Here is a 57,671-nt window from a genome sequence, read left to right as displayed (position 1 = left end):
GATCAAAGACATCAAGGGCACAGTGATTGCCAGCCACAACCTGCTCGACAACAGCTCAACCATTTTTGCCTACACGCCCTTTGGGTATCGCCCCTACGACTGGGCGCACCATTCCTGGATTGGCTTCAATGGCCAGCCTATTGATCGTGTCACCGGCTGTTATCACCTGGGCAATGGCGAGAGAGTTTACGACCCTGACTATCAGCGCTTTCAAACCAGGGACAAATTCAGCCCCTTTGGCAAAGGTGGTGCGAACAACCGCAGTTACTGCCACAACGATCCGGTGAACTATAGCGACCCCAGTGGGCAAGCAGAAATTGTTCATCAATATACCGTAGTCACCCATGGTCCCGCGATACAGGATCCCATAGTGCAAGCGGTGTTATTCGGTTCTGTGGGTATCTTGTTGGCGCCTTTTACCGGCGGCGCCTCAATCGGCTGGACAACAGCGGCCGTAGGGATTGCAATTGTTTCCGCCGGGTTTGGCATCGCGTCGGCTGCTTTACAGGACAGCGATCCAAAATTGGCGACAGCGTTTGGCTGGGCATCGCTAGGAACGGGGTTTGCCAGTGCCGGGGCAGGTGCTCTGGGGGCCAAGGTAGCGGCAAGGGCCAGCTTCAGGCTGGCACAAAGCAACCTGCCAGCGTCACAACGAGTCGCACAAGGAACGATCTACCGCAGAGGGAATTTGCCAGCCGGGGACTCCACCACAGGGAATGTCAACGCCATGCTGGAAGGAAAGCCTGTTAACTCAACCTACGAACTCTACAGTGGTGGCTTGGACAGTCGGATTTTATACATTGATGCTCATGGCACCGCGATGGCCTCAGAACACGTGCTCTCCCCCCTGTCAGCCGAGTTTCAATTTCGCTCCGCTCCAGGCGTCAAGGCTGCTGATGTCGGCACGAACTGGGAGACACGAGTACTGGGAAGAACAGCTTACAGGCATCCGCCTGGTGCGACGGATATCCCTAACTATATCCTTGACGAATTCACCGTCGCCGAGCACATAAAAATTGGTTCTCTCCCGTCAAATTATCAACCCATATTGAAGGAGCTGGCCAAGCAACTCAATGCCGACATACTGAGGCCGACCAGCAAGGTATTGCTAAGTGATCTGATGACTGAAGTAACTCGCCAAGGCTACCACTACGACCGAATTGTCGGAAACTTTTGTCGGGGCACCATGGCGTACGACACACCGCCTCTCGTCCAAAGTATTCGGCGAGCCATCGGCGCATGGTAATGGAGCAGCAGGGACGGAATGCTCCATCAACTCGGGCGCCGTGCCAGATAGGTTAACGCTGGAACAAAGGGAAGACCCACGCAGGCCTCTTGCCAGTCAGTTAAACTGACTGGCATTTTTTCTAATTGGATATTCCGGCGATTTAGGCCTGATGGTATTGGAAGTGACGTCGGGTGTGTCTCACTCGTTCATCACCGAAGAAATCTGACCACTCGATAAAACAGTTGAGCCAGGCTGTCAGAATAACAACAAGGCCAAAACCGAACAGATCTTGAAAAAGCTGGTGAAACAGCTTGTACGGATAGCCAATTTTTCAATGAAAGAAAATGCCGGCCCCTGAAACAGATTCATATCTATTTCAGAGCCCGGCACATTAATCGGGTCAATTAATAGTGTTAATCAACTCTATTCAACCCTTGCTTGGTGGAGGAATATTCTGCTGACCGTCAGGCAGAGCGCCAGGAGGAAGAGAATCACTATATTTACGCACCCCTTGAGACACCCACTTTGTTCCATCAAACTTAAATTGCAGATTGGCTTTTCCGGGCAATTCGACATCAGCATTCAAGTTAGTATTAATCGATTTCACAGTCGTAGGCTTTTCTCCTTTATTCTCGATTTGAAGGAGGGTGCCAACTTTGGTTGACTTGTCTGCCGCAATAGTAATCGGGCTGGTATAACCACTCCACTCATCACCCAGAGTGTAAGTATTGGCCCCCGCTCCTGACTCTGTCTTTACGATGCCTGGAGGATCGTTCTCTTTGGGAGTACCATCAATAGCCAGTGCACTCATTGACAACGACATTGCGCCGGCCAGTAAAAAAAATCTGTTCATATCCAACATCCTTATTAGTTATCTAAAATGCGAGAGAGGCAATTATTTTTCCTCAACGAAAATTTAACACCGTTAAAAATGTCGTCTACTGTCAGAACTAACAGTCGATCAGACCAATAAGAAATAACCGCAATCTTAACTATGCTATTTCCAGGAAAAGGAGCACCCACTACCGCGCCTCGCATTTCCAGAAGTGGAGGACCGTTTTCCAGCCGAAGATGTGGGACAATGCCCGCCACTTTGAGCCAAAACCCTGAATCGACTTCCCATGACCGCCCCTAGCAAACCCAAAGCCCCGCGCCAAAAGCCAAAACCTGCGACCCCGGCCAAAGCCGTCGAGCCGCGTGAGAAGGCCAGCCTGCACCCACGCAACCGCCACCAGGGCCGTTACGACTTTCCGGCGCTGATCAAGACCACGCCTGAGCTGGCGAAGTTCGTGATCATCAATCCCTACGGCAAAGAGAGCATCGACTTCGCCAGCCCGGATGCGGTGCGGGTGTTCAACCGGGCGCTGCTCAAGGCGTTCTACGGCATTGCCCATTGGGATATTCCAGCCGATTACCTGTGCCCGCCGGTGCCGGGGCGTGCCGACTATGTGCACTTCCTCGCGGACCTGTTGGCTAGCGTCAACGACGGCGAGATCCCTCGGGGCGCGCCGGTCAAGGTGCTCGATATCGGCATGGGCGCCAACTGCGTCTACCCGTTGATCGGCTACAGCGACTACCGCTGGCACTTCCTCGGCTCGGAAATCGACCCGACGGCCGTGGCCGCCGCCAAAGCCATCGTGCAGTCCAACGGGCTGAACAAAGCCATTCAGTTGCGCCAGCAAAGCAATCCCAAGCACATTTTGCTGGGCCTGCTCGAACCCGGCGAACGCTTTGACCTGACCATGTGCAACCCGCCGTTCCACGCCTCGATGGACGAGGCTACCAAGGGCAGCGAGCGTAAATGGCGCGCACTGGGCCGCGCCGACCCGAAGCGCAAGCTGCCGGTGCTGAACTTTGGTGGCCAATCGGCCGAGCTGTGGTGTGAAGGTGGCGAAGCACGGTTTGTGACGCAACTGATCGCCGAGAGCGCGCACTTTCAACACAAAGTGCTGTGGTTCAGCACTCTGGTCTCGAAAGCCTCAAACCTGCCTGCCATCCAGACCGCACTGAAAAAGGCCGGTGTGCTGGAAAGCCAGGTCGTGGAAATGTCTCAGGGGCAAAAGCAAAGCCGCTTTGTCGCCTGGACCTTCCAGACCAAATCCGAGCAGCAGGTCTGGCGCGAACGCTGGGTTCGCAAGAGCTGAGTAACTGACCGACGCAGATCAACTGTGGGGAGGGCCGGGCGACGTTTGCTTGCTCGCTCCCACATTGGCTTGCAGCATTTGCTGAATAGCGGATACAAAAAAACCGTGCCCGGGTTGTCCCGGCGCACGGTTTTTTTTACTGCGGTCTTACTTGTTAACAGCGTCAGTCAGGCCTTTAGCCACGACCAGCTTGATAACTTTCTTGGCAGCGATTTCGATGGCAGCGCCAGTCGAAGGGTTGCGGCCGGTACGGGCAGGACGCTCGGTCACTTTCAGCTTGCCGATACCTGGCAGAGTGATTTCGCCGCCGTTTTCCAGTTGATCAGCAACGATTTGGCCCAGTTGGTCCAGAGCGTTACGCGCGGTGGTTTTTGGCGCGTCGATAGCTTCAGCGATATCGGCGATCAGTTGGTCTTTAGTAAGAGCCATGTGGTGTTCCTTCCCTATCAAATTCATATGGATTGCAGAGTGCAGTGTCAGCCATCGAGCCCGATCTTCTGGATCTGGCACCCTCGGCTACAACACCGACGGGTCGGGGTTATAGATGCCGAAATCAGGGTTTGGTTCGACCTGACAAATGCTGAATGCACGCTTAACGCAGTGACTTCGCGTAAGACCGGGCAAAACTAGCACAGAGACGGGGAAATATCCGCCTCTACCTACCCATTTGGTCAGCTTTATTGCTCTAAATCGGGAAAAAAGCACATAAGCCCGGTCAGACACGCCTCGAATACCCTTCAAGCACCGCCAAAACCAGCAGGTGCGGTACACTGGGCACTTTTTCGGGGAGCACGCCCTCCTCTCTTCAATCAGCCGAGAAGCCCATGCCGATCCGTCATTGCATCGTCCACCTGATCGACAAAAAACCCGACGGCACTCCTGCAGTTCTCCACGCCCGCGACTCGGAACTGGCAGAGTCCACGGCCATCGAGAACATGCTCGCCGACCTCAACGAAAGCTATAACGCCAAACAAGGCAAGGCCTGGGGATTGTTCCATGCCGAGTCCGGCGCGCATCCGTTCAGCGGCTGGCTGAAGGAGTACCTCGACTCTGGCCGTGACTTCACGGCGTTCAGCCGCGTTGCAGTGGAACACCTGCAAAAGTTGATGGAAGAATCCAACCTGTCGACCGGCGGCCACGTGCTGTTTGCGCACTATCAGCAAGGCATGACCGACTACCTGGCTATCGCCCTGCTGCACCACAGCGAAGGCGTGGCAGTGACTGACCAGCTCGACGTGACACCGTCCCGCCACCTGGATCTTGGCCAGTTGCACCTGGCAGCGCGGATCAACGTGTCCGAGTGGCAGAACAACAAGCAGTCCAAGCAGTACATTTCGTTCATCAAGGGCAAGAACGGCAAGAAGGTTTCGGAGTATTTCCGCGACTTCATCGGCTGCCAGGAAGGCGTCGACGGTCCGGGCGAAACCCGTACCCTGCTCAAGGCGTTCAGTGATTTCGTCGAAAGCGAGGACCTGCCGGAAGAGTCCGCCCGCGAGAAGACCAAGACCCTGGTCGACTACGCCAGCAGCCAGGCAAAACTCGGCGAACCGATGGGCCTCGAAGAGTTGTCTGAGCTGATCGACGAAGAACGCCCGAAAGCTTTCTACGATCACATCCGCAACAAGGATTACGGCCTGTCGCCAGAGATCCCGGCAGACAAACGCACCCTGAATCAGTTCCGCCGCTTCACCGGTCGTGCCGAAGGCCTGTCCATCAGCTTTGAAGCGCACCTGCTGGGCTCGAAGATCGAATACGACGAAGAAGCCGGCACGCTGATCATCAAGGGCCTGCCGACCCAGCTGACCGATCAACTGAAGCGCCGCAACTGATGCTTAACGGTGTACTGAAGAAATTCCTGCTGATCCTGCTGGTGGTTGTGGCCTACCAGAACTGGGGCAAGATCGAGCGGGTGTTCAATCCTTCGCAAGTAGTGTCCGAGCAGACCCAGGCCAACGCCAGGGTCGTGCTCTACGCCACCGACTGGTGCGGTTACTGCAAACTGACCCGGCGCTTTCTCGACCAGAAAGGCATTCCTTACCGCGAATTCGACATCGAGAAAGATGCCGAAGCACGCAAAACTTATGAAGCGCTGGGTGGACGCGGAATTCCGATGCTGGACGTGAACGGCACATTGATCCGCGGTTATGAGCCTGAGGCGATCCTCACGGCCCTGAAATAACCTGTGGCGAGGGAGCTTGCTCCCGCTCGAGTGCGCAGCGCTCGCAAACAGGTAAACCGGTTCTGTCAGGCACAACGCGAACACCGTTTCTACGACTGCTTCGCCCGAACGCGGACCGGCCGACGGGAGCAAGTTCCCTCGCCACAAATGCCCGCGCCCGGCTCAACAACTGTCAGCGTGCCTCGATGCGAAAGCCAAACCGCGGGAAGTGCACATGCACCAGCCCGCCCCGCTCATCTTCGCGACGCAGGATCAACTCTTCGCGTCCTGCAAACAGCAATTCGCCCGCGACCGGATCAACGCCATAGTCAACCGCGGCGACCACCACTTGCTGGCCGACCTTGAAGCCGTTGGGCTCATCGAATTGTTCATCCGGCAAGGCCGCTGGTGTTGAATGACGCGAAACCTCCAGCGCCTCTTCAGAGGTCATTTCGCTGAATGCACCATGCCCGAAGCCCATGACCCGAACCAGCCATGCCGACACCGCCGGATAAACATCGACCAACGGTGCCGTCACCGGTGTGTCCTTGAGGAACCACAACGGGTGAGCCATGGCGAAGTCGGCAATCGAAGGCTCACCAAACAGGTAGTCACCGTCCTCGCGCTGCAATTGCTGCTCAAGCCGCGCCATGATCGTCGGCCATTGATGCCTGGCCTGCTCGGCCGACAACCGCGTAGCGCTGCCACCGCTGAACAACCCGGCACGGTCAGCGACAAAAGCCTTGATCGCTTCTGGAGACAACTTGGCAAAACGCACCGCCACCGATTCTGGCTGGAACACCAGGCTCACCGCATGCTGAAACACCACCGAATCAGCCCAGGCGGCGAAGCTCGCAGTGATCATCTCCCGACCTTCCGGGAACAATGCAGGCGAAGCCTTTTCCTGTTCCAGACGGCGGGCAATCAACGCTGTGTCGCAGTAGATATCGGCACCAATCTGCAACACCGGGGTCTTGCGGTAACCACCGGTCAGTGCGGTCAAATCAGGTTTTGGCATCACTCGCGGGATCATCACCGAACGCCAGGACAAGCCTTTGAAACCGAGCAACAGCCGGGTTTTTTCTGCAAACGGGGAAGTCGGGTAATGGTGAAGAATCAGATCTGACATGCTGGAACCCGTCGCTGGTATTAGGAATCAGCAGCTTAGCGCGCAATCGATTAGCGGCCTACCCATCTGCCTGATGGGCACTTATCAGTCAGATTGATAAGCCCGCGGCAGCGCTCGCCACCAGGCATTCCTTGGCGCTTTTCTTGAGTTTTTTGATCAGGCGTTCCTGACGCAGTGCTTCGCTTTTATCGCGGCAGGCTTCGGTGTACACCAATGCAACAGCCGGGCTTGAGAGGAAGAAACGCGCACCTTTGCCGCTTTGATGAGTGGCAAAACGCCGGACAGGGTCGTCACTGATCCCGCAGTACAGCGAACCGTTGGCCGCACGAACCAGATAGACGAACCAGTGCTTGCTCTGCGCGGGTGGGGTTGCGGGGTCGCTGACGGAGACTTCGCTCAGGGTGTTCACGTGACGATCAAGGCTTGTAGGAAACAAGCCGCGATCTTATCAGCGACTGGCCTGAAATGCCCTCAGCCCTTTCAAGGCCTGCGCGCGAACGGCATTGCTCACCAACGGTGTCCAGCCCAGCAACAGACCTTTGAAACCCAATGCCTGACGCGACCAGCGCCACAAATCGAAATGGTCGTGGTGCTCGCAGATCTTGCCATCACGGAAAACAAATCGTGCCTGAATGTCGTTGACCACCGTGTTGCCGGTCTGGCTGAACAGGTAGGTCGCCACCCAATGTGCGCCGCCCGTACGCTCGTCGGCGCGGACGTTATCGAAGGTCAGGGAAAAGTCTTTGGCGCGAGTCGTGAGCATGCGCCACATATCGCCGGCATCGCGTCCACGCAGTTCGCCGAACGCCGGATCACTGAACACCACGTCTTCGGTGTAGCAGGCGCTCATGGCTTCGGCATCCAGCCGCTGGAAGGCTTGATAGAACTGGGTGATCAAGGCGCGGTTGGCATCACTCATGGGCAGGCTCCCTGCATTGGCAAAAATGGCTTCGAAAGATCCCTGCACGATAGTCTGCCAATGCCGGGAAAACTACCGACATTCGCATCAGGAATATCGGCACTGCGCAGGCTTCAAACGCGTTCGCTTTCGATCTGAACGTACAGCGAACGTCCGGCACCGAGACCGGCGATGATCGCGCCGAGGCCAATAACCCCGAAGATCCAGCCCAGCGCGGTCCAGCCGCCTGTCCAGTCATGTACCAGACCGACTGCGAACGGGCCCATGGAGGCCAACGTATAACCGAATCCCTGGGCCATGCTCGACAGGTTGGCCGCCACATGAGCATCGCGCGAACGCAGCACGATCAGGGTCAGCGCCAGGCTGAACGTACCGCCCTGCCCCAATCCGAGCAGAATCGCCCAGCCCCACAGGCCTTCGATCGGTGCATAGAGGCAGCCGAACAGACCGCCGAGGGTCAGGAGCATGACGACGACGATCGCCAGCCGCTGATCTTTGCCGCGAGTCGCCAGCCATGGCGCAGCCAGCGAACTGGCCAACTGGATGATTACCGAACCGGACAGCACCAGTCCGGCCTGGGTCGGTGTCAGGCCGCGGCCGATCAGGATCGACGGCAACCAGCCGAAGACGATGTAGGCCAGCGAAGATTGCAGGCCCATGTACAGGGTCACTTGCCAGGCCAGTGGATCACGCAGCAGACCGCGCACCCGATACGCCACATTGTGCGCTCCGTGTTTCTGGCCAACTTGCGGCAACCAGAACATCGCCGCGACCAGCGCCGGAATTACCCAGAAGCCCAGGCCGAGCGCCCAGCTTTCGTCGAAATGCTGGCTCAAGGGCACCGTCGCACCCGCCGCCATGGCCGCGCCAAGGCACAGGGCCATGGTGTAAACGCCGGTCATGGTGCCCGCGTGTTTGGCAAAATCACGTTTGACGATGCCCGGCAGCAGCACACCGATTACGCCAATGCTCGCGCCGGCCAGAATGCTGCCGGCGAACAGTCCGATCTCACCGAACGAACTGCGCAGAATGATCCCGCCAGCCAGCGCCAGCAAAATCCCCAATACCACTCGTTCGGCGCCAAACCGTCGCGCCAGCAGCGGTGCCAGCGGCGCGAACAGCCCAAGGCAAAGCACCGGCAAGGTGGTCAGCAAACCGGCCTGGGCCGCCGATAGCCCGAGACTTTTCGACACATCGCTGAGCAGCGGCGCCATGCTCGACAGCGCCGGGCGCAGGTTCAGCGCCACCAGAATCAGCCCCAGCAACAACAACCACGGGCGACGTAAAACCGGATGACTTTGCTGGACCTGTTCGTCATCGGCCTCGGCATCGATCAATAGCTCCTCGAGCTCAGCCGTGCGTTTGAGTTGGGTCGTGCTGCTGGTATTCGCCTGCTGGCTGGACATGAGGTTCTCGGTTTCAGGGTTCATTGATCAACTGCCTGGAAATGGCTTTGGCCCGTTCCGGATCGCGCTGCTCGACGGCATCGAGCAGTTCGATATGCAGATCGAACACCTCCTGACGTCTGGGAGTGATGTTGAGGGTCTGACGCAGTTGCGCGCCGATGATGCTGGAGAAATAGCGATACAACTCGCTCAGCGTCGGGTTATGCGCGGCGTCCACCAAACGCCGGTGGAACACCAGGTCGCAGGCAATGTAGCTATCGAGATCGCCGTGGTAGTGACTGCCGCTGACACCCAGGGCTTCACGCAGTGCGATGAGGTCTTCATCGGTACGACGCAACGCCGCCAGACCGATGGCCTCGACCTCGAGGATGTGCCGGGTTTCCCGGGCCTGTTCGTGGGAACAACGGGACAAGGCTTTCATCGTGTCGAGCGGGTCGGCGACCGCCCGCAGGTAACTGCCGTCGCCCTGCCGGATCTCGATCAAGCCGGAAAACGCCAACACCCGCATGGCTTCGCGCACGGTGTTGCGGCTGATACCCAGCTCGGTCGCCAGTTCAGGTTCGGTGGGCAGGCGTTGGCCGACTGACCAGGTGCCGTTGTTGATGCGCAGGCGCAACTGTTCAAGGGCCTGATCGACCAGAGAACGCTTCACCAGTGGGGATGTGTCTGTCATTGAATTCGCCCTTTCATCCAATCATAGGATGAATTTTCTGACATGTTAGTCAGCTTCGTCCGAGAGGGCAACGGGCTAGGGTTACAAAGCTGGAAAAGGAGCGGGATTTTCGATTAGTCAAAATTACCCTTTAAGGGTAATTTTAGGGACAGGGTTCGTGGTTTCTTATGGAAAAGAGCACACCCCTGTGGCGAGGGAGCTTGCTCCCGCTGGGGTGCGAAGCGCCCCCAAAAACTGCCGCCACACCTCATCAGGCATATCTTTGCTACAAAGAACACGACTGCTTCGCAGTCGAGCGGGAGCAAGCTCCCTCGCCACAGGTTTCCTGGAGATTTACATCAAAGTGACATATCGCACCGGCGGTGGCCCACCAGTAATCTCCTTCAAGGAGAAATCCCAATGAAAACCCAGCAGTGTTTCAGCTGTGGAGCCCAGGAAGGAATGCGACATTTCGAAGGTCGCGGCGAAACCATGAGCGTCAAAGGAATGGAGCGCCGCGTAGATGATCTGTCTGGCTGGGAATGTCAGATATGCGGCGAAGTCGAGTTCGATCCCGGTTGTTCAGAGCGTCATTCGGCTGCGGGTGACGAACTGGTCATGGCAGCAAGGCAGATGATTGGCGTCGAGATGAAGCGTATCCGCCGCAAACTGCATCTGTCGCAAAAAGAAGCCGTGCAATTGTTGTCCGGCGGTGGACACAACGCGTTTTCCCGTTACGAGCGTGGAGAAATACTCCCGCCCAAGCCATTGATGCTGCTGATGCGCCTGCTTGATCGCTATCCGTATTTGCTCGCCGATGCGAAATCACTGGGTGAAGGAGCGGACTTGAGGGGCTTCAAGCATACCGTGCACAAGGAGCTCGAAACCCTCACGGTTTCCTGATCGAAAAAAAACAAACCCGGCACGAGGCCGGGTTTGTTTTTGCGAGTCAGCCCGGCATCAATGCAGGATCTGGCTCAGGAACAGCTTGGTGCGTTCGTTCTGCGGGTTGTCGAAGAAGTCGTTCGGCGCAGCCTGTTCGACGATTTCGCCCTTGTCCATGAAGATCACGCGGTTGGCCACGGTCCGGGCAAAGCCCATTTCGTGGGTCACGCAGAGCATGGTCATGCCGTCTTCGGCCAGGCCGATCATGGTGTCCAGAACCTCTTTCACCATCTCTGGGTCGAGTGCCGAAGTCGGTTCGTCGAACAGCATGATTTTAGGCTTCATGCACAGCGCGCGAGCAATCGCCACACGCTGCTGCTGACCGCCGGACAGTTGCCCCGGAAACTTGTGCGCCTGCTCTGGAATGCGTACGCGCTCCAGGTAATGCATGGCAATTTCTTCCGCCTTGCGCTTGGGCATCTTGCGCACCCACATCGGTGCCAGCGTGCAGTTCTGCAGGATGGTCAAGTGCGGGAACAGGTTGAAGTGCTGGAACACCATGCCGACTTCGCGACGAATCGCCTCGATCTGTTTCAGGTCGTTGGTCAATTCCACGCCATCGACCACGATGCGGCCCTGCTGGTGCTCTTCCAGACGGTTGAGACAGCGAATGGTGGTCGACTTGCCCGAACCGGACGGCCCGCACAGAACGATACGCTCGCCTTGCTTGACGTTCAGGTTGATGTCTTTCAGCACGTGGAACTGGCCGTACCACTTGTTCACGCCCTGCATCTGAATAATGCCTTCAGGGCTCACAGGCTGTTTGATCGCTTCACTCATAAACTACGCTCCTAACGCTTGTGGCCTGTGTCCAGCTTGCGTTCCAAATGCATGGAATAGCGGGACATACCAAAACAGAAAATCCAGAACACCAGGGCCGCGAATACATAGCCTTCAGTGGCCATGCCCAGCCATTTCGGGTCGGCGGCGGCTTGCTTGACGCTGTTGAGCAAGTCGAACAGGCCGATGATGATCACCAGGCTCGTGTCCTTGAACAGCGCAATGAAGGTGTTGACGATACCCGGAATCACCAGCTTCAGGGCTTGCGGCAGAATCACCAGGCCCATGCTGCGCCAGTAACCGAGGCCCATCGCTGCTGCGGCTTCGTACTGACCTTTGGGAATTGCTTGCAGACCACCGCGCACCACTTCGGCCACGTAGGCCGACTGGAACAGGATCACCCCGATCAAGGCCCGCAGCAACTTGTCGAAGTTCATGCCTTCAGGCAGGAACAACGGCAGCATCACCGAGGACATGAACAGCACCGTGATCAACGGCACGCCGCGCCAGAACTCGATGAAGGTCACACAGACCACGCGAATCGCCGGCATGTTCGAGCGACGGCCCAGCGCCAGCATGATCCCCAGCGGCAACGCACCGACAATACCGACAGTGGCGATCACCAGGGTCAGCATCAGGCCGCCCCATTGACTGGTCGCTACGTTGGTCAGGCCAAGAATGTCACCGTGCAGCAGGATGTAGGCAACGATTGGATAAAGCACCAGAAAGCTCAGCCCGTACACCGCTTTACGCGGGAAGCGCGAGATGAACAACGGCGCCACGCCGACGATCGCCAGCAACACGGTCAGGTCGACGCGCCAGCGCAGTTCGGGCGGGTAATACCCGTACATGAACTGGCCGAAACGCTGTTGAATGAACACCCAGCAAGCGCCTTCCTTGGTGCAGTCGGCGCGCGTGGTGCCCACCCAGTTGGCATCCAGAATCGCCCAGTGCAGGATCGGCGGCACCACCAGATAAATCAGGTAGAACGCGAACAGCGTGAGCAGCGTGTTGATCCAACTGGAAAACATGTGCTCGCGCATCCACGCCAAGATACCGATTCTGGTGCCTGGCGGTGGCATGTCAGGTTTGAAAATATGAGTCGTCATGCGCGTTTCCTCACCGCTCGATCAGCGCAATGCGCTTGTTGTACCAGTTCATCAGCAGGGAAATGCTGATACTGATCGCCAGGTACACGCTCATGGTGATGGCAATAACTTCGATCGCTTGCCCGGTCTGGTTCAGCACCGTGCCGGCAAACAACGAAACCATTTCCGGATAACCGATACCGGCGGCCAGCGAGGAGTTCTTCGCCAGGTTCAGGTATTGGCTGGTCAGCGGCGGAATGATCACCCGCAGGGCTTGCGGGATGATGACCTTGCGCAGCGTTGGGCCGTTGCGCAGCCCCAGCGAACGTGCCGCTTCGGTCTGACCATGGCTGACCGAGTTGATCCCGGAACGCACGATCTCGGCGATGAACGCCGCGGTGTACACCGTCAGGGCCAGGGTCAGGGCCAGCAGTTCCGGAATCAGCACCCAGCCACCGACAAAGTTGAAGCCTTGCAGCTTCGGCATTTCCCAATGCAGTGGCGCCCCGAAGATCAGCGCGCACAAGGCTGGAATCAGCAGAAACAGCGCCAGACCGACCCAGAACTTATGGAACGGTACGCCGGTCGCTTCAAAACGCTTGTTGGCCCAACGGCACATCAGCACGATGGCGACGATTGCCACCACGACGCTGATCACAAACGCCCAGAACCCGCTGGCCATCTGCGCGGCCGGCATGTTCAGGCCACGGCTGCTGACAAAGAAGGTGTCGGCGAAGTTATGGCTATTGCGTGGCCCTGGCATGGTCAGGAACACCGCGAAGTACCAGAACAGGATTTGCAGCAGCGGCGGAATGTTACGGAAAGTCTCAACGTAAACTGTTGCCAGCTTGTTGATGATCCAGTTCTTCGACAGCCGTGCCACGCCAACGATGAACCCCAGAATCGTCGCCAGGATCACGCCGATAACGGTCACCAGCAAGGTGTTGAGCAAGCCGATGACAAACACCCGGGCATAGCTGTCCGATTCGGTGTAGTCGATCAGGTGTTGCGCGATGCCGAACCCGGCGCTGCGCTCCAAAAAGCTGAAACCGGAGGTAATGCCCCGGTGTTGCAAGTTGGTTTGAGTGTTGTTGAACAGGTACCAACCCATCGAGATCACCGCGATAACCGTGATGATCTGAAACAGCCACGCACGCACTCGCGGATCGCTGAGGCTGAGCCTCTGCTTTGGTGCGCCGATTGAATTTTGCATGAAGTGCCCCAGAAATAATGGAACAGAACATCACCCGGTGGTTGGCCCACCGGGTGATAGAACCATCAGCGCACTGGTGGTGCGTATTGAATGCCGCCGTTGGTCCACAGCGCGTTCAGGCCACGGTCGATTTCCAGCGGAGTGCTCTTGCCGAGGTTTTTCTCGAAGACTTCGCCGTAGTTACCGACCTGCTTGACGATTTTCACCACCCAGTCTTTCGGCAGCTTCAGATCCTTGCCGTACTCACCGTCAGAGCCCAGCAGACGGGCGACGTCCGGGTTCTTGGTCGACTTGGCTTCTGTTTCGACGTTTTTCGAGGTGATACCGGCCTCTTCGGCGTTGAGCATGGCGTAGCCAACCCAACGAACGATCGCCAGCCACTCATCGTCGCCGTTACGCACGACTGGCCCCAGAGGCTCTTTGGAAATGGTTTCTGGCAGTACCACATAATCTTTAGGCGAAGCCAGTTTGCTGCGTTGTGCATACAACTGGGACTTGTCGGAGGTCAGCACATCGCAACGACCGGATTCCAGCGACTTGGCGCTTTCATCGGAGGTGTCGAAAGTAATCGGGGTGTACTTCAGGCCGTTGGCACGGAAGTAGTCGGACACGTTCAGCTCGGTGGTGGTACCGGCTTGAATACAGATGGTCGCACCATCCAGTTCCTTGGCACTTTTCACGCCCAGCTTGCTGTTGGCCAGGAAGCCTACGCCGTCGTAATAAGTAATGAAGCCAGGAAACTTCAGGCCCATGCCCGCGTCACGGGAACTGGTCATGGTGGAGTTACGCGACAGCATGTCGATTTCGCCGGATTGAAGCGCGGTGAAACGCTCCTTGGCATTCAACTGGCTGAATTTCACCTTGGTCGCGTCGCCGAATACGGCAGCGGCAACGGCGCGGCAGTAATCAGCATCGATACCGACGATCTTGCCGGTGGAGTCCGGAACCGAAAAACCTGGCAAACCGTCGCTCACGCCACATTGCACAAAGCCTTTCTTCTGTACCGCATCCAGGGTTGCACCCGCCTGAGCGAACCCACTGACACCGAGTACTGCAGCCGCAGTCACGACTGCCAGGGTGGATTTCAACATCTTCATTCAAACCTCCAGTTTTGCTCTTGTTGTGTCGGAGCTTGAGTCCTGCCGCACCCTTATGAGGCGCTGTTAACCCGTGTTGGCATTTCTTTGGGTCAAGCGGCGTAAGACCATAGCTATGAGTCTAGTAGGAGAAAATCCACATAATGGAAAACTCACTTCTCACCAATCGGCCGAACGGGCTGTAGCCCTTTTACGTTCGCGAAGCCCGTAACGGCCACTGGCGAACATCCATCACCGGATTCTTGCTATCCCACAGCCGACAGTGACTGATAGTGTTACCGCCGTGGCTGAGAGCAATCACTCGTCTTCCCCATAGCAAGGCCCGTACCACAGTTGCGGCTTAAGCGTTTCAGCCAGAGTTCAATAGAAAAACTTATAGATTCACGACATTTTATTAACCAATAAACCAGTCGCGCCCCATCTTCTCGCACCGCACGGGAGTACGCGCACCACAATGGAGCAACCATGACCGAGCCCTTGATTCTTCAGCCCAGCAAGCCTGTCGATGCCTGCGTTATATGGCTGCACGGCCTGGGCGCCGACCGCTATGATTTCTTGCCGGTGGCCGAAGCCCTGCAGGAAAGCCTATTGACCACCCGCTTCGTCCTGCCCCAGGCGCCGACCCGCGCAGTGACCATCAACGGTGGTTACGAGATGCCAAGCTGGTACGACATCAAGGCCATGAGCCCCGCCCGAAGCATCAATCACGAAGAGCTGGAGGTGTCGGCCCAAACCGTCATAACGCTGATCGAAGAGCAGCGAGCCAGCGGAATAGACGCCTCGCGGATATTTCTTGCAGGGTTTTCCCAAGGCGGCGCCGTCGTGCTGCACAGCGCTTTCCTGAAATGGCAGGGACCGCTGGGTGGCGTACTTGCCCTCTCTACCTATGCGCCAACATTCAGCGATGAACTGGAGCTTTCAGCCAGCCAACAGCGGATCCCGGTGCTGTGCCTGCATGGCCAATACGACGATGTCGTGCAGAACGCCATGGGACGCAGTGCGTACGAGCATTTGAAGACCCGTGGTGTCACCGCGACATGGCAGGAATACCCAATGGGTCACGAAGTGTTACCCGAAGAAATTCGTGATATTGGCGCCTGGCTCGCGGATCGCTTGCGCTAATACAGAAACTTCCTGTAGCTGTATGAGCAACACACTACGCCGCGCCGGTTTCTTGCATTACACTGGCCGGCGTACATTCCTTAACCAATTGATGAGATGACCGTGCTCAAAGCACTCAAGAAAATGTTCGGTAAAAGCGAGGCTGAGCAGCTCGCGCCCAGCTCCAGCGCACCTTCCCACACACCCAGCAGCCGCACCGACGGTCATCAGCCTGGCCGGACCGCAGCTGTCGCGGCACCGAAACATACGCCCGCGAACACTCCGGCCACCGAGTCTGTTGCCGAACCTGTTACACAGCAACCGCGCAGCGAGACGCCAAAACCTGCGCAACCGCGCCGCGAACGTGCGCCGAAACCGCCCGTAGTCGCCTGGAAACTCGAAGATTTCGTCGTAGAGCCCCAGGAAGGCAAAACCCGTTTCCATGATTTCAAGTTGGCCCCGGAACTGATGCACGCCATCCAGGACCTGGGTTTCCCGTACTGCACACCGATCCAGGCGCAAGTATTGGGTTTTACCCTGGCAGGCAAAGACGCCATCGGTCGCGCCCAGACCGGCACCGGCAAAACCGCCGCATTCCTGATCTCGATCATCACCCAGCTGCTGCAAACCCCGCCGCCAAAAGAGCGCTACATGGGCGAGCCGCGGGCGCTGATCATCGCACCGACCCGTGAACTGGTGGTGCAGATCGCCAAGGATGCGGCCGACCTGACCAAGTACACCGGTCTCAACGTCATGACCTTCGTTGGCGGCATGGACTTCGACAAGCAACTCAAGCACCTCGAAGCCCGCCACTGCGACATCCTCGTCGCGACCCCGGGCCGCCTGCTGGACTTCAACCAGCGCGGCGATGTGCACCTGGATATGATCGAAGTGATGGTGCTCGACGAAGCCGACCGGATGCTCGACATGGGTTTCATCCCACAAGTGCGTCAGATCATTCGCCAGACCCCACCGAAAAGCGAACGTCAGACTCTGCTGTTCTCCGCCACCTTCACCGAAGACGTGATGAACCTTGCCAAGCAATGGACCACCGACCCGTCCATCGTTGAAATCGAATCCGAGAACGTTGCCAGCGAAAACGTCGAACAGCACATCTACGCCGTTGCCGGCGCCGATAAATACAAGCTGCTCTACAACCTGATCACCGACAACGGCTGGGAACGGGTGATGGTCTTCGCCAACCGCAAGGATGAAGTGCGGCGCATCGAAGAACGCCTGGTGCGTGACGGCGTCAACGCGGCCCAACTGTCGGGGGACGTTCCGCAGCACAAGCGCATCAAGACCCTTGAAGGATTCCGCGAAGGCAAGATCCGCGTGCTAGTGGCCACCGATGTCGCCGGTCGCGGGATTCACATCGACGGTATTAGCCACGTGATCAACTTTACCCTGCCGGAAGTGCCAGACGATTACGTACACCGCATCGGCCGTACCGGTCGTGCTGGCGCCGAGGGCGTGTCCATCAGCTTTGCCGGTGAAGACGACTCCTATCAGCTACCGTCCATTGAGGCGTTGCTGGGTCGCAAGATCAGTTGCGAAACCCCGCCGACCCATCTGCTGCGCCCTGTAGAGCGCAAACGCCCGTAAGGTCGTGTTGTAACAAAAGAGGCGCAGCCGGAAACGGACTGCGCTTTTTTTTACGCCTGGACATTGCCAAACAGAACAATAAGTCCACAATGGACAAATTAGTTTACTTGCGAATCCACGGAGCATCCGCATGCCCAGCACACCTTATGTGATCGCCAAACCCCAGGCCCGCGAACTGCTTGATCAAGTCGACGTGCCGAAGATCCTGCGCAAACTGTTCCGCGATCTGGCCGCGGGTCAGGCCGTGCAACCGGCCCAGCAGTTGGTGGAGTTTCCGCAAAGTGCCGGAGACTTCATCAATTACCTCGGGGTGTTGGCCGAGGACGGTGTGTACGGCGTTAAAACCTCGCCCTACATCGTGCGTCAGGAAGGTCCGCTGGTGACTGCCTGGACGCTGCTGATGTCGATGCAAACCGGCCAGCCGCTGTTGCTCTGCGATGCTGGTGAACTGACCACCGCGCGCACTGCCGCAACCACTGCCGTCGCCATTGATGCCCTTGCCCCGCCGAACGCCACGCGCCTGGCAATCATCGGCAGCGGCCCGGTTGCCCAGGCTCACCTGCATTACGCGAGGAGCGTGCGGGAATGGCAAAGCATCAGCCTCTATTCGCCGAACCTGGCGAGCCGGGATCCGCAATTGCTCGCACAACTGACAGCCATCGACACGCGCCTGAAGGTGTTCGATAGCCGCGAAGCCGCGATCCAGGACGCCGACGTGATCATGCTCTGCACCTCGTCTGCGGGGCCTGTGATCGACCCACGGACCTTGGGCAAACCGACACTGATTACCTCCATCAGCACCAACGCAGTGCGTGCTCACGAGGTGCCGCCTGCAACGCTGAGTGAAATGCAGGTCTATTGTGACTATCGCCTGACCACTCCGGATTCCGCCGGCGAAATGCTGATCGCCAGTGAACAACATGGCTGGGACAAGAGTGCGATCGCGGGCGACCTGGCCGAACTGCTGAGCGAACAGACGCCACGTCCGGCTTATGATCGCCATGTGTTCTTCCGTTCCATCGGTCTGGGTCTGGAAGACATCGCTCTGGCCAATGCCCTTTATCATCTACAAAAACAACCGGCCTAAATCCGTAGGAGCAGGGGGGGCGCCTAGCCCGTGCCCGCGATGCAGACGCCGCGGTTTGTCATAAACCTGCGGCGATGCTATCGCGGGCAAGCCTTGCTCCTACAGCCCCCCACAGGAGACGTTTATGACCCAGGCAGACTTCATCATCATCGGCGGTGGTATTGCCGGTGCTTCCAGCGGTTTTTGGCTGTCGCAACACGGTCGGGTCATCGTGCTCGAACGCGAAACCCACCCGGCCTATCACTCCACCGGGCGTTCGGCCGCTTTGTACTCCGCCGCTTACGGTACGCCGCAAGTGCGCGCACTGACCCAGGCCAGCCGGGACTTCTTCGATGCGCCGCCTGCCGGTTTCTGCGAACACCCGCTGCTGACCCCGCGTGGCGAGATGACGGTCGACTTCACTGGCGACCCGGACGAGTTGAACAATCAGTACCTGAGCGCCAAGGCGACCGTGCCGCAGATGCAACTGCTCAGCGCCGAAGAAGCCTGTGCCCGCATCCCGATCCTGCGTCGCGAGAAGGTTCACGGAGCGATCTACGACCCTACCGCCACGGACATCGACACCGATGCCCTGCATCAAGGCTACCTGCGCGGCATCCGCCGCAACCAGGGCGAAGTGCACACCGACAGCGAAGTCCTGAGCCTGACGCGCGATGCCGACAATCTCTGGCACGTGAAAACCGCCCAGCAGACTTTCAGCGCACCGATCATTATCAATGCGGCCGGCGCCTGGGCCGACCAACTCGGTGAGATGGCCGGCGCCAAACCTCTGGGCCTGGTCCCCAAACGTCGCGCAGCCTTCATCTTCGCCGGCCCCGAAGGGGTGGATATCCACGACTGGCCGATGCTGGTCAGCCTCGACGAATCGTTCTACATGAAGCCCGATGCCGGAATGTTCCTCGGTTCGCCGGCCAATGCCGACCCGGTCGAGCCGCATGACGTGCAGCCCGAAGAGCTGGACATCGCCATGGGCATTTACCAGATCGAAGAAGCCACCACCCTGAGCATCCGCCGACCGACCCGCACTTGGGCGGGTTTGCGCAGTTTTGTCGGTGACGGCGACCTGATCAGTGGCTTCGACCCACACGTGCCAGGGCTGTTCTGGGTGGCCGCGCAGGGCGGTTACGGCATTCAAACCTCGCCCGCCATGGGCCAGGCCAGTGCCGCGTTGGTTCGTGGCGAAGCCTTGCCGGAACAACTCTGCCGCTTTGGCCTCAGCGCCGCGATGCTCTCCCCTTCCCGCCTTGGCTGAACCTGCCTGCGGGGTGACGTCTGCCCTCGATTACGGCAAACTCCCAGCGCCCTTTTTCTACAGGGCGCTGATTGCCTGGAGCAACACCCATGACCCCACCTCTTCAAGATCCCGCACTGGATAACTACCGGGCGATCGCCGACGCCATTGCCACGCTGTTTTTCCCCCACGCCGAGGTGGTGCTGCACGACCTGCGCACGCAGAAAATCGACTACATCGCCAACAACCTGTCCAAACGTGAAGTCGGTGACGATGCCGCACTGGAAGACATGCTCAGCGAAGAAATCAGCGAGCGGAATATCGGTCCGTACGAAAAGCTCAATTGGGATGGGCAAAAGATCCGCAGCCTCAGCAGCGTGCTGCGCGACAGTGAAGGGCGTCCGATTGCCGTGCTGTGCATCAACCTGAATATTTCGCTGTTTGAAAACGCCAAGGCCGCGCTGGATCTGTTTCTCTCACCGAGCAAGTTGATCCCGCAACCTGACGCGCTGTTTCGCGACGACTGGCAGGAGCGCATCAACACCTTCCTGCATAACTGGCTGCGAGAGCGGCAATTGGGTCTGAATATGCTGACTCGCGAGCACAAACGCGAGCTGGTGCTGGCGTTGCACGCCGAAGGGGCCTTCAAGGGTAAAAGCGCCTCCAACTATGTGGCCAATGTGCTGAACATGGGACGGGCGACGGTGTACAAGCACTTGAAAGAGTTGAAAGGCTGAAACCTGACCTGAGAGGTGTGTTGGCTGATAGGGCCTCATCGCGAGCAAGCTCGCTCCCACACTAGTTCTGTATCGATCACAAAATCTGTGTCTTGTAGAGATCAAATGTGGGAGCGGGCTTGCTCGCGAAGAGGCCATAACATTCAACATTGGTGTTGACTGTCAGACCGCCTTCGCGAGCAAGCCCGCTCCCACACTAGATCTGTGAAGACTGATCAGTCGCCGTAGATATCCGACTTGAAGTACTTGGCTTCAATCTTCTGGTATTCGCCATTGGCGCGAATCCCATCGATGGCATTGTTCAGCTGGCTAACCAATTCGGTGTTGCCCTTGCGCACCGCAATCCCGGCGCCCTCACCCACATATTTCGGGTCCTTGAGCTCCGGCCCGACAAAGGCGTAGCCCTTGCCACGCGGCATCGACAGGAAGTCGCTCAGCGGAATGGTATCGGCGAAAATGGCATCCAGACGCCCGGCCGCCAGGTCCATGTAGATCTCTTCATTGTTGCCGTAGCGCGCCACCTTGATGCCCTTGGGCTCGAAGACTTCCGTGGCGTAACGGTCGGTGGTGGTTGCCCGTTGCACACCAATGGTCTTGCCCTTGAGGCTTGCGTACTGGTCATCAACCACCGCACCGTCTTTCATCACCAGCCGCGATGAGGTGAAGTAGTACTTGTGGGTGAAGTCCACCGACTTTTTACGGTCTTCGTTAATGGTCATGGACGACAGCGCGGCGTCGATCTTCTTCACCTTGAGCGAAGGAATCAAACCATCGAACTCGCCCTCGACCCACTCGCACTTGACCTTCATCTGCGCGCACAACGCGTTGCCGATGTCGTAGTCGAAACCGGTGATTTTTCCATCCGAAGTCTTGGAGGCAAACGGCGGATACGCCGCTTCGATACCGATGCGCAGGGTTTTCTCGGCGGCAAACAGACTGCTGCACGCCAACAGGCTCAGGGCCAGGCCACCGATCAGGGGGAGCTTCTTCATGTTCGTTTTCTCGCGGGTTGTTGTTGGTTTGGCAAGACAGAAGAAAGTGAAACGGGCAACGCCTTTTTTGTACTTATAATTCCATACTGGACTTTTATGTATTTTCCGTCAATCGGGCGTGCAGGTGTATTTCGCCCATTGGTCGACTGAATGATTTGAGAGGTGTTGAAAAAGCGGACGCGGAGCGTCCTGGGCGGCGTTCCCACGCGGGAGCGTAGGAACGATCATGACTCATCTACTTCCAGCGATCCGCCGCTGCGTGATCGCTGTCGCGCCCTTCCACCCAACGCGGGCCGTCGCTGGTGTTTTCCTTCTTCCAGAACGGTGCACGGGTTTTCAGGTAGTCCATGACAAAAGCGCAGGCGTCGAATGCCGCCTGGCGATGGGCACTCGCCGCACCGACGAAGACGATCGGCTCGCCCGGCTCCAATGCGCCGATGCGGTGCAGCACTTCCAGTTTGAGCAACGGCCAGCGTTGCTCGGCCTCGATGACAATCTTGCCGAGGGCCTTTTCGGTCATGCCCGGGTAGTGTTCAAGAAACATCCCGGCCACATCGAGCCCATCGTTGAAGTCGCGGACATAACCGACAAAACTCACCACCGCACCTACGCCGACATTCGCCGCGTGCATCGCATTGACTTCAGCGCCAGGGTCGAACGCCGTGGACTGGACGCGAATCGCCATGGATCAGCCTCCGGTAACGGTGGGGAAAAACGCCACTTCATCGCCATCGACGAGCGGTTCGTCGAGCTGGCACAAGTCTTCATTACGCGCGCACATCAGGTTCTGCTCGCTCAGTACCTCGGCGTCCTCGCGTTGCGCCAACAGCAAACGCACATCGTCGACCGTGGCAAAATCGCCTTCGACACTCAACGAATCGACGCCCAGTGCCTCGCGGTAACGGGCAAAAAACTTCACGGTCAGCTTCATTGATCGGCCACCTGATAGTGCCCGCTCTTACCGCCGAGCTTCTCCAGCAGGCGCACGGTTTCGATGACCATGCCACGGTCCACGGCCTTGCACATGTCGTAGATCGTCAATGCGGCGACACTGGCCGCGGTCAGTGCTTCCATTTCCACCCCGGTCTGCCCGGACAGTTTGCAGCGGGCGACGATGCGCACCGCATCGAGGCCTTCGGCACTGAGCTCGACCTTGACGCTGGTGAGCATCAGCGGATGGCACAGCGGGATCAAATCGGAGGTTTTCTTCGCCGCCTGAATACCGGCGATGCGCGCCACAGCGAATACATCACCTTTGGGGTGACCACCGCTGACGATCATTTGCAGGGTTTCAGGGAGCATACGCACAAACGCTTCGGCCGTGGCTTCACGAGACGTCACAGCTTTTTCGGTGACGTCGACCATATTGGCGCGACCTTGGGAATCGAGATGAGTCAGCACAGGGTTACTCCTGATCAGGAGCACCGATTGTAAACCCGCGGGTCAAATATTCGCGAGTTTGATTGTCGATCCAATGACGTACCTCCTACGGGGGACTTTCGTCGGGCACAAAAAACCGGGCGGCATTGGGGCCGCCCGGTTTTGGTGGGACATTTACAAATGCGATTCGGCGTATTCGGCCAGAATCGAACGTGGCACCCCTTGCAGGGTGATGTGTACACCGTTGGGGAAATCCTTGAAGCGTTCAGTCAGGTAGGTCAGCCCGGAGCTGGTCGCGGACAGGTATGGGGTGTCGATCTGCGCCAGGTTGCCCAGGCACACCACTTTGGAACCGGCGCCAGCACGGGTGATGATGGTTTTCATCTGGTGCGGGGTGAGGTTCTGGCATTCGTCAATCAGGATCAGGCTTTGCTGGAAGCTGCGGCCCCGGATGTAGTTGAGGGATTTGAACTGCAACGGCACTTTGCTGAGGATGTAGTCGACGCTGCCATGGGTGCTTTCGTCATCCATGTGCAAGGCTTCGAGGTTGTCGGTGATGGCGCCCAGCCAAGGCTCCATTTTTTCCGCTTCGGTGCCCGGCAGGAAACCGATCTCCTGGTCCAGCCCCTGCACGCTACGGGTGGCGATGATGCGCCGGTAGCGTTTGCTGACCATGGTCTGCTCGATTGCCGCAGCCAGCGCCAGGATGGTTTTACCCGAACCCGCAGCACCCGACAGGTTGACCAGGTGAATATCCGGGTCGAGCAAGGCGTACAGCGCCAGGCTCTGATAGATGTCGCGTGGTTTCAGGCCCCAGGCTTCCTGGTGCAACAGGGGTTCCTGATGCAGGTCGAGGATCAGCAGCTTATCGACCTGGATTTCCTTGATCCAGCCGACAAAGCCCTGTTCGTCGATGATGAACTCGTTGATATGCACGGCTGGCAGGTTATCGATCAACTGTACCTGATGCCAGGTGCGCCCATGGTCCTGACGGGTTTCGACCTTGCTCACACGGTCCCAGAACGAGCCGGTCATGTTGTGATAACCATTGGGCAGCAACGACACGTCATCAACCAACTGGTCGGTGCTGTAGTCCTCGGCCGCGATCCCGCAAGCCCGGGCCTTGAGGCGCATGTTGATGTCTTTGGTCACCAGCACCACACGTAGATCCTTGTCACGCGCGTGCAGGTCGATCAACTGGTTGATGATGATGTTGTCGTTCAGGTGCTCGGGCAGAACGATGTTCGGCTCGGTGCGCTTGCTCATCAGAATCGACAGCAAACCCTTGGGCCCGCTTTTTCCGCGCTGGATCGGCACACCCTGTTCAACGTCTTCGGGAGAGGCGTCGCCCAGTGTGTTGTCGATCAGCCGAATGGCCTGACGACATTCGGCCGCAACGCTGTGATGGCCGCTCTTGAGCTTGTCCAGCTCTTCAAGGACGGTCATCGGGATGGCAACGTGGTGTTCTTCGAAGTTCAGGAGCGCGTTTGGATCGTGGATCAATACGTTGGTATCGAGTACATAAAGGATTGGCAGGTTGGAGGGGCTACGTCCGTGATCATCCATACTCGGTCACCTTTGTGGGAGCCAGTCGACGCAATACCATGACGGTGCTGCGCCTCGAAGTGGCCACCGAATTCACCTGTCGTACGCAAATGAACTGCACGACTCAAGTGAACTGCACACACGGGGTCTTGGAAGACGCCACCTGTGTTGCAGGTTTCGGCGGTCTGTCTTCGTAATACTCCAAAACCCATGACAGAAAAAAGCACTTTGACGCTTTTTTGAAGTTTATTTTTCAGAGTGACGAAAAGCCCTTGGCGCGCCGCGCCGGCACCGTTAAAGTCGGAAGTCCGTCTGTATCGAAATCCCTTCTGAAATTCCCACTGCCCCACTGTTTACTGGGTTCCGCGTTTCAGCGAAAAGCCTCCTGACAATCTTCCCAGCCGATCCCGCTTTGCGCGGTGTGCATCAGCAGCCAGGGCATTGCCGTTTTCACCACGTCCTGTTTGGCGTTGAAATTGATCACCCCGTGGCGCCACAACAGCATCAATGTCAGCACCCGCTGCGCGCTCTGCTCAGCCGTGAGCTGACGACTGACGTCTGCAGGATCGATATCCCACAGCGCCACCTGCAACCCCTGAGCCTTGAAGAAACCCTGCGCATCGGCACGACGCTGGCCATTCGGCGGGCGGAACAACGGCACGAAGTTCTCTGGCAGTTTGCTCTTCACCAGTTCGACGCTGCGAGTCACTGAATACTGCCAATCCTGCCAATGGCTGTGGGAGCGGAATTCCCAGCCCTGCACGCCGATGCATTGCTTTGAGTACAACGTTTGCAGCTCGGCCACCGAATGCTGTGCCAAGCGGTTCTGGATATCGCTGCCTAGCACAAAGAAGGTCCCGCTCAGGTTCGCCTTGCGCAGGTACTCGGCCAGCCACGCGGTGTTGTCCGGCACGAGGTTGGCGGCGCTGTCGAAACTCAGCACAAACAGCCGATCGTTGAGCTCATCGCCGTTACGCTCGTAGTCGCCGAACAGTTCGACTTCGCTGCTGGTCTGCGGAAACAGCGCGGCCTTGCGCAATTGTTCGTCCAGATAGCGCTCGTGAAAATGCCGGCTAGGCTCGGCCCATCGGGCGTAATAGGAATCTTCGCCGAGTTCGAACTTGGCGGCCTGCTCGCGCAGGGTGTCCATGTCTTCGACCAGAAAACAGAAGGACGCATCCTGATCGCAGCTCTGCTGGGCAAAATTATAGTTGGCAAGCAAGCGCTGCCACATGCGCGCGCGCAGCGTGTTGATCGACTCGAGGTTGATCATCCGCAACCCCAGGCGCTGCTTTAAAGCAGCTTCATCCAGCGCTTCACTGGCGAGCAAGGCCCGGGCGAAGGTGAGGATTTCCGCACGTGAAGCGACATCGAACAGGGTCGGGCTGCCGAGTTGCTCTGGCCAGGTGCTGCGGTCCAGGGTGGCGAGGTCATTGGGCGCGGCATAGGCACTCACGCTGAACAACCAGGCACAAAACAGTAAAGCGATACGCAAAGGGATGTCTCCATAACAAAACCCGCGCGGCACTATAGCTGATCTCGTGACCTTCCCTGCTGCACCTGCGTACCCAATGTGGCGAGGGAGCTTGCTCCCGCTCGATCGCGAAGCGGTCGCAAAGCCAGCGACCACGATTTGCCTGACATGATGAAGCTGCAAACTTCAGGACCGCTTCGCAGCCCAACGGGAGCAAGCTCCCTCGCCACAGAGGACGCAACACCACCGATCACCTATGACCTTGATAGCTGGAGTCAACCGGAACAACCCCCTAGAATCCCCCGCACGATTAAAGGAGACGACTTCATGCTGATGGTGATTTCCCCCGCCAAGACCCTCGATTACGAAACACCGCCGGCCACCCAGCGTTTCACTCAACCGCAATACCTGGACCATTCCCAGGAGCTGATCCTGCAATTGCGCGAGCTGAGCCCGGCACAGATCAGCGAGTTGATGCACGTCTCCGACAAGATCGGCGGCCTCAACGCTGCACGCTTCGGCAGCTGGACTCCGGCGTTCACGCCAGCCAATGCCAAGCAGGCGCTGCTGGCGTTCAAGGGTGACGTGTACACCGGCATGGATGCCCAGACCTTCAGCGAAGCCGATTTCGACTACGCCCAGCAGCACTTGCGCATGCTCTCGGGCCTCTATGGCCTGCTGCGCCCGCTGGACCTGATGCAGCCGTATCGGCTGGAGATGGGCACCAAACTGGCCAATGCCCGCGGCAAGGATCTGTACGCCTTCTGGGGCACGCAAATCAGCGAATGGCTGAACGAAGCCCTGGCCGAGCAAGGCGATGACGTGCTGCTCAACCTGGCCTCCAACGAGTACTTCTCGGCGGTCAAACGCAGCGCCTTGAACGCCCGGATCATCAACACCGAGTTCAAGGACCTGAAGAACGGCCAGTACAAGATCATCAGCTTCTACGCGAAGAAAGCTCGCGGGATGATGAGCCGTTTCGTGATCCAGGAACGCATCAACGACCCGGCTGCGCTCAAGCAATTTGACGTGCAGGGTTACCGCTACAGCGCCGAACAGTCGAAACCCGACAACCTGGTTTTCCTGCGCGACCACGCCCCCGAATAACGCATCACAATGGCGCACGGCATTGATCAATGTGCGTGCGCCGAAACATGGTTTCCTCCTACATCTCCCTCGCCTAATTCGTCATTTTTATGGCGCCAAAAACACATCAATTCCATTTATGAAATTTCTTTCACTCGACAAACGTGAATTTTTTCAGTAGTGGCACGAATTTTTTTCAAGCGTAGTGGCAAAAAACTATTCACGCTAATTAACTCCCCATTAATAAAGGTCGAAACGGCAAGTGCTATCAATATGAGAGCAGTGCCATCTTTTGCAATATTTCAGGAAAATTCAAAAATCGGGATAAGCCGCCATGAACTATCTGAAAATACACCGCTCATACCACCGGTAACGATTATCTCTGAGCGTGTACGAGATAACTTACGCAGAGTGCCGCCCCTATCGCCAAGTTGTCATATTCAACTTTGCTTTCAGGCCACTTATTTGCAATAACAGGAGATAACGCACCATTACTATCCCCTACAAGGCCAAGGCTGCCCCCTGTAAACGTGCTCACCTGAGCACCTGAGTGCTTGATATTGCTGGCTTTATGCCAACTTTCAAGTACCACCAGCCTTTTGCACCACGGTATTCAAAAGAAATGCCGGCTGCAGTTCAGGGCACGCCTTCACTATCAGGCCAAGTTCCGCACACCTTGAGTGCACTTATTTAGACACTCGGAATTGAGTATGCCTGCACACGGTATTGTGGCGCCTGCCATCCACACTTCCGAGTGCACTTCGACCGCTGAACACTATTAACTTCGCGCCTTTAATGGCGTGATCAATACAGAGGTAATTGCGATGCGCATCAGCATATTTGGTTTGGGTTACGTCGGCGCAGTCTGTGCCGGTTGCCTGTCTGCACGAGGCCACGACGTGGTTGGCGTGGACATTTCCAAAGACAAGATCGACCTGATCAATGCAGGTCGTTCTCCGATCGTTGAACCGGGTCTGGGCGAGCTGCTGACCCAGGGCATTCAGACCGGTCGTCTGCGCGGCACCACCAATTTCGCAGAAGCCATTCGCGACACCGACCTGTCGATGATCTGCGTCGGTACGCCAAGCAAAAAGAACGGCGATCTGGAACTCAACTACATCGAATCGGTGTGCCGCGAGATCGGCTTTGTCCTGCGTGACAAAACCACCCGCCACACCATCGTGGTCCGCAGCACCGTGTTGCCGGGCACCGTGAAAAACGTGGTGATTCCGATCCTCGAAGACTGCTCGGGCAAAAAGGCCGGCGTCGACTTCGGCGTTGCCGTGAACCCTGAGTTCCTGCGTGAAAGCACCGCGATCAAGGACTACGACCTGCCACCGATGACGGTCATCGGCGAGTTCGACAAGGCCAGCGGTGACGTTCTGCAATCGCTGTACGAAGAGCTCGACGCGCCAATCATCCGCAAGGACATCGAAGTCGCCGAGATGATCAAGTACACCTGCAACGTCTGGCACGCCACCAAAGTGACCTTCGCCAACGAGATCGGCAACATCGCCAAAGCGGTCGGCGTCGATGGTCGCGAAGTGATGGAAGTGGTCTGCCAAGACAAGACCCTCAACCTGTCCCAGTACTACATGCGCCCAGGCTTCGCGTTTGGCGGCTCGTGCCTGCCGAAGGACGTGCGCGCCCTGACCTACCGCGCAAGCTCCCTGGACATCGAAGCGCCGCTGCTCAACTCGCTGATGCGCAGTAACGAATCCCAGGTACAGAACGCCTTCGACATCGTTGAAAGCCACGACAAGCGCAAAGTCGCCCTGCTCGGCTTGAGCTTTAAGGCCGGCACCGATGACCTGCGTGAAAGCCCGCTGGTGGAGCTGGCGGAAATGCTGATCGGCAAGGGTTACGACCTGAGCATCTACGACAGCAACGTCGAATACGCCCGCGTCCACGGTGCGAACAAGGATTACATCGAGTCGAAGATTCCTCACGTCTCGTCCTTGCTCAACTCGGACTTCGACTCGGTGATCGACAACTCCGACGTGATCATCCTCGGCAACCGCGACGAGAAGTTCCGCGCCCTGGCCGAGACCGCGCCGCACGGCAAGCAAGTGGTCGACCTGGTCGGCTTCATGTCCAAAGCCACCAGCGTCAGTGGCCGCACCGAAGGCATCTGCTGGTAACCGCCGTTCCCCGTAGGCGCTGGTTCTGCCAGCGCCTACGACTGCTCATCGCCGAAACACAATGGATGCAGATTATGCACAGGCTAAAGCACCGCCTACTTCAGGCTGCCGGTTGGCTGTTTTACCTCAGTTTGCTGATGGGCATCGCCATGGCGCTGCCGGTGAGCACCTTCGACTCGCAGTCCAAGGACTTCATTTTCCTGATTGGCGTCGTCGGTATCTGGCGCTATTCGATGGGTGCCACGCACTTTTTGCGCGGCATGCTGTTTCTCTACGTGGTCTACCCGCACCTGCGGCGCAAAGTGCGCAAGCTCGGCAAGGCGGCAGACCCGTCCCATGTCTTTTTGATGGTCACCAGTTTTCGTATCGACGCGCTGACCACCGCCCAGGTCTACAGCTCGGTGATTCGCGAAGCGATCGAGTGCGAGCTCCCGACCACCGTGGTCTGCTCGATCGTGGAAATGTCCGATGAACTGCTGGTGAAAAGCCTCTGGGCCAAAATGAACCCGCCGGACCGGGTCAAGCTCGACTTCGTGCGCATCCCCGGCACCGGCAAACGCGATGGCCTGGCCTTCGGTTTCCGCGCCATCTCGCGCCACCTGCCGGACGACCGCGCGGTCGTGGCCGTGATCGATGGCGACACCGTGCTTGCCGAAGGCGTAGTACGTAAAACCGTGCCGTGGTTCCAGCTGTTCGGCAACGTCGGCGGCCTGACCACCAACGAATTTTGCGAAGTGCGCGGCGGCTACATCATGAGCGAATGGCACAAGCTGCGCTTCGCCCAACGCCACATCAACATGTGCTCGATGGCCCTGTCCAAGCGCGTGCTGACCATGACCGGGCGCATGTCGGTGTTTCGCGCCAGCGTGGTCACCGACCCGGACTTCATCGCCGACGTCGAAAGCGACTCGCTGCAACACTGGCGCCTGGGCCGTTTCAAGTTTCTCACCGGCGACGACAAGTCCAGCTGGTTCAGCCTGATGCGCCTGGGTTACGACACGTTCTACGTGCCGGACGCGGCGATCAACACCGTTGAACACCCGCCGGAAAAGAGCTTCATCAAGGCCAGTCGCAAACTGATGTTCCGCTGGTACGGCAACAACCTACGGCAGAACTCCCGGGCACTGGGCCTGGGGATGAAACGCCTGGGCCTGTTCACCTCGGTGGTGCTGTTCGACCAACGCGTGTCGATGTGGACCTCGCTGCTGGGCCTGACCGTAGCGCTGATCGCCAGCTTCAAATACGGCACTGCGTTCATCCTCGTGTACCTGCTGTGGATCGGCATCACCCGCCTGATCCTGACCCTGTTGCTTTCCTGCTCGGGACACAAGATCGGCCCGGCCTACCCGGCGATTCTTTATTACAACCAGATCGTTGGCGCGCTGGTGAAGATCTACGTGTTCTTCCGCCTCGACCAACAGTCCTGGACCCGTCAGGACACCAAATTGACCCGTGATCTGGAAAGCGCACAGCGTTTGTTCAACACCTGGTCGTCTCGGACCATGACCTTCTCCGCCGGCAGCATCTTCGTCGCCGTGCTGCTGTTGATGGTCTGACCTGCCTTGCCTGAATTAACGAGGAAATACCCCCTATGAATACCGCCGCGAACGTCAACGTAGTGCATGAATCCGAAGCCCAACGCCAACACGCCCGGGTGAAAATCCCGGCCAAGCTGCGCTTCTTCGGACCCGACCGTACGCCTGTGGACACACGGCTCATCGACCTGTCCGCCGGAGGCCTGAGCTTCAATGCCGGGCAGATACCGCTCAAGGTCGGCGACGTGCACAAGGGCCGCCTGCAATTCTTGATCGACAACCTCGGTCTGGCCATGGACGTCGAGATACAGATTCGCTCGTTCGACCGCCAGACCGGCCGCACCGGTTGCCAGTTCCAGAACCTCGAACCGCAGGACATCTCGACCCTGCGCCAGCTGATCACGTCGCACCTGTCCGGTGACATCGTGACCATGGGCGATGTGCTGGCGACCCTGCAACGCGACAACTTCACCAAGGCACGCAAGGTCAAGGACGGTGGCCACGGCATGAGCGCTTTCGGGCGCTTGCGGGCAGTGACCTTCAGCCTGGGGATTTTCGTCGTCGGCCTCGCAGCGTTCGGCTTCGTTTTCAAATCGGTGTACGGCATGTACTTCGTCAGCCACGCCCAGGCCGGTCTGGTCAGCGTTTCCGGCATGAACGTCACCATGCCTCGCGACGGCACCGTCCAAAGCCTGATCAAAACCGATGGCGTTGCGGCCAAGGGCGCGCCGCTGGCGACGTTCAGCACCAGCATGCTCGACGTGCTCAAGGGTCATCTGGACGAAAACCAGTTACAACCGGCCAAGGTTGAAGAACTGTTCGGCAAGCAGATGACCGGCACCCTCACCTCACCCTGCGATTGCACCGTGGCCCAACAAATGGTCGCCGACGGTCAGTACGCCAGCAAAGGCGACGTGATCTTCAAACTGGTGCCGCAGGGCAGCCAGGCCAGTGTCGAAGCGCGCTTCTCCTATCGCCAGTTCGCTGACGTGCGCCCGGGTACGAAGGTGAGTTTCCAGATCGCCGGCGAAGACACTACGCGCACCGGCACCATCGTCAGCAGCACCAGCCTGAAAAGCGAAGACCTGTCGTCCGACATCCGCGTGCAGATCAAGCCTGACGCGCCGCTGGACAGCACCTTCGCCGGTCGCCCGGCAGAAGTCAGCAGCAACCGCGGCCCCTCCTTGAACTGGCTGATCGACAAAGCCATGGCCGCGGGTCTTTAAGCGGAGGACATGCCTGTGACCACCACAAAAATCTCGAACACACCGCAGCCCCTGTGGGAGCGGGCTTGCTCGCGAAGGAATCAGCGCGGTTTGCCTGATGCACCGCAGCGACTGCTTCGCGAGCAAGCCCGCTCCCACATGGGTCATGCGTTCTGCGCACTGGCGTTGGCAGTCAGCATCAGCGGTTGCGCCGGCCTGCCCGACCAGCGTCTGGCCAATGAAGCCCTCAAGCGCGGCGACACCGCGCTCGCGCAGCAGAACTACAAACAACTGGCTCTCCTGGGTTACAGCGAAGCACAGGTCGGGCTGGCCGATATCCAGGTGGAAAGCCGCGACCCGGCGCAGATCAAAGCCGCCGAAGCGACCTACCGTGCTGCCGCCGATACCTCGCCGCGAGCGCAAGCGCGCCTGGGTCGTCTGCTGGTGGCCAAGCCGGGTTCGACCGAAGCCGAGCAACACGAGGCCGAAGGTCTGCTGAAGAAAGCCTTTGCCAATGGCGAGGGCAACACGCTGATCCCGTTGGCCATGCTGTACCTGCAATATCCCCACAGTTTCCCGAACCTCAACGCCCAGCAGCAGATCAGCCAGTGGCGCGCCGCCCGCTATCCGGAAGCCGGTCTGGCGCAAGTGCTGCTGTATCGCACGCAAGGCACTTACGACCAGCACCTGGATGACGTCGAGCGCATCTGCAAAGCGTCGCTGAACACCACCGACATCTGCTACGTCGAGTTGGCCACGGTCTACCAGAAACGTGCCCAACCGGAACAACAGGCGCAACTGCTCAAGCAACTGCACGCCGGATACAGCCAGGGCAAAGTGTCCGCCCAGCGGATGGACAGCGTGGCCCGCGTGCTCGGCGATGCCAGCCTTGGCAAAACGGACGAAAAAACCGCGCAAGCCATGCTCGAGCAAATCGCCCCCGGCTACCCGGCGTCCTGGGTCAGCCTGGCGCAGTTGCTCTACGACTTCCCCGAATTGGGTGACGTCGACAAGATGATGGAATACCTCGAAAACGGCCGCGCCGCCGATCAGCCTCGCGCCGAACTGTTGCTGGGCAAGCTCTACTACGAAGGTAAATGGCTACCGGCCGACGCCAAGGTCGCCGAGCAACACTTCCAGAAAGCCGTGGGCAAGGAAGTCGCCGCCGATTACTACCTCGGCCAGATCTACCGCCGTGGCTACCTGGGCAAGGTCTATTCGCAAAAAGCCCTGGACCACTTGCTGACCGCTGCGCGCAACGGCCAGAACAGCGCCGACTTCGCCATTGCCCAGTTGTTCTCCCAAGGCAAGGGCACCAAGCCCAACCCGCTCAACGCCTATGTCTTCAGCCAGTTGGCCAAGACCCAGAACACCCCGCAAGCCACCGAGCTGGCGCAAACACTCGAAACCCAATTGCCGCCTGCGCAGCTGGCCGAGGCCCAACGTCTGTTGAAACAGGAACAGGCCACACGTGGCGCCTTGAGCCATAGCACGTTGCAAGTCGAGGCCCTGCAAGAAAAAGACGGCGAGGAATCTCTATGAAGCTCAATCCATTCGTTCAAGCCGGAATCGGCCTGACCTTCGCCCTGTTGTGGTCCTGCCCGACATTGGCCGCGATGACTGACACCAAGAACTACGGCCTGGAAGTGAAAGTCACCGGCCAGTCCGAAGACGACAGCGACCTCGGCACCAAGCCCGGCGGCGACGTCAACGGCGTTGCCCTGGACCTGCGTCCATGGGTCTACGGTGAAAGCGGCAACTGGAGCGCCTACGCCATGGGCCAGGCCGTGACCTCGAGCGACATCATTGAAACCGACACCTTGCAGTCCGATACACAAGGCGCCCAGAGCAGCGGCAACAACGGTCGCCAGAGCAAGAAAAACTACCTGGCGATGCGTGAGTTCTGGGTCGGCTACAGCGGCCTGACACCCTACCCCGGCGAGCAGCTGAAACTCGGTCGCCAGCGCCTGCGTAACGACGACGGCCAATGGCGCGACACCAACATCGAAGCGTTGAACTGGACCTTCGACACCACCCTGCTGCGGGCCAACGTCGGTGTTGCCGAACGCTTCAGCGAATACCGCACCGACCTCACCGAACTAGCGCCCAAGGACAAGGATCGCCTGCACGTGTTCGGCGATATCGCAACCCAATGGACGCCTGGCCAGTGGGTCGGGCTGCGCGCCCATCACACCCATGATGACGGCAAGCTCGACTTCCCGACACCCGGCGAAGCCCCTGACTCGCTCGCCAAGAAACAAAACGGCGACCTGAGCTGGCTCGGTGTCGAAGCCAACAGCGACGCCTATAACTGGCGCAACACCAACACGGTCAACTACTGGGCCAGCCTCACCGGTATGAGCGGCAACCGTGACACGGTCAACCCGCTGAACGCCGATGGCAGCCGCCCGATCGATGCCTCGAAAAACGGCGACGTCAGCGGCTGGGCCACGGATCTGGGCGTGCGTCTTCGCCTCGATCCGCAATGGCAAGTCGGCGCGGCCTACGCCCGTGCCAGCGCGGACTACGAGCAAAACGGCCTGCAAAGCAACCGTTCGAACTACACCGGCACGCGCTCGCGGGTTCACCGCTTTGGCGAAGCTTTCCGTAGCGACATGAACAACATGCAAAGCGCCACGCTGTTCGGCTCCTGGATGCTGCAGGACGATTACGACGCCAGCCTGGTCTACCACAAGTTCTGGCGCGTCGACGGCAACAAACCGGTCGGCAGCAACGGTATCAACGCCGTGGAAAACAACTCGGTTAATAACAGCTCTGACGACATCACCGGCGCGCTGCTGTCCAGCACCTCGTTGCCGCTGGTGGATGGCAAGACCGACCTCGGCCAGGAAGTGGATCTGGTGGTCACCAAGTACTTCAAGCAAGGCCTGCTGCCGGCCGGTTTGAGTCAGTCAATCGATGAGCCCTCGGCACTGGTGCGCTTTCGTGGCGGTGTGTTCAAGCCGGGCGATGCCTACGGCAAACAGGTCGACTCGTACATGCACCGTGCGTTCATCGACGTGATCTGGCGCTTCTGATGCGAGCTGCCAAGGGAGTGCCCCAGATGAACAACCCAGCGCTCAAAGGCTCGCTCAGCCTGCTGGTCGGCGCGATGCTGCTGACAAGCTCAGCGGTGTTCGCCAACGTCGAGCCGGTAGCACCTGTGCCAAAAGGGCCGCAAGCGACCGTGGCCAAGGGACTGCAGCAGGCCAAGACCTACACCGTCAGCAGCGCGCCGACCGCATCACTGGAACTGGCGGCACCGAAGCTGCCCGACCTCTCCGGCTACACCGCGCAAGCCGCTGCGGCGAAGATCGTGCGCAGCAAGGCCGGCAAAGTCAGCGTGCGTCGGATGATGCAGGAAGACGCGTTGAAGGACTTCATCGGCGGCGATAACAAGATGGCTGAATGGGTGGTGCGTCAACACGGCATTCCTCAGGCGATCTTCATCGACGACGGTTACGTCAACCTCAAGGACCTGACTCAGAAGCTGCCCAAGCAATACTTCAACGAGACCTCACCCGGCGTGTTCCTCGCCAGGCTGCCGATCGTGGTCGGGCAAAAAGGCATCCTCGAAATCGACCAACAGACGCAAGAGTTGCGCCTGTCCGAAGAGGCCGGTTCGTTCATGGTCAACGACGGTCAGCTGTTTGTGCGTGACAGCAAAATCACGGGCTGGCGCGAGAAGGACAACGGCCCGGCGAGCTTCCGTTCGCCCAGGGACTTCCGTCCGTTCCTGCTGGCCTGGGGCGGCACGCAGACCTACATCGTCAACAGCAAGCTGGCCAGTTTCGGTTACTCCAACAGTAAGTCCTATGGGGTGAGTATTTCCCAGTACACGCCGAACATGGCCAAGGTACTCAAGCGCCCGGAACCGACCGGCTGGATCATCGGCTCCGAGTTCTCGGACATGTGGTACGGCTTCTACTGCTATGAAACCCGCGACTTCGTGGTCAAGGGCAACACCTACCGCGACAACATCGTCTACGGCATCGACCCCCACGACCGTTCCCACGGCTTGATCATCGCCGACAACACGGTGCATGGAACGAAGAAGAAGCACGGCATCATCATTTCCCGCGAAGTGAACGACAGCTTCATCTTCAACAACCGCAGTTACGACAACCACCTCTCGGGGCTGGTGATCGACCGTAACAGCGTCAACAACCTGATCGCCTACAACGAGATCTACCGCAACCATACCGACGGCATCACCCTCTACGAGAGTGCCGACAACCTGCTGTGGGGCAACAAGGTGATCAGCAACCAGCGCCACGGCATCCGCATTCGTAACAGCGTGAACATTCGCCTTTACGAAAACGTCGCCATGAACAACGGCCTGACCGGGGTCTACGGGCACATCAAGGACCTCACCGACACCGACCGCGACATCAAGCTCGACCCGTTCGATGCCGAGGTCTCGCTGATCGTCGTCGGTGGCGAACTGGCGGCCAACGGCAGCGGACCGCTGTCCATCGACTCGCCATTGAGCGTCGAACTGTACCGGGTGTCGATGCTCGCCCCGACCAAATCCAGCGGCATCAGCTTCTCGGGGATCCTTGGCGAACGCCAGGACGAAATCCTCGACCTGCTGGTGCGCCAACAGAAAGCCGTGCTGATCGACCCCGTCGAACGCCAGACCGAAATGCGCGACTGAGGATGACTTTCATGAAGCCCCATTTGATCAAACTGTTCAGCCTCGCCGGCCTGACTGCCGCAATGTTTGCCGCAAGCTTTGCTGCGAGTGCAGACGACGCCAAGGCGCCGAACTTCAGCGCCGAGCCCTGCTGCAACCTGTGCCCGCAAGCGCTCGACGCAAAGAATTACACCACGCGTTATCAGCAAAACTTCACCACCCTGGTACAAGCCCAAGGCGACTGGTTGTTCCGTACCCAGGAAGACTTGCGCACCGAGTTCAATACCACGCCCGAAGGCTATCGTCGGCTCAAGCAACTGCACGACGCGTTCAAGAGCAAAGGTGTTGAACTGGTGGTGGTGTATCAGCCGACTCGTGGTCTGGTGAACCGCAACAAGCTCAACCCGCAAGAGAAAGCCGCGTTCGACTACGACAAGGCACTGAAAAATTACCAGGGCATGCTCGGGCGTTTCGCCGAGATGGGTTACGTGGTGCCGGACCTGTCGCCGCTGACCAACGAATCGCTGCCGGACACCCTGCCCGCCCACGATTTCTACTTCCGTGGCGACCAGCACTGGACGCCTTACGGTGCCCAGCGCACGGCGAAAATCGTCGCCGAGAAGGTCAAGCAGCTCCCGGTTTTCGCCGGCATTCCCAAGCGCGAATTCGAGACCAAGAGGTCCGGGCGCATGGGCAAGACCGGCACCCTGCACAACATGGCCGGGCAGCTCTGCGGCACCAGTTACGCGATCCAGTACATGGACCAGTTCACCACTGAACCCAAAGGTGAAGCGGCAGACGGCGACCTGTTCGGCGATTCCGGCAACCCGGAAATTACCCTGGTCGGCACCAGCCACAGTGGCAAGAACTACAACTTCGCCGGGTTCCTCGAAGAGGCCATTGGCGCCGACATTCTCAACGTCGCTTTCCCCGGCGGTGGTCTGGAAGGTTCGATGCTGCAGTACCTGGGCAGTGAAGACTTCCAGAAGAAGCCGCCGAAAATCCTCATATGGGAATTCTCGCCGCTCTATCGCCTCGACCAGCAAACCATCTACCGCCAGATGATGGCGCTGCTCGATAACGGCTGCGAAGGCAAAGAGGCACGGATGTCCGGCAGCGCCACGCTCAAGCCGGGCAAAAACGAGTTGATGGTCAACAGCAAGAACATCGACCTGCGCAACAGCGACCATCAGGTCGACATCCGTTTCGCCGATCCATCGGTGAAAACCCTGCAAGCCACTCTCTGGTACATGAACGGTCGCCACGAGGACATCAAGATCGACAAACCACACACCGCAGATACCGACGGGCGTTTCGCCTTTGAATTGCGCACCGATGAAGACTGGGCCACGCAGAACCTGCTGGCCGTCGAAATCCAGGGCCCGGAAGCGGGTGCTGCGCCACAAAAAGTCGAAGCGAAAATCTGCAAACGCAACGTATTCCCGGGTGCTGAGCAACGTACCGCTCAGGTCGGGCAATGAGGTCTGTTATGCGAAATCAGAAACTGAAAACCCTGCTTGCACCTACGCTCTTGAGCCTGGCGATGTTCGCCGGGGCGACCCACGCCGCCACGCCGCTGCGCCCGCCGCAGGGTTATTTTGCACCTGTGGATAAATTCAAGAACGGCGACAACAGCGAAGGCTGCGATGCGATGCCGACGCCGTACACCGGCGCCCTGCAATTTCGCAGCAAATACGAAGGCTCCGACAAGGCGCGCTCGACCCTGAACGTCGCGTCGGAAAAAGCCTTTCGCGATACCACCGCCGACATCACCACACTCGAACGCGGCACCAGCAAACGGGTGATGCAGTTCATGCGCGACGGTCGTCCGGAACAGCTGGAATGCACGCTCAACTGGCTTACCGCCTGGGCCAAGGCCGATGCGTTGATGTCCAGGGACTTCAACCACACCGGCAAATCAATGCGCAAATGGGCGCTGGGCAGCATGGCTTCGGCCTACATCCGCCTGAAGTTCTCCGACTCTCATCCGCTGGCAACGCATCAGCAGGAAGCCCAAGTGATCGAGGCGTGGTTCAGCAAGATGGCCGATCAGGTGGTCAGCGACTGGGACAACCTGCCGCTCGAACAAACCAACAACCACTCGTACTGGGCCGCCTGGTCGGTGATGGCAACGTCGGTCGCGACCAACCGCCGCGACCTGTTTGACTGGGCCGTGAAGGAATACAAGGTCGGCGCCAATCAGGTCGACGCGCAAGGCTTCTTGCCCAACGAGCTCAAGCGTCAGCAACGGGCGCTGGCCTATCACAACTACGCCCTGCCACCGCTGGCGATGATCGCCAGTTTTGCTCAGGTCAACGGTGTCGACTTGCGCCAGGAAAACAACGGCGCGCTGAAACGCCTCGGTGACCGGGTGCTCGCCGGGGTGAAAGACCCGCAAACGTTCGAGCAGAAGAACGGCAAGAAACAGGACATGACCGACCTGAAAGTCGACTCGAAATTCGCCTGGCTCGAACCCTTCTGCACGCTCTACACCTGCCCGCCGGATGTACTGGAACGCAAGCATGCGATGCAGCCGTTCAAGAGCTTTCGACTGGGTGGGGATTTGACCAAGGTCTACGACCCGTCACACGAAAAGGGTGGGAAAGGTTCCTGATTTTGTGGAGTGGCTGAAAACCACCCCTCACCCTAACCCTCTCCCCAGAGGGTAGAGGGGACTGACCGAGTTGATTGGGCAAAATACGGCGACCTGAGATATCGAGTCGATCTCAAGTTTTGAAAGCAACGCAGATCGGCTCCCTCTCCTCTCTGGGGAGAGGGATTGACCGAGTTGATTGGGCGAAGTACGGCGACCTGAGATATCGAGTCGATCTCAAGTTTTGAAAGCAACGCAGATCGGCTCCCTCTCCCCTCTGGGGAGAGGGCGGGGGGTGAGGGGTCGATCCAACGGCCAGCCAACCTCTCAAGCAAACACGCAATACACCCCCCAACTCCACGGGGGGTTTGGGGGGGCCGTTGGCCCTTGACTGTTGGTTACACAAGGAGAGATCAGGATGGTGTTTTCATCCAATGTGTTCCTGTTTTTGTTCTTGCCGATCTTTCTCGGCTTGTACTACTTGAGCGGGCAACGCTATCGCAACCTGCTGCTACTGATCGCCAGCTATGTGTTTTATGCCTGGTGGCGCGTGGACTTCCTGGCACTGTTCGCCGGCGTCACGCTGTGGAACTACTGGATCGGCCTGAAAGTCGGGGCGGCCGGCGTGCGGAGCAAACCGGCGCAACGCTGGCTATTGCTCGGCGTGGCGGTGGACCTGTGCATCCTCGGCTACTTCAAGTACGCCAACTTCGGGGTCGACAGCATCAACGCGATCATGAGCTCCATGGGCCTGTCGCCATTCATCCTGACCCACGTGCTGTTGCCGATCGGTATCTCGTTCTACATCTTCGAGTCCATCAGCTACATCATCGACGTCTACCGCGGCGATACTCCGGCGACCCGCAATCTGATCGACTTTGCGGCGTTCGTGGCGATCTTCCCGCACCTGATCGCCGGCCCGGTGTTGCGCTTTCGCGACCTGGCCGATCAGTTCAACAACCGCACCCACACCCTCGATAAATTCTCCGAAGGTGCGACGCGGTTCATGCAGGGTTTCATCAAGAAGGTGTTCATCGCCGACACCCTGGCAGTGGTCGCCGACCATTGCTTCGCCCTGCAAAACCCGACCACGGGCGATGCCTGGCTCGGTGCGCTGGCCTACACCGCGCAGCTGTATTTCGACTTCTCCGGCTACAGCGACATGGCCATCGGCCTGGGCTTGATGATGGGTTTCCGCTTCATGGAAAACTTCAAGCAGCCGTACATCAGCCAGTCGATCACCGAGTTCTGGCGCCGCTGGCACATCAGCCTGTCGACCTGGCTGCGCGACTACCTCTACATCACCTTGGGCGGTAACCGCAAAGGCACGCTGATCACCTACCGCAACCTGTTCCTGACCATGTTACTCGGTGGTTTGTGGCACGGCGCGAACATCACCTACATCGTCTGGGGTGCCTGGCACGGCATGTGGCTGGCGATTGAAAAAGCCATTGGCCTGAACACCTCGCCCCGCAGTTTCAACCCTATCCGCTGGGCGCTGACCTTCCTGCTGGTGGTGATGGGCTGGGTGATTTTCCGCGCGGAAAACCTGCACGTTGCCGGCCGCATGTATGGCGCGATGTTCAGCTTCAGCGAGTGGTCGCTGTCGGAACTCAACCGCGCCAGCCTCACCGGCCTGCAGGTCGCCACCCTGGCAGTGGCGTACGCCACGCTGGCGTTCTTCGGGCTGCGGGACTTTTACCGCAACCGACCTGCGGCGCGGCTCGACGCCACCGCGAACAACCCTGTCAACGGTGACGCCCAGGTGTTGGCGGCCAGTTGGGTTGCGGACTGGCCTCGTTATGCCATGCGCGCGCTGGTGCTGCTGCTGTTCATCGCGTCGATCCTCAAACTCTCGGCGCAAAGCTTTTCGCCGTTCCTTTACTTCCAGTTCTGAGGGATCTGACCATGACCCGCTCATTACGTCTGTTCTACATCGCCCTGTTCCTCGTGACCCTGTTGGTCCTGGGCCTGTGGTCGGTGCGCAGCTTCTTTGGTTTCAACACTAACGCCGACGCGACGGTACTCAACGGCCGCTGGAGCAAAGCCGTTGAGACCCACTACGACGACCACTTCCCGATCAAACGCCTGGGCACCAACCTCTGGGCTCTGCTTGATTTCAAACTGTTCAACGAAGGTCGTCCGGGCGTGGTGCTCGGTCGCGATCAGTGGTTGTACAGCGATGAAGAATTCAACCCGGTGGTCAATGAAGAGCTGAACCTGCAAGGCAACTACGCGCTGGTCGAAGGCGTGCGCCAAACCTTGAAAGCCAAAGGCGTGCAACTGGTGATGGCGATTGTCCCGGCCAAGACTCGCCTGTACCCGGAACACCTGGGTGAAGTGAAACCAACGCGCATTCACGCCGACCTCTACAAGGATTTTCACGCCCGTGTCGCCGCCGACAAAATCCTCGCCCCCGACCTGCTCGGCCCGTTGCAAAAAGCCAAGCAGAACGGCCAGCAAGTGTTCCTGCGTACCGACACGCACTGGACGCCAGAGGGCGCGCAAATTGCCGCCGAGCAATTGGCCAAAACCATCGCCGACAAAACCCCGCTCAGCGGCCAGCCGCAGCGCTTTGTCACCGAGCCAGCAGAGCAAGTCAGCCACAAGGGCGACCTGAGACTGTTCCTGCCGCTGGACCCGCTGTTCGAAAACCTGATGCCCGCGCCAGAGCCCCTGCAAAAGCGCAACACCTACGCGGTTGAGAACCAGCCTGCCGGTGACGACGCCCTGTTCGCCAACAACGAAGTGCCGGTGGCGCTGATCGGCACCAGCTACAGCGCCAACCCGAACTGGAACTTCGTCGGCGCGCTCAAGCAAGCACTGCACAGCGACGTGGTCAATTACGCCGAAGACGGCCATGGCCCGATCCTGCCGATGCTCAGCTACCTGAACAGCGATGCTTTCAAGAACAGCCCGCCACAGGTGCTGATCTGGGAGTTCCCTGAACGTTATCTGCCTGTGAACAACGAAATCGGCGACGCCGACCCGCAGTGGGTCGCAGCACTCAAACAAGCCGGTGCACGCCAACAAAACGTAGTTGTAAACACCAAATCCGAGACGCCCGACCGGGCGCAAAACTGAAAGAGGTAACTCCTATGACTTTCACTACCAATCCTCGTCGTCTCGCCAAGACTTTTGTCCTCGTAGCAGGTATGGGTCTGCTGTCCCAGGCCTTCGCCGGTGGCGACGCGGCACTCTACGGCCCAGTCGCACCGAAAGGTTCGACCTTTGTGCGCATCTACAACGCGAGTAACGCCGAAGTCAGCGCCAGCGTCGGCAGCACCGCTATCAGCGATGTCGCGCCACTGGCCAGCAGCGACTTCAGCTTCATGCCCGGTGGCGACTACAGCGCCAAAGTCGGTAGCCAGAGCCTGCCGCTGAGACTCGCCGCCGACCACTATTACACCCTGGTCAACAACGCCAACGGCCAGCCGCAACTGATCGAAGAACCACCGTTCAAGAACAAGCAGAAATCCCTGGTCCGCGTACAGAACCTCAGCGACAAGGCACTGACCCTGAAGACCGCCGACGGCAAGACCGAAGTGGTCCAGGCCGTCGCGGTCAAGAGCCGTGGCGAGCGTGAAATCAACCCGGTGAAAGTCAGCCTGGCGCTGTTCGATGGCGACAAGAAAGTCAGCGACGTGAAACCGGTCGCCCTGGAGCGCGGTGAAGCAGCGGTGCTCTACGTCACCGGCAACGGCAGCAGCCTGTCGCCGGTCTGGGTCAAGCGCCCGGTCTCGACGCGTTAATGAATTTGCCTGGAATGCCTGCCGATCATCATAGGTATCGAGTCAAGTGAAGTACTTGTGGCGAGCGGGCTTGCCCGCGCTGGAGCGCGCAGCGGTCCCAAATCAGGCGATCGCGGTGTGCCAGATCGAACGCGCGCAACGGTTTTACGACTGCTATGCAGCCGAGCGCGGGCAAGCCCGCTCGCCACAGTCTTTGGACCGACCGGCATTGTGGTCACCCCAAAAAGATGACCGACACGAAATAAGAACAAGAGTGAAACGACAAAACCTCGTCGCTCTAACCCATTACGATTTTGAAGGAGTAACACCATGATTCCAGTGATCTTGTCAGGTGGTAGCGGCTCACGTCTTTGGCCGCTTTCGCGCAAACAGTTCCCCAAGCAATTTCTCGCCCTGACGGGGGAACAAACGCTGTTCCAGCAAACCCTCGAACGCCTGGTGTTCGAAGGCATGGACAGCCCCATCGTGGTCTGCAACAAGGACCACCGCTTCATCGTCAACGAGCAGTTGAGCAACCGTAAACTGGAAGCCCAGCGCATCCTCATGGAACCCTTCGGCCGTAACACCGCGCCGGCGGTGGCGATGACCGCGATGATGCTGGTCAATGAAGGTCGTGACGAACTGATGCTGGTGTTGCCGGCCGACCACGTAATGGAAGACCAGAAAGCCCTGCAACGCGCCCTGGCCCTGGCTACTGTAGCCGCCGAGCGCGGTGAAATGGTGCTGTTCGGCGTACCGGCAACCAAACCGGAAACCGGTTACGGCTACATCAAGTCCGCCAACGATGCGTTGCTGCCCGAAGGCGTCAGCCGGGTCTCGCACTTCGTTGAAAAACCCGACGTGAAACGCGCCACCGAGTTCGTCGAGGCCGGCGGTTATTTCTGGAACAGCGGCATGTTCCTGTTCCGCGCGAGCCGTTTTCTCGAAGAGCTGAAAAAGCACGATCCGGATATCTACGACACCTGCCTGTTGACCCTGGAGCGCAGTGAACAGGACGCCGACACCGTCACCTTCGACGAAGCCACCTTCGCCTGCTGCCCGGACAACTCCATCGACTACGCGGTAATGGAAAAAATCCGGCGCGCCTGCGTGGTGCCACTGTCGGCTGGCTGGAGCGATGTCGGTTGCTGGTCGTCGCTGTGGGACGTGCATGAAAAAGACGCCAATGGCAACGTCAGCAAAGGCGATGTGGTGATCCAGGACAGCCGCAACTGCATGATCCACGGCAACGGCAAACTGGTGTCGGTGATTGGCCTTGAGAACATTGTGGTGGTCGAAACCAAGGACGCCATGATGATCGCCCACAAGGACAAGGTCCAAGGCGTCAAGCAGATGGTCAACACCCTCAACGAACAGGGCCGCAGCGAAACCCAGAACCACTGCGAGGTCTACCGTCCGTGGGGTTCCTACGACTCGGTGGACATGGGCGGGCGCTTCCAGGTCAAGCACATCTCAGTCAAGCCGGGCGCCTGCCTGTCATTGCAGATGCACCACCACCGCGCCGAACACTGGATCGTGGTCAGCGGCACCGCCGAAGTGACCTGCGACGAAAACGTGTTCCTGCTCTGTGAAAACCAGTCGACCTACATCCCGATCGCCTCGGTTCATCGCTTGCGCAACCCGGGCAAGATCCCGCTGGAAATCATCGAAGTACAATCGGGCAGCTATCTGGGCGAAGACGATATCGAGCGCTTTGAAGATATCTACGGTCGCTCTACCCCGATTGAGCGTGGCGTGTCGGTGAAAACTATCGCGCAGTGATTGATCAGTAAAACAAGTAGCCCCTGTCCAGCCGACTGCGTTCCCTGTCCGCAGTGGGTTGGATGGGGCTTTTTAGTGGGAGCTTCAAATCCCCCTAGGTTGGCATGGCGCGCCCAACGGAACCGGATCTGCTGCGTTTACGCACGGCCACTTGAGGTTCTTCGGCAGGAACCGTCATAGGTATGGTTTCAGCAACAGGCGGGCTGAACCCCGCAGCCAGTAAACGAAGTGCCAGAGGACTGGGCGAACTCGCCGGCAATGCGGCGCTATCAGATACTGGAACTTCGGAAGCCGCTAAAAAGCTCGCAGTCGGTCGATCAACAGCAAATGCCGTCGCCCGTTCTACAGAGACGCCCTCGACTGCCAGGGCTTTGATACTGCTCTGTTGTCTGGACTTCATTTGCGCTTGAGCATCAGACACCTCCAACAACTTCCCCCCCGCCTCCATAATACTTCCGATGGCACCGACCAACGGGTTCTTGGAAAATGAAATGAACTTGCCGCCAACCTGAAGGACGCTGGCCACTGTTTCCCTTCGCTCAGCAAGCACTTGCGGGAGTTCCACAGGAAATTCCGCGCCGTGTGTATTCGCAGGGGCAAGGCGACCACCGCCCTCAGCTTTTTGTTTCGGCGTAGGCATCAACCCATCCGCATCACGATAGAACAACGGATTGTTGCGCATGGCCCGGTATCGATTCGGGCCGTCGATGGCGCCCCCGGGGTCAGGGTTGATCCACCGTTGGAGACACGCGGCGTAATACCTTAATCCGTAATAGTGGAGTCCAGTCGCATCTCGCTCCTTGCCCGAATAGCGAAGGGTTTTATGACGGTCTATGCCCTCGCTCCAGGCGGTCTCGCCATACGAATAAAAGACCTCCTGGCTGATCACGCTGCCGTCGCCAGCGAGCTCAATGGTGCAGGAATCCTGATGGTCGGCAAGGCTGTAGCGGTATTGAATGTTGGCAATGCCTCGCGGCGCTGCTGACGGCCAATGCAATACCCGCACGCTAATGAGCCCGGTCTGGAGGGTAATCACCTCCAGCGCTTCTCCAGTGCCCGAGTTGATACGTAATTCCAGCCCCGATAGATAACGCACCTCGTAAACAACGGTGCGGGCATTGGTTTGCAGTGAGCGAACCTTGCGAACACGCTGCCTGTGTCCGTCGTAGCCATAGACCTCGCAATCGTCAGGTTCGACATTGCGCCCTACGGGGGACACGGATTGCAATTGGTTACGCAGATCCCACGTCATGACGCCAGCGGGACTCAACTCCAGCAAGTTACCGTTGGCATCAAAAGCGGCTGCGATTTGTTCCTGCGTCGGTGGCTGGCCGTCCGGGCGAAACGGCAAACAGCGGTTGCTGTACAGCGCAGCCGTCATTTCCAGCCCAAGGCTTCGAGCACCGACATGAGTGCGTTTGAGCAGGTTGCCGCCAGCGTCATATTCGTACGTCTGCTGGTAATTTCGTACAGCAGCGGGATCATTCGGTGCATGCACTTGCGGCCCTCTGTTGAGCGCACTCGCCTCCCAACCGAACGCCTCGATCAATCGGTAAAGGCTGTCATAGCAATACCTCCGGACAGGATCGATGCTCTGATTGGCAAAGTGACGCACGGGCATTGCCCCGTCGGTAATGCTCAACACATTGCCCATTCGGTCATAGTCATGGATCAGCCACTGCAACACCTTGCCGTTGTGATCCTTGCGCTCCATCAGTCGACCGTCTTCGGGTCGATAGCGCAGGCTCGTGATCACCTCATTACCGCTCACCTGCCGCTCGATTTTGCCCTCGGCGTTGTACTCGATCGCGCTGACAACGGTTTGCCAATCGCTTTCGCCGTTCAGTTTCAAACGGCTTTCGCGCACACGGCCGTCAAGGGTGTAACGGTGCTGCTGACGATTACCTTTGGCATCGCGCTGCTCGTGTAAATCGTCAAGGGGGTTGAAACGCCGCAGGGTTTCATAAAACTGCGACTCCAGCAGTGGCTCGCGCTCGTCGGGCAATAGCGGCCAGTCAGGTTGAACGGGATCAACGGTAAAACGTCGGGCCTCGCGGATGCAGTTGCCGCGAATGTCGAACTCAGTGGAGAGAAGCGTTCCCGCCGGGTCGTCGTGACGAATCAGCTGACCGCACTGATTGCGTTCGCGACTCGCGTCATCTGGTCCCGCGTATTCGAAGCGTTCCGCGAAAAGGTCTTGTTCAAGCACAGCCAATGGTCGCAACAGGCGATCATACCGAATCTCCTGCCGAGTGCAGCGACTGTCCCAGCTTCGCAACAGCTCATCGGCAAGCCCCAACAACTGCACGCGCATCCCGGCGTCGACACTGAGCGTTTTCAAAGCCTTGGTAGAAAGTGAGTAAACCGTTGTCTGATTGGCCGGAGTCTTGGGATCATCCTTTTGCAGGTCCCAGAGCCGCGGATCCCACTGTTCGATGGCACGTCCTGCCTTATCGAACACGCTACGACTGATCCGCGCTTGCGCGGCTGCACCTTCTTCACCGCGATAATAATCCACCGTGCGTACAGACAAGCCTCGCGGATCACTGACCACGAGTCGGGGTGTCTTGAAATGCATGCCGCTGGTCCAAGCCTGCACAACGCAACCTCCTTCTTGTTTGTCTGCAAGATGTAGCTCACTCCAGACAACAACGGCTACTGTCAAAAATTACAGTGCCGACCAACGGCATCCAATGCATTGCGCCGATGTCCAGAAGTGCAGGCCTTCGGTAGGATGTTAACCATGCACCCTGGGAGGGTTTGAAGCATGTTCATCGGCGTCCTGCTGGTCATCACCTGGCTGATCCTGTTGCTGCGCTACCCGGCCAAGGCCTTGCCAGTGTCTCTGGCGGCGGCCATCGGGCTGGGGTTGGTCGCAACCTGGGTCATGTGGCTGGACAACCGCGAGATCAAGCAACTCGCGCGGCTGGAGATGCGCATCACCTACGCACCGGAACACTGCCCGGCGGATCGCCCGCTGGAACTGAAGCTGAACAACGGCAACGACGTGCCGCTGACCGAATTGCGCTGGCGGATCGCCGCCTATGCGCCGGGCGATACGGTCAATCTGGCGGACAATCAATACGCCGCGCCGCGCTACCGTGGCCCCGGCGAATTACAGGCCGGCGCCACCTGGGAAGACTGTTTGCCGATGCCGCCGCTGCGTCCGGGCTATCGCCCGCAAACCCTGGAGTTTCGCGCCGAGCATTTGCAAGGTAGTTTCTCTGACTGATCCTTTTCTCCACCCTTCTCCTTGCACAAGGACCGCGCCATGCCCGTCGCATTAATCACCGGTTGTTCCAGCGGCATTGGCCGCGCTCTGGCTGACGCCTTCAAAAACGCCGGGTTCAAGGTCTTGGCCACCGCGCGCAAGGCTGAAGATGTAGCGATACTCGCCGCAGCCGGGTTCACCGCCGTGCAACTGGACGTCAACGACGGGCCGGCGCTTGAGCAATTGAGCGAACGGATCAACCAGCAACACGGCGGCCTTGACGTGCTGATCAACAACGCCGGTTACGGCGCCATGGGGCCACTGCTCGACGGCGGTGTAGCGGCGATGCAACGGCAGTTCGAAACCAATGTGTTTGCCGTGGTCGGTGTCACCCGCGCGCTGTTTCCCGTGCTGCGTCGCGCCAAGGGATTAGTGGTTAATATCGGCAGCGTCTCCGGCGTTTTGGTCACACCATTCGCCGGTGCCTATTGCGCCTCGAAAGCCGCGGTGCATGCCTTGAGCGATGCGCTGCGCATGGAACTGGCGCCTTTCGGCATCCGGGTGATGGAAGTCCAGCCCGGCGCCATTGCCTCCAGTTTCGCCAGGAACGCAGGCGTTGAAGCCGAACTGTTGATCAGCGAACAATCGCCCTGGTGGCCGCTGCGCGAGGGAATTCGTGCTCGGGCCAAGGCTTCTCAGAACAACCCGACCCCGGCGAGCACATTTGCCAACGATCTGCTCAAGGCTGTGCAGCACAGCAAACCGCCGCACTTGTTGCGTTTGGGCAATGGCAGTCGGGCGTTGCCATTAATGGCCGCGTTGTTGCCCAGAAGTCTGCTCGATGTCATTTTGAAAAAGAAGTTCGCGCTCAATAACACGCTCTAACATCCGCCCTCGCGCTGCGGACATCGCTGCGCAGCCTCGGTCAAAACGGTTGCATCCAGGAAGGCACTCAACGGGTGACCACGCCGGTGCTTCTACAAACTGACGGCCTGCCACCCCGTCATGCCGGGGACCTATCACAAAAAAAACAACACCGCTACTGTCAGGAATGACAGTAGACGGCTTACGGCCAGCATCCCCACAGTAAAGCGACTGATCACTTCGAGTACCGATACTCGGCAATCACGAACAGAGGGACAAGCCATGAGCGCTCTTCGCGATAAAGGTGGAAGCCACGATAAAACCTGGGGACCCGACGAGGACGGGGTAGTTACCTTTAAGGTCCTTGGAGACGAAGGAGTGACCTATCCACGGCCGCTCACCGGGGCCATGTTGCAGGCCGACGGCAAACTGATAGTGACCTCAACAGTGGAGCGAACGGATGATCTTATCCTTATGTTCGTCATGGCTCGTCTGACCGTAAAAGGAGAACTGGATCCTCTGTTTGGCGACTGTGGTCTGATCACCGGGCAGTTCGCGCCAGGATTCCATGCTGGCGGGGGCAAATTGGCGTCGAGCCGCGATGGGCGAATCTACATGGCCGGTTGGACAATATCCTCGCAAACACAGAGACAGCACGTGGCGATCCTGTGTGTCGACCAGCAAGGTGAACGGATCGAAGATTTCGGTGTTGATGGGCAGGTGATCGTCGATCAGCCAACCGACAACTATTATCCGCAAGATCCCTGCTTCATCCAGGCCCTGCCGGATGGCAACCTGATTGTCGGGACCAACTATGAAGTCGGGGTGGGTCGGGTCAAAACAGCGGTCTTATTCAAATATGACGCCAAAGGCAATCCCGTCAACAGCTTCGGCACCCTGGGACGAGTCGAAATAAAGATGGCGGACCGGACTCAACCGACATCGTTGAACGACTGCTGTATTTTGGATAACGGACGTATTCTGGTGGCCGGTTCCGCTCGGCTACCGAGAATGCCCCAGACGTATGGGCTGCTGGCGATGCTCAATGAAAACGGCTCACCCAACTTGCTGTTCGGAGATAGCCAAACGCCCTCGATGCTGTTGATCACCCGCAGGTTCACTGACGTGCATTTCAATGCAGTGAAAGAACGCGCACCCAACAGGTTTCTGGCGGCCGGTTTTATCGATCATTCCAAGCCCCACCGGCACTCAGGGATATTGTTTGGTTTTGATGATGGCGGTCAATTTGATCCCGAGTTCAATAACGGAGACTTCCTTGAGGATAACTTGCGACCTGACAGTTTCGACAGTTGGGAGAGCCTGTATGTCGACAGGAACTCGACCATCATGGTCGCAGGCGGGATAGATGGCGGCTATATTGCCGCGTACCGACTGGATGGGACCCTTGATCCAGACTTCGGTAATGGCATCGGCTACATTGAAGAGCCTAACGCTGGCCAGTCAGCCCCCTTCCTGTTGATTCCCTGTCCGCCGGACAAGATTCTCTACTGCTTGAACGGTATAGGCATCTTTGGGAACCTGGGGCATCTGTATCGCTACCATCGATAGAGAGACGGATTTTATTATCGATACCGATCGAGCAGCCACATGGGCTGCTACCGATCCTCGCCCAAGGAGAAAAACCGCATGACGGACTACAGCGAATACTTCAACGAAGTGACCCAGACCCTTGCCGACATCGAGCAATGGTTTTCCGGCTCCGCCGACAAAGGCCTACTGACGCAGTTGCTGGCACGTTTCTCGCCGCAGTTTTCGATGATCGTGCCCGGCGGCAATGCGCTGGATTATCCGGGTTTGAGCGAGCTATTCGATAAACTCGGCGGCGCCCGCCCGGGCTTGAAAATCAGCCTGAGCGAATGGTGCGGGATTGACCAACATGCAGGCGGCGCCACCGTCAGCTACCGCGAAGTGCAATCCGATGCGAGCGGCGTGCTGAATGATCGACGTGCGACGGCGGTGATTGAAAGGCTGCCGTCAGGTGCGTTGCAGTGGCGGCATTTGCATGAGACGTATTGCCAGGGTTGAACCAGACATGATCGCTCCCGCGCTCTGCGTGGGAACGATCAACAGTCGTTTATATAACGCGTCACCTCACCACCCGCCCCCTACATCACCTTGCGTCGCTACCTACACCTGCGCCAGAATCCGCCGGCTTGTGCGCTTTGGCCCTTGCTCCTATTGTTTCCGTGTCACTGCTCATCAGTGATCGGGTCTGCAAGCCCGCCGGAAATAACCAGTTGCACAGCAACACCGTAAGCAAAAGGACGCTTTTTTTGTGTCCGTTTTTATGGCGGCTGTGCGCGGGAGACCTTCGGGTCTGCCGGGTTCCTGGTTTCCCGGTCTTGCAGACCCGTGCATAGCTGCCACCCATCATCTGCAAGTGATATTGGCAGCTCCTTTGGAACAATCAGGAGCATCATCATGTTCAAAGCTACTCCGAATCCTCCCGAAACCGACCCGGTTTCCCCCTACGCCTCCCTCGATTCAAAAGAACTCCACGCCGCCGCGCACCGTGCGCTCGACCATTACCTGGTGCTGCCCGAGACCAAGCAGTTGTTGGCCGACCGACGTCCCGGCTGCATTTTCGTCATAGCGCCCGACATCAACAGCGAAACCCTACTGGCCCACGCCTGCGAGACGCTCGCCTCGGTGAATGTCATGGCCAGCGATCTGGCGTTTGAGCTTGAAGGACCCAAGCGCAATACCGCACTGGCGATTCAGCAGATGATTTCACTGGCCGAATTGGCGGTGAATCGGGCGCTGGATCACCTCGATCCGCCGGATTCACCGCAGTAGCCAATCCGGCGTCAGTCATTGTGGCGAGGGGGCTTGCCCCCGTTGGGTCGCGAAGCGGCCCTAAAATCGATGATCGTATTGCGTCAGAGAGAACGCATCTGTCGGTTTTACGACTGCTTCGCAGCCGAACGGGGGCAAGCCCCCTCGCCACAGGGTTACTCCACGCCGCCCTGCTTCACCACCACCGTACAAGTAATCCCCGCCGCCAACAGCACCCCGTCCGGCACTTCATCAATGTGAATCCGCACCGGCACCCGTTGCGCCAAACGCACCCAGTTGAAAGTCGGATTCACGTCAGCAATCAGCTCGCGACTTTCCGGGTTATCGCGGTCGTAGATACCTCGCGAAATACTTTCAACATGCCCCTTGAGCACTTCGCCGCTCATCAATTGCATGTCGGCCTTATCGCCGACCTTCACATGCGGCAGCTTGGTTTCTTCGAAGAAGCCATAGACCCAGAACGAATTCATGTCGACCACGGCCATTTTCGCTTCGCCGATGCGCGCGTAGTCGCCGCGATGGACGTTGAGGTTGGTGACATAACCGTCCACCGCCGCCAGCACTTTGGTGCGCTTGAGGTTCAACTCTGCGGCCTCAAGCTGTGCCTGGGCCTGTTGGTAATCGGCCAGCGCCGAGTCGGCAATGTTGCTGGCGTCGTCGCGGTTTTCCTTGGAGATCACCAGGTTGTCGAGGTCGGCGCGGCGGTGCGCGTTGACCTTACGCATCTCCCACGTGGCTTTGCGCGAAGCGACCAGCGATTGCGCCTGTTTCACCGCGATCTGGTAGTGCTCGGGATCGATCTGCATCAACAGGTCGCCCTTTTTTACCAACTGGTTGTCACGCACCGGCACGTCGACCACTTCGCCGGTGACGTCGGCGGCGACGTTGATGATGTCGGCGCGCACCCGGCCATCACGGGTCCACGGAGTGTCCATGTAATGCACCCAGAGGGTCCGGCCGATCCACAGCGCGAGGGCCAGTACCAACAAGGTCGCGAGCAGACTGAAGAGTTTTTTCATCGAATCGGTCTCAAGGGTAAACAGTCAGCGCAAGGGCGCCGAACAAACAGGTGAAGAGGCTCAGGCGCAGCAGCGCCGGGTGCCAGAAGAAGCGGTACAGATCAAACCCGGACAAAAACCGGTCGAGTGCCCAGGCCACTGCCGCAGCGATGAAAAACATCAGGGTCATGGTCGGCATGTACACGCCGTGGAAGGCGATTTCACGAGGCATGGTCAGGTCCTTGCGGGGCTGCGAGTGCCGCCAGCGGCGATTGCGGGTCGAGCAACGAGGTGCGGATAAAATGCAGGTAACTCTTCACCCGACGCAGGGCCGAGGTGTCGAAGTGCGGGGCGAAGGGTTCGTCGGTGGCCTGGACACGGTTGATGGCGTGGTCGACCGCCACCAGGCTGCGTTCCAGATTGCTCTGGCTCGGTTGCAGAAACAGCCGCACCAGCGAGCGCCCCATGACCCGGATCGCCTGGCGCCACGGTTGGGTTTCGGCATACGCCGGGTGCACCGGAAGAATCGCCTGTTCCTTGCGCAACTCGATGATCGCGTGGCCGACTTCCAGCACCACGAACATCCAGCGCAGCAGATCGCGCTGCACCTGCGGCTGTCCGGTGGCCAGGCCATAAGCCTGGTGCACCAGATCGCGGGTGCTGCTTTCAAAACCCGATGCCAACCCCTTGAGCTTGCCGCTGATGGCGAACACCACTTGCCCGCGCAAGTCCTGTTCCAGTCGCCGCCACAACCAGCGACTATTGGGCGGCAGGATGATCGCCCCGGCTGCCGCGCACACCAGCATGCCCATGATCATCGCGATGTAGTCGTTGATGAAGGTGTAGGGGTTGTAGACCGTCAGGTTATCCGGCACCGAACCGGTGCTGAAAAAGATCAGCAACCCCAGGCCGACACCGGCGTACTGCGGCCGTGAGGTGAGAAACGAACCGAGCACGATCACCGGCGCCAACATCACGCACAACAGTGGGAAACCGTCGATCCACGGGAAGATGAAAAACATCTCGACGAAGCCGATCAGCGCACCGAGCAACGTCCCGCAGGCCATCTGGAACGCCATGCGCTTGGGGTTTGGCGTGGCCGCCGAGAGACCGACCGTGGCAGCAGCGATCAAGGTCATGGTCACGCCGCTCGGCCACGCGGTGGCGACCCAGTAACTGCCCAGCACAATCAGAATGAACGACGCCCGAATACCCGCTGCGGTCGACGCCTGCCAGTTGGTTTTCGGGGTGTAGGGCTCATCCCATTGCTCGCGTTCGTGGCGGTGCTCGGCCAACGAGGCGTGGGTCTGTGCATAACTGTGCACTTCGTCGACGAAGCGGTAGAGCAACTCGTAGGCGGTGTGGAAATCCAGTTGCTCGGCGTCGCTCGGTTCGTTCTGCTGAAAGCTCGCCCGCAAGCTGCGCACCCGCGCCGGCAGCCCTTCTTTATAGGCGGCCAATTGCGCTGCCAGACGCGCTGCGTCGGCATGCGTCAGCGCACGACCCGAGAAGCCATCGAGCACTTCGGCCAAGTCCTGCAACCCGGGTTTGATCGCCGCCACTACCTGTTCGGTGCCGCTGCTGCGCAAGCGTTCGAGCAATTGATGCAAGGCGTTGAACCGGGTGGTGATGCCCATGAATTCGCTGTTCAAACGACTGAGCCGACCATTGCGCCGACGCATGTGCGGGTCTTCGAACACGGTGACGCTGCGCAAGCCTTCCAGGCCCACGGCTTCAGCGATAAAGCGCACGTTGCCGGCTTCGAAAGCCTCGCGTTGGCTGCGCCCGCGCAAGCCATCGGTGACGAACAGCGCAAACACTCCGAAGCGCTGATACAAGGCGTTGCGCATCGCGGCGCTGGCGGTTTGCGGGAGGATCGCGGCGCTGACCAGGGTCGAGCAGAGAATCCCCAGGGAGATTTCCAGCACCCGCCAGACTGCCGCCATGAACGCGCCGTCCGGGTGCGCCAACGCCGGCAAGCCGACCATCGCCGCCGTATAACCGGCGAGCACAAAACCATAGGCGCGGAAGTTGCGATAACGCGCGGCACCGGCCGTGCAGATGCCGACCCAGATCGCCAGCGAACCGAGGAACAGTTCGGTGTTCTGGGCGAACAAGGCAATCAGCGCGACCATCACCGCCGAGCCAGCCAGCGTACCGAGGAAGCGATAGAAGCTCTTGGCGAACACCTGACCGCTCTGCGGCTGCATGACGATGAACACGGTGATCATCGCGGTGCGCGGTTGCGGCAGTTCCAGGCGCATGGCCAGCCAGAGGGTCAGGAACGCGGCGATCAGCACCTTGAAGATGTAGACCCAGGTCACGCCGTCACTGCGTGCCCAGTCGAAAAAACCCCGGCGCCATTCAAGGGAATACAGCCAGCGCAGCGGTGCAGGCAAGGGAGTCATGGTGTCCTGCTCAGTGGTCGAGGGCAGAGAGAATGGCTGGGGTTTTCGGCGCCTGGACTTTGCTGTCGGGCGGCACGTCGTTACCGGCGCCGAGCCCGCCGCCAAGGGCAGTGACCAGTTCGGCATGGGCGCTCAAACGCGCGGCCTGAACCTGTTGTTGCACTTGCTGCTGCTTGAACAGCAGGCTCTGGGCATTCAGCACGTTGAGGTAATCAGTGAGCCCGCGCTGATAGGCGATCATCGCGATGTCGTAGGTTTTCTGCGCCGCCGCCACCGACTCTTCGGCGAAGGCTTGCTGTTTGTCCATGGACTCGCGGCGGATCAACTGGTCGGAGATGCTTTTGAGCGCATCGACCAGGGTCTGGTTGTACTTGGCCACGGCGATGTCATAGCCGGCCGAGGCTTCGCCCAGTTCCGAGCGCAAGCGCCCACCGTCGAAGATCGGCAGGGTGATCGCCGGCCCGACGTTGTAGTTGAGCTTCTTGCCGGTCAGAAACTCCAGCGCCCCGCCACCGGTGGCCATGTAACCAAGGCTGCCGACCAGATCGACGTTGGGGTAGAAGCCGGCGTGCGCCACGTCGATACCGCGCGCCTGGGCCGCGACTTGCCAGCGACTGGCGACCACGTCCGGGCGTTGACCGAGCAATTGCGCGGGTAATGCCGAGGGCAGTTTCAGTGCGGCACCAAGGGACAAAGTCGGACGCTGCAACTGTGCGCCCTCCCCTGGTCCTTTGCCTGCCAGTGCCGCAAGTTGATTGCGGCTCAGGGCGATTTCTTCGTCCAGTGCATCCAGTTGCCGATGGGTTTCCGGCAACGGGGTTTGTGCCTGGCTGACTTCGAAATGGGTGCCGATGCCGCCATCCAGGCGCTTTTGTGCGAGGTCGAGAATCTGCTGTTGCTGCTTGAGGGTCGCGACCACGATGTCCCACTGCGCGTAATGCAGCGACAGCTGGATGTAGGCGCGGACCACGTTGTTCTGCAATTCAAGCTGAGCCATGCGCGCCTCGGCGGCGCTCATGTGGGCCATGTCGACGGCGCGTTCGGTGGCATTGCTTTCGCGGCCCCACAGGTCGAGGGCGTAGCTGAAGCCGAGAGCGGCATTGTTGTCCCAAGTGGTGGTGTTGGCCAGTTCGCCCGGGCCGTAGAACTGGTCGGTCGGCCAGTTATGGCGTTTGAGCGTGGACTGGCCATTGACCTGCAACGACTCGGCCGACTCGGCAACACCGGCCATGGACTTGGCCTGACGCACTCGAGCAGCGGCCATGGCCATGCTCGGACTGCCTTGCACGGCGAGGTCGATCCAGTGATTGAGTTGCGGGTCGCCATAGGCCTGCCACCACTGCGCGGTGGGCCAGTGAGCGTCCTTGGCGGCGCTTTGGATGGCCTCGTCGGTGGCCAATGTATTGGCATCGAATGCCTTGCCCTGTGGGGCAATACCTCCGGTTCCGATGCAGCCGCTGATTGCTAACGATAAAACCCAAACACTGAGAGTCTTCAGCTCTCTGCTGATGCGACGCGGCACTGCTGAAAATTCCTGAGGTGGGGAGGACGTCCCGTAAGAGATGGGCGCAATTCTAGGGGCGGGCTTGAGCAGCGATAAGCCGGGAATCCTGTGAATCTTTGTTACCGTTCACGAGATAATCCCTTGGTCGCATTCATTGGTCGCCTGTAAAAAAGCAGCAACTTCGTGTCACAATTTGTCATCGCACCCGAGAGCACCCCATGGACACTTTGCAAAACATGCGCGCCTTCAGCTGTGTCGCCGAAGCCGGCAGCTTCACTGCCGCTGCCGTGCAGCTCGATACCACGACAGCCAACGTCTCGCGCGCGGTCTCCAACCTGGAAGCCCACCTGCAAACCCGCTTGCTCAACCGCACCACCCGCCGCATCGCCCTGACCGAGGCCGGCAAACGTTATTTGCTGCGCTGCGGGCAGATCCTCGCCTATGTCGAGGAAGCCGAAGCCGAGGCCAGCGACGCCCATGCGCGCCCGGCCGGGCAGCTCAAGGTGCACACCATGACCGGGATCGGTCAGCACTTCGTGATCGATGCGATCGCCCGCTATCGCAAGTCCCACCCGGACGTGACCTTCGACCTGACCATGGCCAACCGCGTACCGGATTTGCTGGACGAGGGCTACGACGTATCGATCGTGCTGGCCAGCGAACTGCCGGACTCGGGTTTCGTTTCGCAACGGCTGGGCATCACCTACAGCATCGTTTGCGCGTCGCCTGCTTATGTAAAAGCCAACGGCTGCGCGCAGAAGCCCAGCGACCTGCTGAATCACGCCTGCCTGCGCCTGGTCAGCCCGGTGATTCCGCTGGAGAAATGGCTGTTCGACGGCCCGGAAGGCCAGGAAATGGTCACCATCAACAGCTCACCGTTTCTGGTGAACTCCGCCGACGCGATGAAAACCGCGATCATCAGCGGCATGGGCATTGGTGTGCTGCCGGTCTACGCCGCCATCGAAGGCCTGCGCAACGGTAGTCTGGTGCGGGTCATGCCCAACTACCGCTCGCAAGAGCTGAACCTGTACGCCATCTACCCGTCGCGCCAGTACCTGGATGCGAAGATCAAGACCTGGGTCGAGTACCTGCGCGGCTCGCTGCCGGAGATCCTCGCGGCGCATCAGGCTGAATTGGCGGCGTATGAGTTGAGCGGGAGTCTGGGTGGAGCTCGGGTGGCCAATTGATCCTAAGGATTGACCCGATCCAGTGTGGCGAGGGAGCTTGCTCCCGCTCGAGTGCGCAGCGC

The 57,671-nt window shown here is 58.9% G+C and carries 51 protein-coding genes and 1 pseudogene (1 of these 52 running past the window's edge); 30 read left to right on the top strand and 22 right to left on the bottom strand.

The genetic code is table 11. The features are described 5' to 3' along the window. A protein-coding gene (locus KRR23_RS27710) for an RHS repeat domain-containing protein (protein WP_216745029.1) crosses the window boundary here: on the top strand, positions 1 to 1,246 show its end. Its footprint begins 4,046 nt before the window's first position; only the last 1,246 of its 5,292 coding nucleotides appear in the window; its start codon lies off the left edge, out of view; its stop codon occupies positions 1,244 to 1,246. A gap of 409 nt (positions 1,247 to 1,655) precedes the next feature. On the opposite strand, the gene KRR23_RS27705 is transcribed toward KRR23_RS27710, so the two are convergent. After that, positions 1,656 to 2,081 carry a hypothetical protein gene (locus tag KRR23_RS27705; RefSeq protein WP_216745028.1) on the bottom strand — a complete coding sequence of 142 codons (426 nt, stop codon included), beginning with the start codon at positions 2,079 to 2,081 and terminating at the stop codon, positions 1,656 to 1,658. A gap of 268 nt (positions 2,082 to 2,349) precedes the next feature. Between KRR23_RS27705 and rlmF the strand changes: the two genes are divergently transcribed. Next, the gene (gene rlmF / locus KRR23_RS27700; RefSeq protein ID WP_216745027.1) at positions 2,350 to 3,372 is read left to right on the top strand and encodes a 23S rRNA (adenine(1618)-N(6))-methyltransferase RlmF; all 1,023 of its coding nucleotides are present in this window, start codon (positions 2,350 to 2,352) and stop codon (positions 3,370 to 3,372) included. Between the two features lie 147 nt (positions 3,373 to 3,519). On the opposite strand, the gene KRR23_RS27695 is transcribed toward rlmF, so the two are convergent. Continuing rightward, on the bottom strand, positions 3,520 to 3,801 hold the full coding sequence (locus KRR23_RS27695; RefSeq protein ID WP_007905514.1) for an HU family DNA-binding protein: 282 nt from the start codon (positions 3,799 to 3,801) through the stop codon (positions 3,520 to 3,522). A gap of 395 nt (positions 3,802 to 4,196) precedes the next feature. On the opposite strand from KRR23_RS27695, the gene yejK reads away from it, so the two are divergent. After that, the gene (gene yejK, locus KRR23_RS27690; protein WP_216745026.1) at positions 4,197 to 5,201 is read left to right on the top strand and encodes a nucleoid-associated protein YejK; all 1,005 of its coding nucleotides are present in this window, start codon (positions 4,197 to 4,199) and stop codon (positions 5,199 to 5,201) included. After that, on the top strand, positions 5,201 to 5,551 hold the full coding sequence (locus tag KRR23_RS27685) for a glutaredoxin family protein (RefSeq protein WP_054593884.1): 351 nt from the start codon (positions 5,201 to 5,203) through the stop codon (positions 5,549 to 5,551). Before yejK ends, KRR23_RS27685 begins: the two co-directional genes overlap by 1 nt. A gap of 172 nt (positions 5,552 to 5,723) precedes the next feature. On the opposite strand, the gene KRR23_RS27680 is transcribed toward KRR23_RS27685, so the two are convergent. The 5 genes from KRR23_RS27680 to KRR23_RS27660 all read right to left on the bottom strand — a co-directional run bounded on the left by KRR23_RS27680 (position 5,724) and on the right by KRR23_RS27660 (position 9,657). Next, positions 5,724 to 6,659 carry a glutathione S-transferase family protein gene (locus KRR23_RS27680; RefSeq protein WP_216745025.1) on the bottom strand — a complete coding sequence of 312 codons (936 nt, stop codon included), beginning with the start codon at positions 6,657 to 6,659 and terminating at the stop codon, positions 5,724 to 5,726. A gap of 88 nt (positions 6,660 to 6,747) precedes the next feature. Further along, complete coding sequence (locus tag KRR23_RS27675; RefSeq protein ID WP_216745024.1) at positions 6,748 to 7,068, bottom strand: GIY-YIG nuclease family protein; 321 nt, start codon at positions 7,066 to 7,068, stop codon at positions 6,748 to 6,750. A gap of 39 nt (positions 7,069 to 7,107) precedes the next feature. Beyond that, complete coding sequence (locus tag KRR23_RS27670) at positions 7,108 to 7,578, bottom strand: nuclear transport factor 2 family protein (protein WP_145019156.1); 471 nt, start codon at positions 7,576 to 7,578, stop codon at positions 7,108 to 7,110. A 113-nt stretch (positions 7,579 to 7,691) separates the two neighbouring features. Next, positions 7,692 to 9,008, bottom strand: a complete 1,317-nt coding sequence (locus KRR23_RS27665) for a CynX/NimT family MFS transporter (RefSeq protein WP_216745023.1) — start codon at positions 9,006 to 9,008, stop codon at positions 7,692 to 7,694. After that, on the bottom strand, positions 8,998 to 9,657 hold the full coding sequence (locus tag KRR23_RS27660) for a FadR/GntR family transcriptional regulator (RefSeq protein ID WP_216745022.1): 660 nt from the start codon (positions 9,655 to 9,657) through the stop codon (positions 8,998 to 9,000). Before KRR23_RS27660 ends, KRR23_RS27665 begins: the two co-directional genes overlap by 11 nt. A gap of 328 nt (positions 9,658 to 9,985) precedes the next feature. Here KRR23_RS27660 and KRR23_RS29230 point away from each other — a divergent pair. Further along, a pseudogene (locus KRR23_RS29230) lies at positions 9,986 to 10,060 on the top strand (type II toxin-antitoxin system MqsR family toxin); the annotation flags it as partial. Continuing rightward, positions 10,057 to 10,539, top strand: coding sequence for a type II toxin-antitoxin system MqsA family antitoxin (locus tag KRR23_RS27655; protein WP_216745021.1), 483 nt, complete (start codon positions 10,057 to 10,059; stop codon positions 10,537 to 10,539). The pseudogene KRR23_RS29230 and the gene KRR23_RS27655, both read left to right, overlap by 4 nt. A gap of 57 nt (positions 10,540 to 10,596) precedes the next feature. Here the strand turns inward: KRR23_RS27655 and KRR23_RS27650 are convergent, their stop codons facing one another. From KRR23_RS27650 to KRR23_RS27635, 4 genes are all read right to left on the bottom strand, one after another. After that, the gene (locus KRR23_RS27650; RefSeq protein ID WP_010444394.1) at positions 10,597 to 11,361 is read right to left on the bottom strand and encodes an amino acid ABC transporter ATP-binding protein; all 765 of its coding nucleotides are present in this window, start codon (positions 11,359 to 11,361) and stop codon (positions 10,597 to 10,599) included. Positions 11,362 to 11,372: 11 nt separating this feature from the next. After that, complete coding sequence (locus tag KRR23_RS27645; RefSeq protein WP_216745020.1) at positions 11,373 to 12,470, bottom strand: amino acid ABC transporter permease; 1,098 nt, start codon at positions 12,468 to 12,470, stop codon at positions 11,373 to 11,375. Between the two features lie 10 nt (positions 12,471 to 12,480). Then, entirely contained in the window at positions 12,481 to 13,662 is a 1,182-nt protein-coding gene (locus tag KRR23_RS27640) for an amino acid ABC transporter permease (RefSeq protein WP_216745019.1), read from the bottom strand. A gap of 65 nt (positions 13,663 to 13,727) precedes the next feature. Continuing rightward, a complete protein-coding gene (locus KRR23_RS27635; protein WP_216745018.1) occupies positions 13,728 to 14,759 on the bottom strand; it encodes an amino acid ABC transporter substrate-binding protein in 1,032 nt (343 codons plus the stop codon). Between the two features lie 465 nt (positions 14,760 to 15,224). Between KRR23_RS27635 and KRR23_RS27630 the strand changes: the two genes are divergently transcribed. The 5 genes from KRR23_RS27630 to KRR23_RS27610 all read left to right on the top strand — a co-directional run bounded on the left by KRR23_RS27630 (position 15,225) and on the right by KRR23_RS27610 (position 20,520). Continuing rightward, positions 15,225 to 15,881 carry an alpha/beta hydrolase gene (locus KRR23_RS27630; RefSeq protein ID WP_216745017.1) on the top strand — a complete coding sequence of 219 codons (657 nt, stop codon included), beginning with the start codon at positions 15,225 to 15,227 and terminating at the stop codon, positions 15,879 to 15,881. Positions 15,882 to 15,977: 96 nt separating this feature from the next. After that, complete coding sequence (gene rhlB / locus KRR23_RS27625) at positions 15,978 to 17,465, top strand: ATP-dependent RNA helicase RhlB (RefSeq protein ID WP_216745016.1); 1,488 nt, start codon at positions 15,978 to 15,980, stop codon at positions 17,463 to 17,465. Positions 17,466 to 17,595: 130 nt separating this feature from the next. Beyond that, entirely contained in the window at positions 17,596 to 18,552 is a 957-nt protein-coding gene (locus KRR23_RS27620) for an ornithine cyclodeaminase family protein (protein ID WP_216745015.1), read from the top strand. Between the two features lie 124 nt (positions 18,553 to 18,676). After that, positions 18,677 to 19,804 carry an FAD-binding oxidoreductase gene (locus KRR23_RS27615; protein WP_216745014.1) on the top strand — a complete coding sequence of 376 codons (1,128 nt, stop codon included), beginning with the start codon at positions 18,677 to 18,679 and terminating at the stop codon, positions 19,802 to 19,804. Positions 19,805 to 19,893: 89 nt separating this feature from the next. After that, positions 19,894 to 20,520 carry a transcriptional regulator gene (locus tag KRR23_RS27610; protein ID WP_019691959.1) on the top strand — a complete coding sequence of 209 codons (627 nt, stop codon included), beginning with the start codon at positions 19,894 to 19,896 and terminating at the stop codon, positions 20,518 to 20,520. A 215-nt stretch (positions 20,521 to 20,735) separates the two neighbouring features. Here KRR23_RS27610 and KRR23_RS27605 read toward each other — a convergent pair whose 3' ends face one another. The 6 genes from KRR23_RS27605 to KRR23_RS27580 form a co-directional block, all read right to left on the bottom strand. Then, positions 20,736 to 21,512, bottom strand: a complete 777-nt coding sequence (locus tag KRR23_RS27605) for an ABC transporter substrate-binding protein (protein ID WP_123585137.1) — start codon at positions 21,510 to 21,512, stop codon at positions 20,736 to 20,738. Between the two features lie 235 nt (positions 21,513 to 21,747). Further along, on the bottom strand, positions 21,748 to 22,197 hold the full coding sequence (moaE, locus tag KRR23_RS27600; RefSeq protein ID WP_216745013.1) for a molybdopterin synthase catalytic subunit MoaE: 450 nt from the start codon (positions 22,195 to 22,197) through the stop codon (positions 21,748 to 21,750). 3 nt (positions 22,198 to 22,200) lie between these two features. Next, complete coding sequence (locus KRR23_RS27595) at positions 22,201 to 22,443, bottom strand: MoaD/ThiS family protein (RefSeq protein ID WP_216745012.1); 243 nt, start codon at positions 22,441 to 22,443, stop codon at positions 22,201 to 22,203. After that, positions 22,440 to 22,913, bottom strand: a complete 474-nt coding sequence (gene moaC / locus KRR23_RS27590) for a cyclic pyranopterin monophosphate synthase MoaC (protein ID WP_216745011.1) — start codon at positions 22,911 to 22,913, stop codon at positions 22,440 to 22,442. Before moaC ends, KRR23_RS27595 begins: the two co-directional genes overlap by 4 nt. Positions 22,914 to 23,066: 153 nt before the next feature. Then, positions 23,067 to 24,458 carry a PhoH family protein gene (locus KRR23_RS27585; protein WP_145019213.1) on the bottom strand — a complete coding sequence of 464 codons (1,392 nt, stop codon included), beginning with the start codon at positions 24,456 to 24,458 and terminating at the stop codon, positions 23,067 to 23,069. Between the two features lie 349 nt (positions 24,459 to 24,807). Then, a complete protein-coding gene (locus KRR23_RS27580) occupies positions 24,808 to 25,932 on the bottom strand; it encodes a polysaccharide deacetylase family protein (protein ID WP_216745010.1) in 1,125 nt (374 codons plus the stop codon). Positions 25,933 to 26,238: 306 nt separating this feature from the next. On the opposite strand from KRR23_RS27580, the gene yaaA reads away from it, so the two are divergent. The 13 genes from yaaA (at position 26,239) to KRR23_RS27515 (ending at position 44,620) form a co-directional block, all read left to right on the top strand. Then, positions 26,239 to 27,018 carry a peroxide stress protein YaaA gene (gene yaaA, locus KRR23_RS27575; RefSeq protein WP_216745009.1) on the top strand — a complete coding sequence of 260 codons (780 nt, stop codon included), beginning with the start codon at positions 26,239 to 26,241 and terminating at the stop codon, positions 27,016 to 27,018. An 803-nt stretch (positions 27,019 to 27,821) separates the two neighbouring features. Further along, positions 27,822 to 29,138: a nucleotide sugar dehydrogenase gene (locus KRR23_RS27570; protein WP_216745008.1), complete on the top strand. Its 1,317-nt coding sequence runs from the start codon at positions 27,822 to 27,824 to the stop codon at positions 29,136 to 29,138. Positions 29,139 to 29,212: 74 nt separating this feature from the next. Beyond that, entirely contained in the window at positions 29,213 to 30,694 is a 1,482-nt protein-coding gene (alg8, locus tag KRR23_RS27565; RefSeq protein WP_216745007.1) for a mannuronan synthase, read from the top strand. A gap of 35 nt (positions 30,695 to 30,729) precedes the next feature. Further along, positions 30,730 to 31,899, top strand: coding sequence for an alginate biosynthesis protein Alg44 (locus tag KRR23_RS27560; protein ID WP_216745006.1), 1,170 nt, complete (start codon positions 30,730 to 30,732; stop codon positions 31,897 to 31,899). 9 nt (positions 31,900 to 31,908) lie between these two features. Beyond that, positions 31,909 to 33,420, top strand: coding sequence for an alginate biosynthesis TPR repeat lipoprotein AlgK (gene algK, locus KRR23_RS27555; RefSeq protein ID WP_216745005.1), 1,512 nt, complete (start codon positions 31,909 to 31,911; stop codon positions 33,418 to 33,420). After that, positions 33,417 to 34,916, top strand: coding sequence for an alginate export family protein (locus KRR23_RS27550; protein WP_216745004.1), 1,500 nt, complete (start codon positions 33,417 to 33,419; stop codon positions 34,914 to 34,916). The genes algK and KRR23_RS27550 overlap by 4 nt, the downstream gene beginning before the upstream one ends. Positions 34,917 to 34,942: 26 nt before the next feature. Then, positions 34,943 to 36,535 (top strand): mannuronan 5-epimerase AlgG, encoded by a 1,593-nt coding sequence (gene algG, locus KRR23_RS27545; protein ID WP_253912286.1) that lies wholly within the window; start codon positions 34,943 to 34,945, stop codon positions 36,533 to 36,535. Positions 36,536 to 36,546: 11 nt separating this feature from the next. After that, entirely contained in the window at positions 36,547 to 37,995 is a 1,449-nt protein-coding gene (locus tag KRR23_RS27540) for an alginate O-acetyltransferase (protein WP_216745002.1), read from the top strand. 8 nt (positions 37,996 to 38,003) lie between these two features. Next, positions 38,004 to 39,128 (top strand): mannuronate-specific alginate lyase, encoded by a 1,125-nt coding sequence (locus tag KRR23_RS27535; protein ID WP_216745001.1) that lies wholly within the window; start codon positions 38,004 to 38,006, stop codon positions 39,126 to 39,128. 397 nt (positions 39,129 to 39,525) lie between these two features. Then, complete coding sequence (locus tag KRR23_RS27530) at positions 39,526 to 41,004, top strand: MBOAT family protein (RefSeq protein WP_216745000.1); 1,479 nt, start codon at positions 39,526 to 39,528, stop codon at positions 41,002 to 41,004. Positions 41,005 to 41,015: 11 nt separating this feature from the next. Continuing rightward, positions 41,016 to 42,191 (top strand): alginate O-acetyltransferase, encoded by a 1,176-nt coding sequence (locus tag KRR23_RS27525; RefSeq protein ID WP_216744999.1) that lies wholly within the window; start codon positions 41,016 to 41,018, stop codon positions 42,189 to 42,191. Between the two features lie 14 nt (positions 42,192 to 42,205). After that, complete coding sequence (locus KRR23_RS27520) at positions 42,206 to 42,859, top strand: alginate O-acetyltransferase AlgF (RefSeq protein ID WP_216744998.1); 654 nt, start codon at positions 42,206 to 42,208, stop codon at positions 42,857 to 42,859. Positions 42,860 to 43,168: 309 nt separating this feature from the next. Further along, positions 43,169 to 44,620, top strand: coding sequence for a mannose-1-phosphate guanylyltransferase/mannose-6-phosphate isomerase (locus tag KRR23_RS27515; protein WP_216744997.1), 1,452 nt, complete (start codon positions 43,169 to 43,171; stop codon positions 44,618 to 44,620). A gap of 94 nt (positions 44,621 to 44,714) precedes the next feature. Here KRR23_RS27515 and KRR23_RS27510 read toward each other — a convergent pair whose 3' ends face one another. Beyond that, on the bottom strand, positions 44,715 to 47,198 hold the full coding sequence (locus KRR23_RS27510; protein ID WP_216744996.1) for an RHS repeat-associated core domain-containing protein: 2,484 nt from the start codon (positions 47,196 to 47,198) through the stop codon (positions 44,715 to 44,717). A gap of 189 nt (positions 47,199 to 47,387) precedes the next feature. On the opposite strand from KRR23_RS27510, the gene KRR23_RS27505 reads away from it, so the two are divergent. The 5 genes from KRR23_RS27505 (at position 47,388) to KRR23_RS27485 (ending at position 51,512) form a co-directional block, all read left to right on the top strand. Further along, complete coding sequence (locus tag KRR23_RS27505) at positions 47,388 to 47,852, top strand: multidrug transporter (protein ID WP_216744995.1); 465 nt, start codon at positions 47,388 to 47,390, stop codon at positions 47,850 to 47,852. Positions 47,853 to 47,891: 39 nt separating this feature from the next. Beyond that, positions 47,892 to 48,716 (top strand): SDR family oxidoreductase, encoded by an 825-nt coding sequence (locus KRR23_RS27500; RefSeq protein WP_216744994.1) that lies wholly within the window; start codon positions 47,892 to 47,894, stop codon positions 48,714 to 48,716. Between the two features lie 261 nt (positions 48,717 to 48,977). Beyond that, positions 48,978 to 50,264, top strand: a complete 1,287-nt coding sequence (locus tag KRR23_RS27495; protein ID WP_216744993.1) for a hypothetical protein — start codon at positions 48,978 to 48,980, stop codon at positions 50,262 to 50,264. 78 nt (positions 50,265 to 50,342) lie between these two features. After that, positions 50,343 to 50,741, top strand: a complete 399-nt coding sequence (locus KRR23_RS27490; RefSeq protein WP_216744992.1) for a DUF4440 domain-containing protein — start codon at positions 50,343 to 50,345, stop codon at positions 50,739 to 50,741. Between the two features lie 396 nt (positions 50,742 to 51,137). Next, on the top strand, positions 51,138 to 51,512 hold the full coding sequence (locus KRR23_RS27485) for a DUF6124 family protein (RefSeq protein ID WP_216744991.1): 375 nt from the start codon (positions 51,138 to 51,140) through the stop codon (positions 51,510 to 51,512). 155 nt (positions 51,513 to 51,667) lie between these two features. Here the strand turns inward: KRR23_RS27485 and KRR23_RS27480 are convergent, their stop codons facing one another. From KRR23_RS27480 to KRR23_RS27465, 4 genes are read right to left on the bottom strand one after another with little or no spacing between them, the layout of a single operon-like run. Continuing rightward, a complete protein-coding gene (locus KRR23_RS27480; protein WP_216744990.1) occupies positions 51,668 to 52,531 on the bottom strand; it encodes an HlyD family secretion protein in 864 nt (287 codons plus the stop codon). Between the two features lie 10 nt (positions 52,532 to 52,541). Beyond that, positions 52,542 to 52,742, bottom strand: a complete 201-nt coding sequence (locus KRR23_RS27475; RefSeq protein WP_019691945.1) for a DUF1656 domain-containing protein — start codon at positions 52,740 to 52,742, stop codon at positions 52,542 to 52,544. Beyond that, the gene (locus KRR23_RS27470; protein WP_216744989.1) at positions 52,732 to 54,918 is read right to left on the bottom strand and encodes an FUSC family protein; all 2,187 of its coding nucleotides are present in this window, start codon (positions 54,916 to 54,918) and stop codon (positions 52,732 to 52,734) included. Before KRR23_RS27470 ends, KRR23_RS27475 begins: the two co-directional genes overlap by 11 nt. A 10-nt stretch (positions 54,919 to 54,928) precedes the next feature. Continuing rightward, entirely contained in the window at positions 54,929 to 56,440 is a 1,512-nt protein-coding gene (locus KRR23_RS27465) for an efflux transporter outer membrane subunit (protein WP_216744988.1), read from the bottom strand. 200 nt (positions 56,441 to 56,640) lie between these two features. On the opposite strand from KRR23_RS27465, the gene KRR23_RS27460 reads away from it, so the two are divergent. Then, complete coding sequence (locus tag KRR23_RS27460; protein WP_216744987.1) at positions 56,641 to 57,609, top strand: LysR family transcriptional regulator; 969 nt, start codon at positions 56,641 to 56,643, stop codon at positions 57,607 to 57,609. Positions 57,610 to 57,671: the final 62 nt, after the last annotated feature.

This window comes from Pseudomonas sp. CVAP#3 (assembly GCF_018986375.1).
GTDB lineage: Bacteria > Pseudomonadota > Gammaproteobacteria > Pseudomonadales > Pseudomonadaceae > Aquipseudomonas > Aquipseudomonas helvetica.
The sequence above is the reverse complement of the archived record's forward strand: the minus strand, read 5'-3'. Positions and strand labels throughout refer to the sequence as shown.

Excerpts from the sequence above, each read along its gene's own strand:
- KRR23_RS27705 (WP_216745028.1), bottom strand. The coding sequence starts at position 2,081 with ATGAACAGATTTTTTTTACTGGCCGGCGCAATGTCGTTGTCAATGAGT.
- rlmF (WP_216745027.1), top strand. The coding sequence starts at position 2,350 with ATGACCGCCCCTAGCAAACCCAAAGCCCCGCGCCAAAAGCCAAAACCT.
- KRR23_RS27695 (WP_007905514.1), bottom strand. The coding sequence starts at position 3,801 with ATGGCTCTTACTAAAGACCAACTGATCGCCGATATCGCTGAAGCTATC.
- yejK (WP_216745026.1), top strand. The coding sequence starts at position 4,197 with ATGCCGATCCGTCATTGCATCGTCCACCTGATCGACAAAAAACCCGAC.
- KRR23_RS27685 (WP_054593884.1), top strand. The coding sequence starts at position 5,201 with ATGCTTAACGGTGTACTGAAGAAATTCCTGCTGATCCTGCTGGTGGTT.
- KRR23_RS27680 (WP_216745025.1), bottom strand. The coding sequence starts at position 6,659 with ATGTCAGATCTGATTCTTCACCATTACCCGACTTCCCCGTTTGCAGAA.
- KRR23_RS27670 (WP_145019156.1), bottom strand. The coding sequence starts at position 7,578 with ATGAGTGATGCCAACCGCGCCTTGATCACCCAGTTCTATCAAGCCTTC.
- KRR23_RS27665 (WP_216745023.1), bottom strand. The coding sequence starts at position 9,008 with ATGAACCCTGAAACCGAGAACCTCATGTCCAGCCAGCAGGCGAATACC.
- KRR23_RS27660 (WP_216745022.1), bottom strand. The coding sequence starts at position 9,657 with ATGACAGACACATCCCCACTGGTGAAGCGTTCTCTGGTCGATCAGGCC.
- KRR23_RS27655 (WP_216745021.1), top strand. The coding sequence starts at position 10,057 with ATGAAAACCCAGCAGTGTTTCAGCTGTGGAGCCCAGGAAGGAATGCGA.
- KRR23_RS27650 (WP_010444394.1), bottom strand. The coding sequence starts at position 11,361 with ATGAGTGAAGCGATCAAACAGCCTGTGAGCCCTGAAGGCATTATTCAG.
- KRR23_RS27645 (WP_216745020.1), bottom strand. The coding sequence starts at position 12,470 with ATGACGACTCATATTTTCAAACCTGACATGCCACCGCCAGGCACCAGA.
- KRR23_RS27640 (WP_216745019.1), bottom strand. The coding sequence starts at position 13,662 with ATGCAAAATTCAATCGGCGCACCAAAGCAGAGGCTCAGCCTCAGCGAT.
- KRR23_RS27635 (WP_216745018.1), bottom strand. The coding sequence starts at position 14,759 with ATGAAGATGTTGAAATCCACCCTGGCAGTCGTGACTGCGGCTGCAGTA.
- KRR23_RS27630 (WP_216745017.1), top strand. The coding sequence starts at position 15,225 with ATGACCGAGCCCTTGATTCTTCAGCCCAGCAAGCCTGTCGATGCCTGC.
- rhlB (WP_216745016.1), top strand. The coding sequence starts at position 15,978 with ATGACCGTGCTCAAAGCACTCAAGAAAATGTTCGGTAAAAGCGAGGCT.
- KRR23_RS27620 (WP_216745015.1), top strand. The coding sequence starts at position 17,596 with ATGCCCAGCACACCTTATGTGATCGCCAAACCCCAGGCCCGCGAACTG.
- KRR23_RS27615 (WP_216745014.1), top strand. The coding sequence starts at position 18,677 with ATGACCCAGGCAGACTTCATCATCATCGGCGGTGGTATTGCCGGTGCT.
- KRR23_RS27610 (WP_019691959.1), top strand. The coding sequence starts at position 19,894 with ATGACCCCACCTCTTCAAGATCCCGCACTGGATAACTACCGGGCGATC.
- KRR23_RS27605 (WP_123585137.1), bottom strand. The coding sequence starts at position 21,512 with ATGAAGAAGCTCCCCCTGATCGGTGGCCTGGCCCTGAGCCTGTTGGCG.
- moaE (WP_216745013.1), bottom strand. The coding sequence starts at position 22,197 with ATGGCGATTCGCGTCCAGTCCACGGCGTTCGACCCTGGCGCTGAAGTC.
- KRR23_RS27595 (WP_216745012.1), bottom strand. The coding sequence starts at position 22,443 with ATGAAGCTGACCGTGAAGTTTTTTGCCCGTTACCGCGAGGCACTGGGC.
- KRR23_RS27585 (WP_145019213.1), bottom strand. The coding sequence starts at position 24,458 with ATGGATGATCACGGACGTAGCCCCTCCAACCTGCCAATCCTTTATGTA.
- yaaA (WP_216745009.1), top strand. The coding sequence starts at position 26,239 with ATGCTGATGGTGATTTCCCCCGCCAAGACCCTCGATTACGAAACACCG.
- KRR23_RS27570 (WP_216745008.1), top strand. The coding sequence starts at position 27,822 with ATGCGCATCAGCATATTTGGTTTGGGTTACGTCGGCGCAGTCTGTGCC.
- alg8 (WP_216745007.1), top strand. The coding sequence starts at position 29,213 with ATGCACAGGCTAAAGCACCGCCTACTTCAGGCTGCCGGTTGGCTGTTT.
- KRR23_RS27560 (WP_216745006.1), top strand. The coding sequence starts at position 30,730 with ATGAATACCGCCGCGAACGTCAACGTAGTGCATGAATCCGAAGCCCAA.
- algK (WP_216745005.1), top strand. The coding sequence starts at position 31,909 with ATGCCTGTGACCACCACAAAAATCTCGAACACACCGCAGCCCCTGTGG.
- KRR23_RS27550 (WP_216745004.1), top strand. The coding sequence starts at position 33,417 with ATGAAGCTCAATCCATTCGTTCAAGCCGGAATCGGCCTGACCTTCGCC.
- algG (WP_253912286.1), top strand. The coding sequence starts at position 34,943 with ATGAACAACCCAGCGCTCAAAGGCTCGCTCAGCCTGCTGGTCGGCGCG.
- KRR23_RS27540 (WP_216745002.1), top strand. The coding sequence starts at position 36,547 with ATGAAGCCCCATTTGATCAAACTGTTCAGCCTCGCCGGCCTGACTGCC.
- KRR23_RS27535 (WP_216745001.1), top strand. The coding sequence starts at position 38,004 with ATGCGAAATCAGAAACTGAAAACCCTGCTTGCACCTACGCTCTTGAGC.
- KRR23_RS27530 (WP_216745000.1), top strand. The coding sequence starts at position 39,526 with ATGGTGTTTTCATCCAATGTGTTCCTGTTTTTGTTCTTGCCGATCTTT.
- KRR23_RS27525 (WP_216744999.1), top strand. The coding sequence starts at position 41,016 with ATGACCCGCTCATTACGTCTGTTCTACATCGCCCTGTTCCTCGTGACC.
- KRR23_RS27520 (WP_216744998.1), top strand. The coding sequence starts at position 42,206 with ATGACTTTCACTACCAATCCTCGTCGTCTCGCCAAGACTTTTGTCCTC.
- KRR23_RS27515 (WP_216744997.1), top strand. The coding sequence starts at position 43,169 with ATGATTCCAGTGATCTTGTCAGGTGGTAGCGGCTCACGTCTTTGGCCG.
- KRR23_RS27510 (WP_216744996.1), bottom strand. The coding sequence starts at position 47,198 with ATGCATTTCAAGACACCCCGACTCGTGGTCAGTGATCCGCGAGGCTTG.
- KRR23_RS27505 (WP_216744995.1), top strand. The coding sequence starts at position 47,388 with ATGTTCATCGGCGTCCTGCTGGTCATCACCTGGCTGATCCTGTTGCTG.
- KRR23_RS27500 (WP_216744994.1), top strand. The coding sequence starts at position 47,892 with ATGCCCGTCGCATTAATCACCGGTTGTTCCAGCGGCATTGGCCGCGCT.
- KRR23_RS27495 (WP_216744993.1), top strand. The coding sequence starts at position 48,978 with ATGAGCGCTCTTCGCGATAAAGGTGGAAGCCACGATAAAACCTGGGGA.
- KRR23_RS27490 (WP_216744992.1), top strand. The coding sequence starts at position 50,343 with ATGACGGACTACAGCGAATACTTCAACGAAGTGACCCAGACCCTTGCC.
- KRR23_RS27485 (WP_216744991.1), top strand. The coding sequence starts at position 51,138 with ATGTTCAAAGCTACTCCGAATCCTCCCGAAACCGACCCGGTTTCCCCC.
- KRR23_RS27480 (WP_216744990.1), bottom strand. The coding sequence starts at position 52,531 with ATGAAAAAACTCTTCAGTCTGCTCGCGACCTTGTTGGTACTGGCCCTC.
- KRR23_RS27475 (WP_019691945.1), bottom strand. The coding sequence starts at position 52,742 with ATGCCTCGTGAAATCGCCTTCCACGGCGTGTACATGCCGACCATGACC.
- KRR23_RS27470 (WP_216744989.1), bottom strand. The coding sequence starts at position 54,918 with ATGACTCCCTTGCCTGCACCGCTGCGCTGGCTGTATTCCCTTGAATGG.
- KRR23_RS27460 (WP_216744987.1), top strand. The coding sequence starts at position 56,641 with ATGGACACTTTGCAAAACATGCGCGCCTTCAGCTGTGTCGCCGAAGCC.